At 47.9% G+C, this 57,239-nt stretch carries 57 protein-coding genes, 1 tRNA gene, 1 other RNA gene and 2 pseudogenes (2 of these 61 cut by a window edge); 30 read left to right on the forward strand and 31 right to left on the reverse strand.

Annotated elements, in window-relative coordinates; translation table 11 throughout:
• On the reverse strand, positions 1–42 hold the beginning of the coding sequence (locus DB847_RS14225; RefSeq protein WP_159084638.1) for a hypothetical protein. 348 nt of this gene lie to the left of the window's left edge; only the first 42 of its 390 coding nucleotides appear in the window; the start codon lies at positions 40–42; its stop codon lies beyond the left edge, outside the window.
• Positions 43–131: 89 nt separating this feature from the next.
• Here DB847_RS14225 and DB847_RS14230 point away from each other — a divergent pair, with 89 nt between their 5' ends.
• Positions 132–1,868 (forward strand): formate--tetrahydrofolate ligase, encoded by a 1,737-nt coding sequence (locus DB847_RS14230; RefSeq protein WP_108651297.1) that lies wholly within the window; start codon positions 132–134, stop codon positions 1,866–1,868.
• 143 nt (positions 1,869–2,011) lie between these two features.
• Here the strand turns inward: DB847_RS14230 and DB847_RS14235 are convergent, their stop codons facing one another.
• From DB847_RS14235 to folE, 4 genes are all read right to left on the reverse strand, one after another.
• Positions 2,012–2,434 (reverse strand): GNAT family N-acetyltransferase, encoded by a 423-nt coding sequence (locus DB847_RS14235; protein WP_234418408.1) that lies wholly within the window; start codon positions 2,432–2,434, stop codon positions 2,012–2,014.
• A 132-nt stretch (positions 2,435–2,566) separates the two neighbouring features.
• On the reverse strand, positions 2,567–3,037 hold the full coding sequence (locus DB847_RS14240; protein WP_108651299.1) for a GNAT family N-acetyltransferase: 471 nt from the start codon (positions 3,035–3,037) through the stop codon (positions 2,567–2,569).
• A 178-nt stretch (positions 3,038–3,215) separates the two neighbouring features.
• Complete coding sequence (locus DB847_RS14245; RefSeq protein ID WP_108651300.1) at positions 3,216–4,175, reverse strand: ABC transporter substrate binding protein; 960 nt, start codon at positions 4,173–4,175, stop codon at positions 3,216–3,218.
• Positions 4,176–4,626: 451 nt separating this feature from the next.
• Positions 4,627–5,283 (reverse strand): GTP cyclohydrolase I FolE, encoded by a 657-nt coding sequence (folE, locus tag DB847_RS14250; RefSeq protein ID WP_108651301.1) that lies wholly within the window; start codon positions 5,281–5,283, stop codon positions 4,627–4,629.
• Positions 5,284–5,494: 211 nt separating this feature from the next.
• Between folE and moeA the strand changes: the two genes are divergently transcribed.
• From moeA to DB847_RS26685, 4 genes and pseudogenes are all read left to right on the forward strand, one after another.
• Positions 5,495–6,727, forward strand: a complete 1,233-nt coding sequence (gene moeA / locus DB847_RS14255; RefSeq protein WP_108651302.1) for a molybdopterin molybdotransferase MoeA — start codon at positions 5,495–5,497, stop codon at positions 6,725–6,727.
• On the forward strand, positions 6,727–7,485 hold the full coding sequence (locus DB847_RS14260; protein ID WP_108651303.1) for a molybdopterin-synthase adenylyltransferase MoeB: 759 nt from the start codon (positions 6,727–6,729) through the stop codon (positions 7,483–7,485). Before moeA ends, DB847_RS14260 begins: the two co-directional genes overlap by 1 nt.
• 884 nt (positions 7,486–8,369) lie before the next feature.
• Positions 8,370–8,879: pseudogene (locus DB847_RS26680) on the forward strand (outer membrane beta-barrel protein); the annotation flags it as partial.
• Positions 8,880–9,065: 186 nt separating this feature from the next.
• Positions 9,066–9,368 carry an OmpA family protein gene (locus DB847_RS26685; RefSeq protein ID WP_407644462.1) on the forward strand — a complete coding sequence of 101 codons (303 nt, stop codon included), beginning with the start codon at positions 9,066–9,068 and terminating at the stop codon, positions 9,366–9,368.
• Positions 9,369–9,589: 221 nt separating this feature from the next.
• On the opposite strand, the gene DB847_RS14270 is transcribed toward DB847_RS26685, so the two are convergent.
• On the reverse strand, positions 9,590–10,195 hold the full coding sequence (locus DB847_RS14270) for a ChbG/HpnK family deacetylase (RefSeq protein WP_108651305.1): 606 nt from the start codon (positions 10,193–10,195) through the stop codon (positions 9,590–9,592).
• 103 nt (positions 10,196–10,298) lie between these two features.
• Positions 10,299–11,528: a 6-phospho-beta-glucosidase gene (locus DB847_RS14275; protein WP_325049080.1), complete on the reverse strand. Its 1,230-nt coding sequence runs from the start codon at positions 11,526–11,528 to the stop codon at positions 10,299–10,301.
• Between the two features lie 151 nt (positions 11,529–11,679).
• Here DB847_RS14275 and DB847_RS14280 point away from each other — a divergent pair, with 151 nt between their 5' ends.
• Complete coding sequence (locus DB847_RS14280; protein ID WP_108651306.1) at positions 11,680–12,621, forward strand: LysR substrate-binding domain-containing protein; 942 nt, start codon at positions 11,680–11,682, stop codon at positions 12,619–12,621.
• 30 nt (positions 12,622–12,651) lie between these two features.
• Here DB847_RS14280 and DB847_RS14285 read toward each other — a convergent pair whose 3' ends face one another.
• From DB847_RS14285 to DB847_RS14310, 6 genes are all read right to left on the reverse strand, one after another.
• The gene (locus tag DB847_RS14285; protein WP_108651307.1) at positions 12,652–13,509 is read right to left on the reverse strand and encodes a choline kinase family protein; all 858 of its coding nucleotides are present in this window, start codon (positions 13,507–13,509) and stop codon (positions 12,652–12,654) included.
• A complete protein-coding gene (gene lpoB / locus DB847_RS14290) occupies positions 13,503–14,102 on the reverse strand; it encodes a penicillin-binding protein activator LpoB (RefSeq protein WP_108651308.1) in 600 nt (199 codons plus the stop codon). The genes DB847_RS14285 and lpoB overlap by 7 nt, the downstream gene beginning before the upstream one ends.
• 17 nt (positions 14,103–14,119) lie before the next feature.
• Positions 14,120–14,509: a YcfL family protein gene (locus DB847_RS14295; RefSeq protein ID WP_108651309.1), complete on the reverse strand. Its 390-nt coding sequence runs from the start codon at positions 14,507–14,509 to the stop codon at positions 14,120–14,122.
• Positions 14,509–15,936, reverse strand: a complete 1,428-nt coding sequence (locus DB847_RS14300; RefSeq protein WP_108651310.1) for a COG3014 family protein — start codon at positions 15,934–15,936, stop codon at positions 14,509–14,511. Before DB847_RS14300 ends, DB847_RS14295 begins: the two co-directional genes overlap by 1 nt.
• A gap of 4 nt (positions 15,937–15,940) precedes the next feature.
• Positions 15,941–16,297: an HIT domain-containing protein gene (locus DB847_RS14305; RefSeq protein ID WP_108651311.1), complete on the reverse strand. Its 357-nt coding sequence runs from the start codon at positions 16,295–16,297 to the stop codon at positions 15,941–15,943.
• Between the two features lie 373 nt (positions 16,298–16,670).
• Positions 16,671–17,546 carry a 6-carboxytetrahydropterin synthase gene (locus DB847_RS14310; RefSeq protein ID WP_108651312.1) on the reverse strand — a complete coding sequence of 292 codons (876 nt, stop codon included), beginning with the start codon at positions 17,544–17,546 and terminating at the stop codon, positions 16,671–16,673.
• A 90-nt stretch (positions 17,547–17,636) separates the two neighbouring features.
• On the opposite strand from DB847_RS14310, the gene DB847_RS14315 reads away from it, so the two are divergent.
• The 16 genes from DB847_RS14315 to DB847_RS14390 all read left to right on the forward strand — a co-directional run bounded on the left by DB847_RS14315 (position 17,637) and on the right by DB847_RS14390 (position 31,540).
• Complete coding sequence (locus tag DB847_RS14315; protein ID WP_108651313.1) at positions 17,637–18,983, forward strand: dihydroorotase; 1,347 nt, start codon at positions 17,637–17,639, stop codon at positions 18,981–18,983.
• A 91-nt stretch (positions 18,984–19,074) separates the two neighbouring features.
• Positions 19,075–19,151: transfer RNA gene (locus DB847_RS14320), tRNA-Pro, on the forward strand.
• A gap of 263 nt (positions 19,152–19,414) precedes the next feature.
• The gene (locus tag DB847_RS14325) at positions 19,415–19,750 is read left to right on the forward strand and encodes a single-stranded DNA-binding protein (RefSeq protein WP_108651314.1); all 336 of its coding nucleotides are present in this window, start codon (positions 19,415–19,417) and stop codon (positions 19,748–19,750) included.
• Between the two features lie 507 nt (positions 19,751–20,257).
• Complete coding sequence (cyoA, locus tag DB847_RS14330) at positions 20,258–21,193, forward strand: cytochrome o ubiquinol oxidase subunit II (RefSeq protein WP_108651315.1); 936 nt, start codon at positions 20,258–20,260, stop codon at positions 21,191–21,193.
• 3 nt (positions 21,194–21,196) lie between these two features.
• A complete protein-coding gene (cyoB, locus tag DB847_RS14335; RefSeq protein WP_108651316.1) occupies positions 21,197–23,191 on the forward strand; it encodes a cytochrome o ubiquinol oxidase subunit I in 1,995 nt (664 codons plus the stop codon).
• Positions 23,181–23,816 carry a cytochrome o ubiquinol oxidase subunit III gene (locus tag DB847_RS14340; RefSeq protein ID WP_108651317.1) on the forward strand — a complete coding sequence of 212 codons (636 nt, stop codon included), beginning with the start codon at positions 23,181–23,183 and terminating at the stop codon, positions 23,814–23,816. Before cyoB ends, DB847_RS14340 begins: the two co-directional genes overlap by 11 nt.
• Positions 23,813–24,145: a cytochrome o ubiquinol oxidase subunit IV gene (locus DB847_RS14345; protein ID WP_108651318.1), complete on the forward strand. Its 333-nt coding sequence runs from the start codon at positions 23,813–23,815 to the stop codon at positions 24,143–24,145. Before DB847_RS14340 ends, DB847_RS14345 begins: the two co-directional genes overlap by 4 nt.
• 14 nt (positions 24,146–24,159) lie before the next feature.
• The gene (gene cyoE / locus DB847_RS14350) at positions 24,160–25,032 is read left to right on the forward strand and encodes a heme o synthase (RefSeq protein ID WP_108651319.1); all 873 of its coding nucleotides are present in this window, start codon (positions 24,160–24,162) and stop codon (positions 25,030–25,032) included.
• A 78-nt stretch (positions 25,033–25,110) separates the two neighbouring features.
• Positions 25,111–26,475 (forward strand): MFS transporter, encoded by a 1,365-nt coding sequence (locus DB847_RS14355; protein ID WP_108651320.1) that lies wholly within the window; start codon positions 25,111–25,113, stop codon positions 26,473–26,475.
• A 345-nt stretch (positions 26,476–26,820) separates the two neighbouring features.
• Complete coding sequence (locus DB847_RS14360) at positions 26,821–27,606, forward strand: sulfite exporter TauE/SafE family protein (RefSeq protein ID WP_108652983.1); 786 nt, start codon at positions 26,821–26,823, stop codon at positions 27,604–27,606.
• A gap of 111 nt (positions 27,607–27,717) precedes the next feature.
• An RNA gene (ffs, locus tag DB847_RS14365) (signal recognition particle sRNA small type) lies at positions 27,718–27,814 on the forward strand.
• Between the two features lie 271 nt (positions 27,815–28,085).
• The gene (locus DB847_RS25080; protein WP_199911574.1) at positions 28,086–28,415 is read left to right on the forward strand and encodes a hypothetical protein; all 330 of its coding nucleotides are present in this window, start codon (positions 28,086–28,088) and stop codon (positions 28,413–28,415) included.
• 291 nt (positions 28,416–28,706) lie between these two features.
• Positions 28,707–29,693 carry a hypothetical protein gene (locus DB847_RS14375; protein WP_108651321.1) on the forward strand — a complete coding sequence of 329 codons (987 nt, stop codon included), beginning with the start codon at positions 28,707–28,709 and terminating at the stop codon, positions 29,691–29,693.
• A 10-nt stretch (positions 29,694–29,703) separates the two neighbouring features.
• Positions 29,704–29,982 (forward strand): hypothetical protein, encoded by a 279-nt coding sequence (locus DB847_RS14380; protein ID WP_159084639.1) that lies wholly within the window; start codon positions 29,704–29,706, stop codon positions 29,980–29,982.
• Positions 29,983–30,088: 106 nt separating this feature from the next.
• Positions 30,089–30,442 (forward strand): Mu transposase C-terminal domain-containing protein, encoded by a 354-nt coding sequence (locus DB847_RS14385; protein WP_234418623.1) that lies wholly within the window; start codon positions 30,089–30,091, stop codon positions 30,440–30,442.
• A 75-nt stretch (positions 30,443–30,517) separates the two neighbouring features.
• Positions 30,518–31,540, forward strand: coding sequence for a TniB family NTP-binding protein (locus DB847_RS14390; protein WP_108651324.1), 1,023 nt, complete (start codon positions 30,518–30,520; stop codon positions 31,538–31,540).
• 137 nt (positions 31,541–31,677) lie between these two features.
• Here DB847_RS14390 and DB847_RS14395 read toward each other — a convergent pair whose 3' ends face one another.
• The 3 genes from DB847_RS14395 to DB847_RS14405 form a co-directional block, all read right to left on the reverse strand.
• Entirely contained in the window at positions 31,678–31,899 is a 222-nt protein-coding gene (locus DB847_RS14395) for a hypothetical protein (RefSeq protein WP_108651325.1), read from the reverse strand.
• 84 nt (positions 31,900–31,983) lie between these two features.
• Positions 31,984–32,661, reverse strand: coding sequence for a hypothetical protein (locus DB847_RS14400; RefSeq protein WP_108651326.1), 678 nt, complete (start codon positions 32,659–32,661; stop codon positions 31,984–31,986).
• A 32-nt stretch (positions 32,662–32,693) separates the two neighbouring features.
• Positions 32,694–33,041 carry a helix-turn-helix domain-containing protein gene (locus tag DB847_RS14405; RefSeq protein WP_108651327.1) on the reverse strand — a complete coding sequence of 116 codons (348 nt, stop codon included), beginning with the start codon at positions 33,039–33,041 and terminating at the stop codon, positions 32,694–32,696.
• Between the two features lie 199 nt (positions 33,042–33,240).
• Here DB847_RS14405 and DB847_RS14410 point away from each other — a divergent pair, with 199 nt between their 5' ends.
• Positions 33,241–33,543, forward strand: a complete 303-nt coding sequence (locus tag DB847_RS14410; protein WP_108651328.1) for a hypothetical protein — start codon at positions 33,241–33,243, stop codon at positions 33,541–33,543.
• Between the two features lie 8 nt (positions 33,544–33,551).
• On the opposite strand, the gene DB847_RS14415 is transcribed toward DB847_RS14410, so the two are convergent.
• The 4 genes from DB847_RS14415 to DB847_RS14430 are packed head-to-tail and all read right to left on the reverse strand — an operon-like array spanning position 33,552 to position 37,978.
• A complete protein-coding gene (locus DB847_RS14415; RefSeq protein WP_108651329.1) occupies positions 33,552–34,259 on the reverse strand; it encodes a hypothetical protein in 708 nt (235 codons plus the stop codon).
• Between the two features lie 11 nt (positions 34,260–34,270).
• On the reverse strand, positions 34,271–34,978 hold the full coding sequence (locus DB847_RS14420) for a hypothetical protein (protein ID WP_108651330.1): 708 nt from the start codon (positions 34,976–34,978) through the stop codon (positions 34,271–34,273).
• Between the two features lies 1 nt (position 34,979).
• Complete coding sequence (pglZ, locus tag DB847_RS14425; RefSeq protein WP_108651331.1) at positions 34,980–36,929, reverse strand: BREX-3 system phosphatase PglZ; 1,950 nt, start codon at positions 36,927–36,929, stop codon at positions 34,980–34,982.
• A gap of 2 nt (positions 36,930–36,931) precedes the next feature.
• Positions 36,932–37,978: a hypothetical protein gene (locus tag DB847_RS14430; RefSeq protein ID WP_199911575.1), complete on the reverse strand. Its 1,047-nt coding sequence runs from the start codon at positions 37,976–37,978 to the stop codon at positions 36,932–36,934.
• A 217-nt stretch (positions 37,979–38,195) separates the two neighbouring features.
• On the opposite strand from DB847_RS14430, the pseudogene istA reads away from it, so the two are divergent.
• Together istA and istB are read left to right on the forward strand one after the other, a co-directional pair.
• Positions 38,196–39,739, forward strand: a pseudogene (istA, locus tag DB847_RS14435) (IS21 family transposase).
• A 9-nt stretch (positions 39,740–39,748) separates the two neighbouring features.
• Complete coding sequence (gene istB / locus DB847_RS14440; RefSeq protein WP_108649424.1) at positions 39,749–40,504, forward strand: IS21-like element helper ATPase IstB; 756 nt, start codon at positions 39,749–39,751, stop codon at positions 40,502–40,504.
• A 43-nt stretch (positions 40,505–40,547) separates the two neighbouring features.
• On the opposite strand, the gene DB847_RS14445 is transcribed toward istB, so the two are convergent.
• The 9 genes from DB847_RS14445 to DB847_RS14485 form a co-directional block, all read right to left on the reverse strand.
• Positions 40,548–42,350, reverse strand: coding sequence for a DEAD/DEAH box helicase (locus DB847_RS14445; RefSeq protein WP_199911576.1), 1,803 nt, complete (start codon positions 42,348–42,350; stop codon positions 40,548–40,550).
• Positions 42,350–45,148 (reverse strand): DNA methyltransferase, encoded by a 2,799-nt coding sequence (locus DB847_RS14450; RefSeq protein ID WP_108651332.1) that lies wholly within the window; start codon positions 45,146–45,148, stop codon positions 42,350–42,352. The genes DB847_RS14445 and DB847_RS14450 overlap by 1 nt, the downstream gene beginning before the upstream one ends.
• Positions 45,149–45,210: 62 nt before the next feature.
• A complete protein-coding gene (locus tag DB847_RS14455) occupies positions 45,211–48,936 on the reverse strand; it encodes a DUF6079 family protein (protein ID WP_108651333.1) in 3,726 nt (1,241 codons plus the stop codon).
• Positions 48,933–49,442 (reverse strand): BREX-3 system P-loop-containing protein BrxF, encoded by a 510-nt coding sequence (brxF, locus tag DB847_RS14460; RefSeq protein WP_108651334.1) that lies wholly within the window; start codon positions 49,440–49,442, stop codon positions 48,933–48,935. The genes DB847_RS14455 and brxF overlap by 4 nt, the downstream gene beginning before the upstream one ends.
• Before the next feature lie 2 nt (positions 49,443–49,444).
• A complete protein-coding gene (locus DB847_RS14465; RefSeq protein WP_108652984.1) occupies positions 49,445–50,350 on the reverse strand; it encodes a WYL domain-containing protein in 906 nt (301 codons plus the stop codon).
• A gap of 187 nt (positions 50,351–50,537) precedes the next feature.
• Positions 50,538–51,059, reverse strand: a complete 522-nt coding sequence (locus tag DB847_RS14470) for a DUF4236 domain-containing protein (RefSeq protein ID WP_108651335.1) — start codon at positions 51,057–51,059, stop codon at positions 50,538–50,540.
• A 93-nt stretch (positions 51,060–51,152) separates the two neighbouring features.
• Entirely contained in the window at positions 51,153–51,563 is a 411-nt protein-coding gene (locus tag DB847_RS14475; protein ID WP_108651336.1) for an OB-fold protein, read from the reverse strand.
• 36 nt (positions 51,564–51,599) lie between these two features.
• A complete protein-coding gene (locus DB847_RS14480) occupies positions 51,600–52,019 on the reverse strand; it encodes a hypothetical protein (protein WP_159084640.1) in 420 nt (139 codons plus the stop codon).
• A 129-nt stretch (positions 52,020–52,148) separates the two neighbouring features.
• Positions 52,149–52,772 carry a hypothetical protein gene (locus DB847_RS14485; RefSeq protein WP_108651338.1) on the reverse strand — a complete coding sequence of 208 codons (624 nt, stop codon included), beginning with the start codon at positions 52,770–52,772 and terminating at the stop codon, positions 52,149–52,151.
• Between the two features lie 358 nt (positions 52,773–53,130).
• Here DB847_RS14485 and DB847_RS14490 point away from each other — a divergent pair, with 358 nt between their 5' ends.
• Both DB847_RS14490 and DB847_RS14495 read left to right on the forward strand, forming a co-directional pair.
• Positions 53,131–53,406, forward strand: coding sequence for a type II toxin-antitoxin system TacA family antitoxin (locus DB847_RS14490; protein WP_108651339.1), 276 nt, complete (start codon positions 53,131–53,133; stop codon positions 53,404–53,406).
• A gap of 11 nt (positions 53,407–53,417) precedes the next feature.
• A complete protein-coding gene (locus DB847_RS14495) occupies positions 53,418–53,897 on the forward strand; it encodes a GNAT family N-acetyltransferase (protein WP_456073082.1) in 480 nt (159 codons plus the stop codon).
• 3 nt (positions 53,898–53,900) lie between these two features.
• Here DB847_RS14495 and DB847_RS14500 read toward each other — a convergent pair whose 3' ends face one another.
• Entirely contained in the window at positions 53,901–54,506 is a 606-nt protein-coding gene (locus DB847_RS14500) for a tyrosine-type recombinase/integrase (protein ID WP_108651340.1), read from the reverse strand.
• Positions 54,507–55,014: 508 nt separating this feature from the next.
• On the opposite strand from DB847_RS14500, the gene DB847_RS25680 reads away from it, so the two are divergent.
• Genes DB847_RS25680 through DB847_RS14510 form a run of 3 tightly spaced genes read left to right on the forward strand, consistent with a single transcriptional unit; the run spans position 55,015 to position 56,650 of the window.
• Positions 55,015–55,617 carry a hypothetical protein gene (locus DB847_RS25680; RefSeq protein ID WP_234418409.1) on the forward strand — a complete coding sequence of 201 codons (603 nt, stop codon included), beginning with the start codon at positions 55,015–55,017 and terminating at the stop codon, positions 55,615–55,617.
• Positions 55,533–56,345 (forward strand): type II toxin-antitoxin system HipA family toxin, encoded by an 813-nt coding sequence (locus tag DB847_RS25685; protein WP_234418410.1) that lies wholly within the window; start codon positions 55,533–55,535, stop codon positions 56,343–56,345. The genes DB847_RS25680 and DB847_RS25685 overlap by 85 nt, the downstream gene beginning before the upstream one ends.
• Positions 56,342–56,650 carry a helix-turn-helix domain-containing protein gene (locus tag DB847_RS14510; RefSeq protein ID WP_108651341.1) on the forward strand — a complete coding sequence of 103 codons (309 nt, stop codon included), beginning with the start codon at positions 56,342–56,344 and terminating at the stop codon, positions 56,648–56,650. The genes DB847_RS25685 and DB847_RS14510 overlap by 4 nt, the downstream gene beginning before the upstream one ends.
• Before the next feature lie 554 nt (positions 56,651–57,204).
• On the opposite strand, the gene DB847_RS14515 is transcribed toward DB847_RS14510, so the two are convergent.
• Positions 57,205–57,239: the 3' portion of an IS4 family transposase gene (locus DB847_RS14515; protein WP_108650532.1), read on the reverse strand. 1,390 nt of this gene lie beyond the right edge of the window; only the last 35 of its 1,425 coding nucleotides appear in the window; the start codon falls outside the window, past its right edge — the gene reads right to left on this strand; the stop codon is at positions 57,205–57,207.

Raw genomic sequence — 57,239 nt, forward strand, 5'->3', positions numbered from 1 at the left:
AAGAGACACAGATAACTCTCTTCTATCCAGGGTATTATTCATCACCTTGACCCCGGGCATTTAAATTTGTCTCAAAATCGACTAGACTCCGCACCATCCTTGAATCCCCCATCATTGGATAGACGTACAACATGATAAGCGATCTGGAAATATCACGCCAAACAAAGCTAAGGCCCATCAGTTACATCGCAAAACGGTTAGGCTTGTCGGAGCAGGAATACGAACCCCACGGTCACCATAAGGCCAAACTCGACTCCACTCCCCTGCTCTCTCGCCTCAAAACCCGCCCCAACGGCAAACTCATCCTGGTCACCGCCATCACTCCCACCCCACTGGGTGAAGGCAAAACAGTTACTACCATAGGTCTCTCCCAAGCTCTCAATAAAACCCATAAGGCCCTCGCCTGTATTCGCCAGCCCAGCATGGGCCCGGTGTTTGGCCTCAAGGGTGGCGCAGCCGGAGGTGGCTACTCCCAGGTGGTGCCGATGGAGGAGATGAACCTGCATCTGACCGGTGATATCCATGCCGTGAGTGCCGCCCATAACCTGGCCGCGGCAGCGTTGGACGCCCGGCTGTTCCACGAAGAGCGTTTAGGCGATGAATACCAGAAAAAGACCGGCCAACCCCGGCTGAATATAGATCCCAAGCGGATCGTCTGGCCACGGGTTGTGGATCACAATGACCGCGCCCTGCGCCACATCACGGTCGGCCAGGGTGGCGATAAAGATGGGGTCGAGCGCAGCGATAGCTTTTATATCACCGCAGCCTCTGAGCTGATGGCAATTTTAGCACTCTCTAAGGATCTCCAGGATATGCGTCAGCGCCTGGGCCGGACCATAGTCGCCTATGATCTGCAGGGCAAACCCATCACCTGTGAGATGCTCAAAGTCGCAGGCGCGATGGCAGTGACCCTCAAGGATGCACTCAAGCCCAACCTGCTGCAGACCACGGAAAACAGCCCGGTTCTGGTCCACACCGGCCCCTTTGCCAACATCGCTCACGGCAACTCTTCTGTCATCGCCGATGAGATTGGGATCAAGCTTGCCGATTATGTGGTGACCGAGGGCGGCTTTGGCTCCGACATGGGGATGGAGAAGTACTTCAACATTAAGTACCGTCAATCCGGGATCGCCCCCTCCTGCGTGGTGGTGGTTGCCACCCTACGCGGCCTTAAATCCCACGCCCATAAATATCAGCAGACACAAAAGGCTCCTAGTGCCAAAGAGCTGGCCCTGCCAGATCAGGAGGGACTGGAAGAGGGCGCAGAAAACCTGGGTTGGCATATCCAAAATGGCCTGCGCTACGGCCAGCCGGTGGTGGTTGCCATCAACCGTTTTGCCGAAGATACCGAAGAGGAACTAGAGTGGCTGAAGAGCTGGGCGAAATCACAGGGCGCTTTTGCCGCCTGTGAAAGCCAGGCGTTTGCCCACGGTGGATGCGGGGCCCTCGAGCTGGCGCAGGCGGTACAAAAAGCCTGTGAGCTGCCTCAGGCCAAGCCTCAGCTTCTGTATGAAGAGAGTATGACCATTACTCAGAAACTGCTGAGTCTGGTTGAGTGTGGCTATGGTGGTAAGGGAATTCACCTCTCCAACCAGGCGCGCCAGGAGATTGAGCAGCTGGAAGCGGGAGGCTTTGGAAAACTGCCGATCTGCATGGCCAAGACCCCGGCTTCTATCAGCCATGACCCAAGCCTCAAGGGAGCCCCCCAGGGTTTTGTGGTGCCGATCAACTCGGTGAAGGTCAATGCCGGCGCAGGTTTTATCTATGTACTGTGCGGCGCCGTGATGACCATGCCGGGACTGGGGGAGAATGCCGCTTACCATCAGATCGATATCGATGCGAATGGGGAGATCCTGGGGCTTTCCTAAGCCCCCAATGTGAAAGAGCATCCCCAGGCAAGAGCTGCATGATGCGGCTCTTTTTTTTGTCCTCAGGGTAAGCGGATGGCTGCCAACGGATCTTGAGCTTTTTCATCTGGACTCACCTCCCTGTGCCATTCTGCGGTAACAGTCTATCTTGTACCCGGTTGTGTATCTATCTCATAGCTCAGCAGCATATCGTTCCAGTCGACCTCACCATGATTGGATGCAGATCTTCCCAAAAACTTAAATCCCAGCTGCCGATAAAAACCGATAAGTGGTTCTTTACAGGTTAACACCATGCCAAGGTGACCACGTTTTATGCTGATTTCGATGAAGTGCTTCATCAGCAGCAAAGCATACCCTCTGCGTTGAAACTCGGGGGCAACGGCCAATCCGAATACGGTTTGATACTTTCCATCAGGGCAGTGAAGAGAAGCATCTGAATAGAGTTCATCGGGTAACTCGGGGGTATTGGTAATACAACCGTTGATATGCCCCACCACGATGCCATCGACTTCAAGCACGTAGAAACACTCAGGGAATGTGGCAAACCGTTCTTTAAATCTGCTCAAGCTGGCAGCCTCTGCTTTGGGGAAACAGAGATTTTCTATTTCAGAGATTCGAGCAATATCTTCAGCTTTTGCTGGACGTAGCTTATGCACAAGCCCTCCTGAGGCTGGATGGAAACAGAGGCGTTGATACCTTTAACTGAGATGGTTGTTGTATAAGATCACTTCACTGCCCGAACCATACCCCTGGATCACAGCTGCGCGGGAGACCCCCAGGGCAGATTGGTAAAGGTGCTCGGCATAATTCCCCTCTGAGGTCGTCACCAGGATAGCCCCCACTGCGTGACCCAGGGAGCCGAGGTGATCTTTAAATTGCCGAACAGAGGTTTCGATGAGTTTTTTTCCAAGTCCTCTCCCGGCAGAATCAGGGTGTACCCCGATCTGCTCCAGCTCGATAATGGTCTTTTCACGAAAACCGTTTTTCACACACCACAGGATATAGCCACAGATCCTCTCCTCATCCGAGATCACATAGTAGATCCCCCTTGGATATGAGTGAAAGGAGGCCTCGATCCAGAGCTGATGCTTGAGCTCTCTTGGAAAGCACACTCTATATACATTCACAATCCCCTCAATATCTGACTTATCCGCTTTCCTGATCTCCATGAGGAACACGCTCACTTATCTATCTCATGGTGACTGAGTATAGAGATATAGATCGACAAAGGAAGGATCTGTCGCCTATTTTTAGATTTGTATCCCAGTTCTGCTGGCAATAACTCTTACACTCAAGCATCGCGCTGGAGAGATGTATACATTTGGGGAAAGTTATTCAAAAAATATATTAGTGTTTACCACCGATATTTATAGCCTCATCGATGATTTCTTTATCTATTGTCAGTCCAATATTTTTTGCCGCAGAGAGGTTAATTAGCATATCATTGTTCTTTAATCTCCTTATCGGCATATCTCTTGGCTGTTTCTTATTGAGTAGCACATCTAAGGCCATAGGGATCACTAGCTCATCAGCCATCTTGTAATAATCACTGGTTAATGATGCGATTGCACCTTTAGGCACTGCCTTCCCATTGTAGGAGTAGACGGCCACCTTTGAATCATTGGTAACCTGGGTTATCAAATGAATATTTTCGTATAATAGACCGCTCGAAGTTATTATGATTGAATCCATACCCAGATCAATTAAGTCAATGACAGATGAGAGGTATTCATCCATATTTTCAACCTGCATGACGATTCCTTTGATGTTCAGATTACGCAGTGCCACTCTTGTTTCCTTCACCTCCACTCGCTTTGATTTATTATTTTTATCAAAAATAACTCCCACTGCTTTCATATTTTTTTGTACTTTTCTAAAGAACTCAATTTTTTCCTGGATTGGTATATAGTAAGTTGCCCCCGTGATATTACCTATCGCTTTCGTGTCTTCGCGGACGCCGAGCAGTGCCGGATTGTTTGCATTGGTGAAAATGATAGGTGTTTTATGAACCGCATGCCTTGCCAGGATCAATGCATCTGAAGTAATCGTTATTAGTAGGTCAAAGCCCATGGCGTCAATATTTTTTAATATCTGAACCGATTTTACAACCTCCCCTCTTCCGGTGAACTGGGAGACTAATATTTCATAATCATTATCTTTTAACTGCTTCTCTATATATTTAGCGACTGTATTATCATGGTTTAATCTATCATCATAATCAAATATCGCGACTCGATACTCTGCATACACAAGCGATACCGTTCCTAAGGTAATAAATATCGCAAACAAGCAAGAGCGCATTTTCATTTGTCACGACACCTCATCACTTAGGAATTCGCCATGATCACATCACGCTAGTAAATCATTAGCACCTATCTAAGATTGTAGTTTAATTATCAGCGTTGAAGGGGCGATACCAATCCAGGTTGATAGGTGATCGCTAGGTTAAACATCCCAATTTGGATACCCTGTGAACCATTTGCCTGTTGGCAGTTTTGGCGGAGTTGCTTCGCAATATAGTGAATGTAAAGCACACGAAACTTGGATGGGATTACTTTCTAGCGATGAAATATAGGCTCGGTGATGGGCAGGAATCGCTGACCGAGGATCCGCATCGCGGAGCTGGAAAGACTTATTCCTGACTGAGGGATAGCTTTACCGGGTGTCACAAAAAATCAGCTAACAGCTGCTCACTTTAAAAAGCACACACTATAAGTTCAGTTTACTTGAGCAAAAAGTAAACTGAACGCTACTCGGGCTACTGGTGTAGATTACTCAAAAGCTCCTGGCGCGTTCCGGCCTGAGTCTTGAACACCCCGCCCAGTGAGGTGGTGGTGGTGGCACTGGTCACATCCATCACCCCGCGCGCCTTGACGCAGTAATGTGTCGCCTTGATGCTGATTGCAACATCGTCGGTCTGCAGCAGAGCCTGCAAGGCTACTAATACCTGTTGGGTCAGCCGCTCCTGCACCTGGGGGCGCTTTGCAAAAAACTGCACAATACGGTTGATCTTAGACAGACCAATCACCTTGCCACGGGGGATATAGGCGATAGTTGCCTTGCCATCAATAGTCACAAAGTGATGTTCACAGGTACTGGTCAGGGTGATATCACTCACCTTCACCATCTCATCGACCTGCATCTTGTTATCGATGAGAGTGATCTTGGGAAACTCATGGTAATCCAGCCCGGAGAAGATCTCATCGACATACATCTTGGCGATGCGATGGGGCGTCTCCATCAGGGAGTCATCGGTCAGATCCAGCCCTAGCAGGCGCATCACCTCACCCATGTGAGATTCGATCTGTTGCTTTTTCTGCTCGCGACTCAGACCCGTGTCACTCATCGGCGTCTCCAGCCCCCGCGCTTCTAACGCAGAGCGAACCTGAATCGCCTCAGCACTCAGTGTCGACATCATATCTCCCAGGCTAAATTAGCTATAAACCATCGAAAAACTGACTAGTTAAAACTGAAACTGAACATAATGCAAGCCCGTAGCTGGAAAAAGGCTCCTCGACAAACTCCCTGCGTTTCTCTATGCTCCCTGTTTCTCCCTGAGTCGGGTGCGGCCAACAGCCAGCCCCGCATATCCTCAATAAAACAGCAACAGAGAATAAGGATCGACCATGGGTTGTTGTGATAAGACAGATTTAATCCCTCTGGAGCAAGCCCGAACCCAGATGCTGGACGTGCTCACTTCGTGCTGCTCGCCGCAGACTCTCCCGCTGAATGAAGTAGATGGGATGATCCTGGCTCAAGATATCTGCGCGCCCTTAGATATTCCTCCATTTGATAACTCTTCCATGGATGGCTACGCCATCGACCATGCCAGTCTTATATCGTCCTCCGGGATAAAAATTGCCGGAGATAGCTTTGCCGGGCATCCTTTCACTGGCAGCTGCCCTGTGGGAGAGGCAGTACGGATCATGACCGGCGCTCCACTTCCTGCCGGAACCGATACAGTGATCATGCAGGAGGAGGTTGAGCGCACGGGTGATCAGATACAGATTCTTAGTGATTATCAGCAGGGACAAAATGTCCGCCCCAGAGGTCAGGATCTGAAACAGGGAGAAAAGCTGCTGGAACAAGGCAATAGGCTCAATGCCAGAAGCATTCAATTGCTGGCCTCAGTCGGCATAGACAGGGTCTGTGTCTATCGCCCCCTGAAAGTGGCGCTGCTCAGCAGTGGTGATGAGCTAAAAGACCCAGGTTCAGTACTCTCAGCCGGGGAAATTTTCGACTCTAACCGCGCCGGACTCAAAATCCTGCTGCAGCGTCTTCACTGTGAATGTCTGGATTTTGGGATCATCCCGGACGATAAGCCGCAGCTGCGTCAGGCATTTTTAGATGCCAACGAGCAGGCGGATGTGGTGATAAGCTCTGGTGGCGTCTCGGTCGGCGAAGCGGATTACACCCGGGATGTCCTCCAGGAGCTCGGCAGCATCCACTTTTGGAAAATTGCCCTCAAGCCGGGTAAGCCGTTCTCATTTGGCAAGCTGCCCAAAGCCTGGTTTTTTGGGTTGCCCGGAAACCCGGTCTCCGCCATGGTCTCTTTTTGCCAGCTGGTTCGTCCGGCGTTGGATAAACTCGCAGGCACCAGCTGGCAATCCCCCATCCAGCTCCAGGCCAAGGTTACCCACCCCCTGCGTAAACAGCCTGGGAGAACCGATTATCAACGGGGATATTTTTTCCGGGATCAGCAGGGGAAACTTTGTGTAACCCCGGCAAGCCTTCAATGCTCAGGAGCGTTTCGCTCCATGGCAACCGCCAACTGTTTTATCGTGTTGCCCCAGGAGCAGGGATCAATCGATACTGGCCAACAGGTGACGGTCGAGCCATTTGACGGGGTGCTGAGCTAATGGGTGAACTCAGTCATCAAGAGGAGCTTCGCTACAATCGGCAGATCGTGCTGCCCGAGTTTGGTTTTGAGGGGCAGCTCGCCCTCAAGCAAGCCAGAGTGCTGATCATCGGTGTCGGTGGATTAGGCTGCAGTGTCGCTCAATCCCTGGCCGCATCCGGGGTTGGCCAACTGACCCTGGTGGATTTTGATAAGGTTGAGCTTTCCAACCTGCAGCGACAAATCCTGCATCGTGAGGCGACTTTGGGACAGCTAAAAACCCTGTCGGCCCGCCAGGCGCTGGAGCAACTGAATCCCTGGCTCAAGATTAAGTGTATCGATAACAAGCTTGAGGGCCAGGAGCTGCTGGCTGAAGTCGCGCAGCACAGTGTCGTGGTTGACTGCACCGATAATCAGCAAAGCCGGGAGGCCCTCAACCAGGCCTGCTTTACCAGCAGGACACCGCTGGTTTCGGGTTCGGCGATTCGCAACGAAGGCCAGCTCATCACCTTTTGCTATGGGGAAGATGAACCCTGCTACCGCTGCCTGAGCCGCCTGTTCGGCTCCGTACCTGAAAGCTGTGTCGACAGAGGAGTGCTGGCACCCGTTGTGTCCATCATAGGCTCTCTACAGGCACTGGCCGTCATCAAACTACTGAGTCAGGTCGGGAGTATCACAGCGGGACAGCTGCAGCTGTTTGACGGTCGTCAGGGAGGTTTTCGCGAGATGAAGCTTGCCAGGGATCCCGGCTGTGAAGTGTGCTCAGAGAAAAACAGATAGAGAAAAGGGGCGGCTTGCGCCGCCCCTCGGTCCTTGTCGCCCTATCCCTGAACGTTTATGCTCCCTGCGTTTCCTTACTCGTCCTCTTCCCTTAGGTTTCCTCTTCCCGATCCTTCGGGGGGTCCTTGCACCTTCCTGGTGTAACGGTCATCCTGTCCGCTCATCCATCTCCGACCCTGGAGGTGTCCATTACCACATCCTGTGGTGTTCCTTTTGCCTTACCCTGGCAGCCTTTCTATCCTGAAAGACCTCATTGCGTCCTTGCACTAGTAACTATAATCGCTCCCGATAAAAGAGCAACGTAGCAAACCAATAAAAATCAAATTTTTATGAAAAAAAATTGATATCAAAATAACAATATCCTTTTTTTTCATAGTATTAGAACAATTTACCTCAGAAAATCAGCCGTTATTTATCCTAGATCCCGCACATAAAAATGGCCGATCTCTTACACAACAGGGAGCGATCTCTGCGTCACGTTTCTTATAACTTAGGTCTCATTCAGCTTCAGTTAGGGCTGGATTTGTAGGATGGCGCCGATCTGACACATCAAAAAGCAGCTGACCCTTGAGTCAGACAGGATAAAACTCCCTTTTTCGGTGAGCAAAATCGTCCTTTCAGGACGGCTCATGCGACGCAGACCTTCGATGAGAGCAAAAAGTTCCCCAAATATAGGACCTCTTTGAGCTTATTTCTTGAAAGGCAGCACAAATTCACCGTAAAATCATAGTGATTCGCTTATTTATATTTAGCGATATCTCATTACAATGCTAATGCTTAAAAGGGAGTCATGGCCGCGACGAGTCCTTTACGGAGGATAAGCAGCCAGATTGCAGTTGGCCGGGGTCCTTGATCCCGAAGTATCCATTAAGGAGCAATATCATATGAATAAGAAAGTGGCACCGACCCTGATTGCAGCCGCAGTCGCAGCAGTTGCCCTATCTTCAGCCGTCCAGGCACAGACCACCACTGAGCACGATTGGTACCTGGGTATCAACGCTGGTCGCACCGAGATTCAGGGACTGAAGGGGTATCAAACAAGTGGTACCGAGAATGATAGCTGGGCAGACTCTGTCGGTTATTTCGGTGGTTACAACTTCAACCAGTACCTGGGCCTTGAGGGTGGTTACTCTCACCTGGGTAAGGCTAAAGTACAGGATCAAAACTACCGTGTAGATGGTCTGTACCTCTCCGGAATTGGCCACTTGCCTCTTGGCTATGGCTTCTCCCTGCTGGGTGAGCTGGGCGTAATGCGTACCGGTAACAGCAACGATGTTGTTGGCAAGAACGATGACGGCTTCACTCCGGTATGGGGTGCTGGTATCGGCTACCAGATCAACGATCTGCTGGATCTGCAGGCCCGCTTCCGCCACATCAACAAGATTGGCGATGGCGCAACCTGGGAAACCCGTGCCAACAACTTCGGCCTGGATCTGGTGTTCCACCCTGCCCGTGCCCAGGTTGAGCATGCTCCAACCCCAGCTCCAGTAGCTCCGGCTCCAGTCCAAAAGGCAACTTATAAGACTGTATCCGCCGAGCAAGCGATCTACTTTGGTTTTGACAGTGCTAAGCTGACCCCAATGGCTCAGAGCAAGCTGAACCAGGTCGCAACTTTTGCCAAGTCTCACCAGGGTGCAACTGTCTCCCTGTCTGGCTATGCGGATAGCACAGGTGGTATGAGCGCTTACAACCAGAAGCTGTCCATGCGCCGCGCTGATGCAGCCAAGCAGTACCTGGCATCTAAAGGGATCTCTGCCGACCAGATCAAGGTGAACTATTTTGGTGCGAAGGACTCTATGGGTAAAACCAAAGAGCAGCGCAAAATGGATCGTCGCGTCGACGCCAAGGCCCAGGCTCAGGTCAAAGTGATGGTGAACCAGTAATTGGTCCGCTGATGCTTAAAAGGCTCCCGAGGGAGCCTTTTTTAATGGATTAAATACAAGCCCGGTTCAAAGCAATGCCCGGTAACCGATCGATTGGACCTCCTGCTCTTGTAGCCAGAGCTTTAACCCCGCAGAGGTTAAGATCTCTAGCTCCAATTCCCGCTGTGCGCAATAGCTCGAAAGCTCGCAAAGAGGCCAGTCCTGATAACCCGGATGGGTCATCATCTCCAGGGCCCCCGGGGTGAGTGCCCCTTAAAATTCAAAATGCTCTGCTGCAGCTGGTCCAAAGAGACACCTTGGGCATAAAAGCTGGCATCAAAACCATCTGGAGTCGGCACCTTGAGCTCCTCCTGCCCCCCAACAAACTGGTCAATTCGCCGCACCGGTAGCTGCACCTCATTGGCAAGCTCAATAAAGGCTTCTCGCAGCCTCGGGAAAATAGCTGCAAAATGGTGGCAATCCAGGTGAGTCAGCTCAAGCTTATAAAAGCGGGTATAGTCATACTGCGCACGCAGCTCAGCGTACACCTGATTTAAGTCCATGGACTCCCGGCTAAAAAGCTCTTCACGACTCAGGAAGTAGCCATGAGTATCGACCAGATCCGGGATCTTCTCTGGGCTAAGCAGGGGACGACCGGCCGTGAGGGTCAGGTGTAGCCCAACATCGGGTACCTCCCCTTGGCGAATATGTCTGATAGCTTCCCCTGTCGCCGGTTGATTCACCATCAGGGTGGTCGAGTGGACCACGCCCTCATGCATCGCCCGAAGGATCCCGCGGTTAACCCCAGGGGTTAAGCCAAAGTCATCCGCATTGAGAATAAGCTGCATCTATCACTCCGTGGCAGATCTTATTTGGCAAAAAAATTCGGCAGATAACGACGATTCACACTTAAAGTCTCATCCAGGGCTTGCTGCAGGGTTTCGCCACAGGTCACCAGGGGTTGAGGGTCAACGCCTTGATCGCCGTGTCTCGACAGCCGCTGATGGCGGATTCAACGGTAAGGGATTCAAAACGCTTCATCAACTGCAGCAGTACCAGGGTATCCGGATCAAAGGGCTTCACGTTCAAAGGCTTAGGCCCGGATCGGGTGATCAGCGAGCTCACTTCGACCGCCGCATCATCCGGCAGCCCGGCAATACTGCCGTCATTGCGGGTATTAACATGCATGATGGTTCGCTTGTCATTGTAGATAGAGCTTATGAGCTCACAGGCCGCCTGCGAATAGTACTGTCCTCCTCGCCCCTCAAGCTCTTTGGGCTTTTCATTGAGCTCGGGATCCCGGTAGCGCTCAAACAAGGCGGCTTCAAGCTTTTTCACCACTTCACCACGGGTTCCCTCCCCAGCCGCTTCTGCCAACTCCTCGGCCATGATGCTATCCGTCAGGTAGTAGTAGCGAAGATAGGGACAGGGCAACATTCCGATCCCCCGGATCAAGGCCTCGGGCCAGCGAAACGGTGAGATGTTTCGGGGAACCAGCCGCTCATCTCCCTCAAGGGCCGCCGCCAGCACCTGGGGCATCCGGTCCTCAGCTCCTTCATAGAGCTCTCGCAGATACACAAAGTGATTGAGTCCGGCAAACTGCATACAACACCTCTCGGGGTCGAGAGCCAGCATCTCGGTTAAGCCCCTTTCCATGATCACAGGAACATTGCAAAGGCCCACCACCTTGATATTGGTATGCTGCAACAGTGCCTCGGTCACCATTCCCGAGGGATTGGTAAAGTTAATCAGCCAGGCATCCGGGCAAAGAAGCTCCATCTCCCGGGCGATCTCTATGGCCACAGGAATGGTTCGGATCGCCTTTGAGAAGCCTCCCAGCCCATTCGTCTCCTGACCAATCACCTGATACTTAAGGGAGATACGCTCGTCGCTGATCCTGGCATCCAGGCAGCCAACACGAAATTGAGAGCAAACAAAATCAGCATCTTTGAGGGCTTCTTTACGATCCAGGCCCGCCGTGACCCGGATATCCAGCCCGGCTTTTTCCAGCATCCGTCGAGTCAGCGCGGTTATGATCTCAAGTTTCTCCCGACCAGCCTCAATGTCTACCAATGCCAGCTCTCTGAGTGGCAGCTCGCAAGCTCTTTCAATAAACCCCTCAATCAACTCAGGGGTATAGCTGCTACCGGCACCGATAATCGCAATTTTTAATCCGCTCATCTTGATCTCCCAAGCTATCTGTCTTCACCTGTCTGTATTACACACAGCTTGATTGCCAGCCACAAACGAAACTGCAACTCGCATCCATTAAAATAATTAATCTATAAGCTATTATATGGTTGAAGATAAACTCTATGGATAAAAACTATTAATGGAAAGGCAGCAACAGATCCTGGGATTACTCTACACCTTTGAGGTCACGGCCCGTCTGCTCAGCTTCTCTCGGGCTGCCGAGGAGCTATTTATTACCCAGGGAGCGATCAGCCATCGTATTAAGAAGCTTGAAGAGCTACTTGGGTTTAAACTCTTTACCCGCCTGACCCGGGCCTTGGAGCTGACTCCCGAGGGGTCACACTTGCTGGGGACCCTGAGCAGTAACCTTCGCAGCATTTTCGAAGAGATAGAGGAGATCCGCTTCAACGAACTCAAGGGGACCCTGTACCTCGGGCTCTCGCCCGCCTTTGCCAGCTACCACCTGATGCCATTGCTCACTAAGTTTCAGCTTGCCCAGCCGGGGCTGGATCTCAGGCTGAGAGTCAAAGCCAGTGCTCTTAACTTTCAAAATGAGGCGGTTGATCTGGCGATCTATTATGGTGCAGGTCACTACCCGGATCTGGCGGTCACCCATCTTTTCGATGAGGAGCTCATTCCGGTTTGTGCCCCCGACTACTCTTTTATTCCTTCAGCTCTCGATTCTCTCGGTGATGCGGTGCTACTGCATGTCAATGAGGGAATCGATCAACTATCGCCCACCCATGAGTGGCAACAATGGCTCCGTTTTCAGGGATATACTGAGCTGTTAGGGAGAAATCACTACCAATTCAATGCCGAAAACCTCGGGATCCAGGCGGCATTAGAGGGACTTGGGATCCTGATGGGACGAAAAACCCTGCTCAAAGAGCATCTCAGACAGGGGCGACTGATCGCCCCCTTTAAGGAGGCATTCCCATCAGGTTTGGGGTACCACTTGGTTTGCCCGAAAGAGCATCAGTCCAGACCCAGATATCAGGCATTTCAAAGCTGGCTGATTGAGGAGCTGAATCAACTCGGACTCATCACGGCGAAGGTCCAGGAACAAGCTAGCCAAGGTTGAGCTGCACCTGCCAGCGCGCTCCCACTCAGGTTACAGCATCTGATGCTGCCTGAGAGAGTGCTCTAGCTGCTCGGCGTAACCAAGGCAGTCAAAGGCGCCATCTCCCTGAGACATTACCATGGCCCACAGCCAGGAGCTCCACTCAAGAAGGGGGATCATCTGCTCTATCCTGGACTCCCAGGCGGGACCGGACAGCTCCGAATAACTGCGAAGGAACTGCTGCCACCAGGCGGGATCACAGTTATGTGTATAGAGAATGGTCGCCAGATCAAAGGCGGGATCGCCTGCGGCCGCGTATTCCCAATCCACCAGCCATAACCTGCCCTCGACCTGCATCACATTGTTGGGGTTGAGATCATGATGACAAAAGGTGCTTGAAACCAGTTTAACCCGCTGACAGTAGGCCAGCAGCTTTCTGTGGAGTACGGTCCGTTCGGGACTTTTCAGGCAATCGGGAATATTCTTCCAGTACCAGTTAGCGCGCACCGGTAGATCAAGATGCTGCGCCGGGGCCTTAAGCTGATGAAGCCGCGTCACCAGGCCTGCAAGCATGACCGGATCGACGGGCTCAGGATCCTCTCCAAGAGAGCAGCCACTAAGCCACTCACTGACCAGGCAGTGATGCTCCGGACAGTGCCAGAGAACACGCGGGGCAATCCCGGCCTCGGCGGCCCGCTGCTGACAACTTACCTCATGAAAACGATCAATGCCCAGCTCACTGGAAAATTCAGACTGACATCGCACAAAAAAGCGCTGCTCATCCACCCTGGCACAAAAGTTATAGTTGCTCATCCCTCCGTCCAGAAGGGAGAACTGAGCCCTGGTATAGGGCTCAGGCAAGAGTTGCGCCAGCCGGTTGTGCCAGCGCTTCCCCTGGAAGGTTACCAACCCAAAAAGCTCTTCTTGCGCTGCTTGCGGATCTGCTTCTCACCCGCCCACACCACAATACCTGTCTTGAGGTTCATCAGCTTCATGGTCATCTTGTAGTAGACGTCCTTCACACTGCTATTGCTCTTAACGATACTCGACAGGTTGCCATAGAGCATAAACTCAGCACCGATCTGCTTACCCAGCTGAACCGCGGTCGCCTGATCCACCATGCCTGAATCATGCTGATACTGGAGCTGCTGACGCACCGCTTTCACCTTGGTCATATCCACAAAACGGAACTTACCCGAGTTGATAAGCTTAGTTTCAATCGAGTCAGTAATTGACTGAGTATCGATATGCTCGCTGGTCTTATTGCGAATGGAGTCAACAAACAGAACCGGCTGACGGGTTGCGGTCAGTTTCACCAGATTGGGTGATGACAGCATATCATCGGCCATGGTTGAAGCGATGCTTTGTAGATCGGTCGCTCCATAGTCGACACTCACTGTCTCGACCGCGTTCGGGTCCTGATAGCTCACCGTCGAGCTACACCCTGAAAGCACAGTTGCTGCCATCGCCAGGGTGAGTCCACCCACTACAAGCTTCTTCATTGAATCTATCCTCATCATTAATCATTCACTTCACGAACGGAGACCTTAAAGGAGGCAACCGAGGTGGTTGGAGCTGTCGCTCTCAGCGCAATGGATTGGTTTCCATGCAGGGTGATCGGCTGCCAGCTCTGCTGCTCTTCAGCAACCGGGAAGCCTTCGTTATCAAACCAAACAAAACGGTATTGCAGGTTTTGATCACTAGAGTCTTCATTGGTCAGCTTAGCAGTGGCCTGCAAAATACCACCCACCTTGCGCTGATAATAATCGGAGAGGACCACCTGTCCACCCAACCAGCTGTTACTAACCTTGGTATAAGGCTTAAGCCCACCCTCGATACCAGAGGTATTACTTGAACACCCTGTGATTAACAGCGCTGTCAGCGCCGCAAATATGAGTCCTTTGATCATTATGTTTCTCCTGATATAACGGTCCAGTGCTGCATCTGATAGTCACCTGCCGAGCTGACGAACAGCAAGGTGGTCTGGCCGGACTTGATCGGTAGCGTCACCTGATGACTCTCGCCCCCGACCTGCAGCCTCACCCTGTGTTGACCCGGCTTTAGACTGATGCGCGCAATAGCGCTACCCGCTGGCAGCGTCGTCCAACTGCGAGTATCAGCCTGCTCAGACAGGTAATTATACAGGTTGACGATCACATTCCCTACATCTTCTCCCTTTTGCGCCCCGACCTTACGTAGCTGCTCCTTGGCGGTTACCCGCAACACCTCACGAACAAACAGCCCGGGAAGCTGCTGCTTGAGGGCACCATAAGCCAGAGGCCCCAACTGATTGAGAGGCTGACCGCTCAGGCTCTCATCTCCGACATCAAGTTGCACCGATGGCAGAGAAACTTCCAGTTTAGGATAGATCGGAAACGCCAGGGTAAACAGCCTTCCATAACCGCTACTGGTGCTGATCGGGAGCGGCAGCTTAAACGATTGGCGCATCGGCACCTGTCCCTGCTCAGAGATCAACACCAGTTGCCCGGTTCCCCTGGGTGGCAGCTTGGGCTTGAAGCCAAACCGCTTCTCATAGTAGTTGACGTCATCACGCAGCCCCATCAAAGAGGCAACCCGCAGCAGATCCTGTTGCAGCACCCGATTATGCGGGTTCACCGCATAGGCATGTTTATAGTCCACATAGGCATCATTAAGATCCCCCGATGCCTCATAGAGGACCGCCGAGGTATAAAAGATGTAAGCATCGGCATACTGACTCTGACCATCGGTCGGCGTCGGGTATCGGGATTCAAAATAGTCCCAATTATCCGCGGTTTTTTGCGCCTCATTGATCGAATCCTGCAGCAGTTCATTATGCTTTCGCAAAATCGCGCTCTGGATCAGATCGGCCTTGCGGATCTCAACCATGGCTCCGGACTGATCCCCCAAAAACAGGTAGTTTAACGCCTGGTAGTGATGAACCAGTGCCTTCTCATAGGCGGGCACATCATAGGGGATCAGCTGATCATTGGTCACCAGTGAGGAGGTCTGAGCAATGCCCTGGCTGAGGCGATACTTTGCCTGTTCATCCAGCCATTTCAGGCGATCACTGACCTTATTAAATTCACTGCGGCTCTGTTTCCAATCTCCCTGCATAAAAGAGACCCGGGCACGCTCCATCTCCCGCAGGATCCCGCTATCTGAGCTCATCGACTGCTCCGGGATCTCATCTTGCGCCTTGGACAGATCGTTGTCATCGATCGCCTTACGCACCGGATTCATCTGCTGGCTATAGCCCACAAACAGATCCGAAAAATGAAACATTGAGCAGCCACCGAGCAGCAGCGCTGGGATCAGCAGTAGCCAACGCCACTGTCTGCCTATCGAGCGGATCATGTGGTTAGCCATGGCTGGAGAGCATGGGTCCCAGAGGCTGGCCACCAACCAGATGCAGATGAAGGTGGAATACCTCCTGTCCCCCATGCTGGTTACAGTTGATGATCAGTCGATAACCATTTTCAGCGATCCCCTCCTGCTTGGCCAGCTTACGGGCAACGCTAAAGAGATACCCCACCACGGCCTCATCCTCAGCCTCGATATCATTGACTGTCGGGATAATCTTGTTGGGAATGATCAGGATATGGGTGGGAGCCTTGGGATCGATATCACGAAATGCGGTGACCCGCTCATCCTGATAGACGATGTCTGCCGGAAGCTCTTTTGCGATGATCTTACTGAAAATTGTTTCCTGTACCATTGACTAAACTCCTGTTGTTATAACTATCTGAATCCTGTTATCGATAAGGCCCGGCCGCGCTGACCCGCCACCAGTCCCTAAAAAACTTCTAGAGCAACATATAGCTTAAAGCTCAACCAAACCCAATTTGTTTTGGAGTGAACTGTTTGTTGATTTTTTCGACCTTTTGCCACATGGATGTGGCATCAGAGCGCCCATGAGTAAGTTGCTCCTGGAGCAACGCACGCAAAGCAGGGAGCTGAGCTGGGAAGATTTCTCACGGATGAGAAATGGCTTCACAGCGTGTCGCAAAAAATCAATTAACAGCGAACAGCATATTAATTACTCAATCTGCGTTCAGTTTACTATTACAAATAGTAAACTGAACGGTGCTCTAGCTCACCACTATGGCGCCTTTCCCCGGCCCTTCAAAGGCTCTGACCTCCAAAACTTTATCTCCCACCTCCGGCTTGAGCTTGTGGGCTATATAGTCTGCCAGCAGCTCAACCGTGGTATCGCTATCAATCAGCTCCACGCCCTGCTTGGGAAGGGCCAGCTCAAATAGTCCCTGAGAGACCCGATAGCGAAAACAATCGTGGTCATTACCCAGTTGTGCCAGCCCGTGGGCACTGAAACTCACGGCATCCGCTGCCACCTGATCCTCCTCGGAGGCCAGATAGATATCCTGCCAACGATCCGCCCAGCTTTGCTCCAGGGCCTGGTCGCGCTCCCCGTCCACCGAGATCTCGATGGCCGAACGATGGCCGTGGGCGATCCGCTGGCAATTGCCATCATGTTTTTTCAAGCCGTGACTGTAATGGTAGCTGGCTCCCTCAATCTTCTCTTGCCGAAGGGTCAGCCGAACCGATTGCACATTATCAGGAAGTGCCTGGCGTACCAAATTTAACAAGTGCTGCTCAAGGCTTTCAGCATCAATCTTGTCGGTATCGACAAACACATATGCCTGCTCGGGGCAGTTGAGATGAATACTCCCGGGCTGAGAGTCAAAATCAACCCAAAAGTTCCCGCTGTCCTGAAGCTCTATCCGTGATGCTCCGGTCCGGGTTGGGACCAGCAGCCGGTGATCGACCTCTTTGTCTATCAACCCCTTGATCGTTTTTTTGACCCGTCCGAAGTCAAAGATCATGCTCATCTCATTGAGATCGCCACCCATTTCAAGATCAACCAGCCAGCTCTGGCCAACCATGCCACGCCTTTCACACAAGAGCGAGCAGTCGATCACCGTCAGATCACGGACAAATAGTTTCATGGTTAATTCAGGTCCTTGCTACAGGATAGAGATCAATTTCGCTATTATATCCACTCTATTCATCAATAGTCACAAAGGAACTGCCCCCACATGAGCCTTTTACTGCTAAAAAATGCCCGGCTGGTTAATGAAGGTACAACTGAAGTTGGTGATCTGCTGATCAAAGGAGAGCGCATCGAGAAGATAGCTTCTTCTATCAGCGCCGATGCCGGAACCCGGGTGATCGATCTCGATGGTAAGTTACTAATGCCAGGCATGATCGATGATCAGGTGCATTTTCGTGAGCCGGGCCTGACCCATAAGGGTAGTATAGCCACCGAGTCCGCAGCGGCCATCGCCGGTGGTACCACCAGCTTCATGGAGATGCCCAATGTCTCGCCACAGACCACCACTATAGAAGCGCTGGAGGAAAAATATCAGCGGGCTCAGGGAAAGAGTTTAGCCAACTTCTCTTTCTACCTGGGTGCGACCAACGACAACCTTGAACAGATCAAGCGCCTTGATCCCAATCAGGCGTGTGGCCTGAAGGTGTTCATGGGTTCATCTACCGGCAACATGCTGGTCGACAACCCCCAGACCCTGGATGAAATATTCAGCCATTCACCGGTTTTGATTGCCACCCACTGTGAAGACTCACCCACCATCAGCGCCAATGAGCAGGCCGCCCGGGAAAAATATGGAGAAGATGTCCCCTTCAGTGAGCATCCGAATATCCGAAGTGCCGAAGCCTGTTATCTCTCCTCCTCGCTTGCCGCCTCACTCGCTCATAAACATCAAGCCCGTCTCCACATACTGCACCTGACCACGGCCAAAGAGCTGGAGCTGCTGACTCCGACCCAAAACATCAGCGATCTGAAAACAAAGCTCATCAGTGCCGAGGTCTGTGTCCATCACCTGTTCTACTGTGATGCGGATTACGAGCGTCTCGGGAGCCTCATTAAGTGTAACCCGGCGATTAAGACCCAGAACGACCGGGATGCGCTGCGCCTTGCGGTCCGCGAGCAACTGATCGACATCATAGCCACCGATCACGCCCCCCATACCTGGGATGAAAAACAGGGTAGCTATTTCAATGCTCCCTCCGGACTCCCCCTGTGCCAACACTCGCTGCAACTGCTGATGGAGCTGTGCCATCAGGGAGAGATGACCCAGGAGATGATCGCCCAAAAGACCTCTCACGCAGTCGCTGAGCGTTACCAGCTCAAAGACCGCGGCTATCTGCGCGAAGGCTATTATGCGGATCTGGTCGCCATCGACCCGACAGTGCAACAAACCGTTGACAACAGCTCTCTGTATTACAAGTGCGGCTGGTCGCCGCTGTCGGGACAGACCCTGAACTCACGAATCGAGATGACGTTGCTCAACGGGGATATCGCCTACCACGATGGGCAGTTAAATCCGCATATTCGGGGTAAACGTCTGGAGTTTGACCGTTAACTGGTCAACAACCCAGCAGTCGGTTTTTTTATGGATTTTTACTGTTGACAGTGGACCCGGCAGGCTCTAATATCCAGCCCCGTAACAACGTCGGCGTGTAGCGCAGCTTGGTAGCGCACTGTCATGGGGTGTCAGGGGTCGCTGGTTCGAATCCAGTCACGCCGACCAAAATACCCTGAAAAAGGGCTAGCTTAGGCTAGCCCTTTTTTCGTTTGTGCTCCCAGCGAATCCATTCAGCGCATATTCAGATTCATACAACTCCACCCTCCCTCCCGACAAGGGGCGTCTCGGCCCGACCTCTATTATCACTTTTCCATAAAAAACAGTGAGTTTTGCCTCGACAGCCCGTAAAATATTTGCTGAACTAAAAAGATTACTCACATCTGCACTGATGTGAGGCATTTTTAATCGGTCACCTTGAAGTAGAGTAGATGAAAAAGACAATAACCATCTTCGGCAGCCTGGCCGACACGCCAAAAACGGGATACTCGCGAAGCGGGCAGCCCATCGCCCAGTTCAAGCTCGTCGCCCATTACGAAACCGGCCAGGAAACCATCTCGGTTCTACTCACCGGTAAAGATGTCGGTCTGATTGATGAGCTTGAAAAAGGAGCCCTGCTGCAGATCGAAGGTAAGATGCAGCAGCAGTGGTATCGCAGCTCACGGGGAAGCATCGAGTGCATGGATCGCTTTATTGGTCATCAGGCCCTCATTCTCGAAGAGCTGTTTCACTGGCAGACCGAGCACAAGCGCGAAGCATTCGCCTGACAGGGCTCAACTCAAAGTTTACTCTCAAATAAGCTGGCAGGGACACAAGCGCTTCCCGGCCGTCATTTCAATCCGTCCACTCTTCACAATAATCCGGGTGAATCTTCCCCGTTTAAAAGACAGCTGGCCTCTCACGACTCAGACAGAGTTTGATTCACTTTGCCCCGCTCAAGGTTCAGATCCATCAGGTAGCCGCTGAGTCATGATCTTGCTCCCCCTCCCAGATCCTAAGTGAGCCGGATCACTGTTTAAACTTTTTCTTAACTCCCCTTTGAGATGAAAAGCTCTATCAACCCGCCATTTGTGAACCTTTGTCAAATCTCAATGCAGGCCGAAAGGTGCCACAGCCCTTAATTGACGCAGCCTCGACACTTTTTAGCCTCTATTGAATCCAATTAAACCACTAACCTTGACATGGTCTTAACCAGTTTTACAAAAGTTCAACATTCCCGTAAGATCTGGAACCACATGAAACTATCCAAAATACCTTTATTTTGAGGTTCTTGAATGAGATTAGGGAAACAGAGGAAAACGCTAGGGATGCTGGCACTGTGTTGTACCGCTTTGCTATTGAGCGGCTGTGGCACTGTGCTGATGGATCCCAAAGGTGCCATTGGAGAAGAGCAGAAAAAATTGATCCTCACGGCTCTGGGGCTGATGCTGATCGTGGTCATCCCGGTGATCATCATGGTTTTTGCCTTTGTCTGGCGCTACCGCGGCAGCAATACCAAAGCCACTTACCGTCCCACCTGGGCACACTCCAATAAGATAGAAGCCGTGGTCTGGGGGGTGCCGATCATTATCATATTGATCCTGGCGACCATCACCTGGAAGACCACCCATGAGCTGGACCCATATCGTCCACTCGATACCGGCAAGAAGCCGCTGACCATAGAGGTGGTTTCCCTGGATTGGAAGTGGCTGTTTATCTATCCGGAGCAGGGAATCGCCACCGTCAATCAGCTGGCCTTCCCCACCGATGTGCCGATCGCCTTTAAGATCACCTCGGATACAGTGATGAATGCCTTCTTTATTCCAAGGCTCGGAGGGCAAATTTATGCCATGGCCGGGATGCAGACCCAGCTTCATCTCATCGCCAACCAGCCCGGAACCTACGATGGGATCTCCAGCAGCTACAGCGGAGCAGGTTTTTCCGGAATGAAGTTCACCGCCATCGCCACCCCAACCCAAGAGGCGTTTGATCAGTGGGTTAAGAAGGTGAAGCAATCACCCGATACCCTCAAAACCACCCAGGCATTTAATCAGCTGGCGGCCCCTTCAGAAAACAACCCGGTCGCCTACTACTCAAGTGTTAAGCCTCAACTCTTCCAGGAGATTATTGCCAAGTATATGGGCGATATGAAACAGATGAAGATGGATCACAAGGGCTCCCATAAAACCATGGAGATGGCAACGCTCTCTCATGCTGGCGTAAAGGAATAAGCGATGTTTGGAAAATTAACCCTGGATTCAATCCCATACCATGAGCCGATCATCATGGTCACGGTGAGCGTGGTCGCGGTTCTTGGTCTGGCTCTGCTCGGCTCCATTACCTATTTTGGTAAATGGAAGACGCTCTGGTTTGACTGGTTTACCAGTATCGATCATAAAAAAATCGGCATCATGTATGTCATTGTTGGGCTGGTCATGCTGGTGCGAGGCTTCGCCGATGCGATCATGATGCGCTCACAGCAGGCACTGGCCTCGGCCGGTGAGGCAGGCTTCCTGCCGCCGCACCACTATGATCAGATCTTCACCGCCCACGGTGTCATCATGATCTTCTTCGTGGCCATGCCGCTGGTGATTGGCCTGATGAATATTGTGGTGCCCCTGCAGATCGGGGCCCGTGATGTCGCCTTTCCCTTCCTCAATTCATTGAGCTTCTGGTTCTTTGTGGTCGGGGTGATCCTGGTCAACCTCTCCCTTGGTATCGGTGAGTTTGCCAAAACCGGCTGGCTGGCCTACCCTCCACTGTCGGAGAAACCTTACAGCCCCGGGGTCGGGGTCGATTACTGGATATGGAGCTTGCAGATATCCGGCCTCGGCACCCTGATGACCGGGGTGAACTTCTTTGCCACCATCCTCAAGATGCGTGCTCCCGGAATGTCGCTGATGAAGATGCCGGTCTTCACCTGGGCCTCCCTGTGTACCAATGTGCTGATCATCATCGCCTTCCCGATTTTGACGGTAACCATAGCCCTGCTCACCCTGGACCGTTATCTCGGCTTTCACTTCTTCACCAATGATCTCGGCGGCAACATGATGATGTATATCAACCTCATCTGGGCCTGGGGTCATCCGGAGGTGTATATCCTGGTACTGCCGGTGTTCGGGATCTTCTCTGAGGTCACCGCTACCTTCTCCAAGAAGAAGCTATTCGGTTACACCTCTTTGGTGTGGGCCACCATAGTGATCACCCTGCTCTCTTTCATCGTCTGGTTGCATCACTTCTTCACCATGGGCTCGGGAGCCAACGTCAACGCCTTCTTCGGAATAGCCACCATGATCATTGCGATCCCGACCGGGGTGAAGATCTTCAACTGGCTGTTCACCATGTATCGCGGACGGATTGAGTTTAAGACCCCCATGCTGTGGACCATCGGCTTCATGGTCACCTTTACCATAGGTGGCATGACAGGGGTTCTGCTGGCGGTACCGGGCGCAAACTTTGTGCTGCACAACAGTCTGTTCCTGATCGCCCACTTCCATAACGTCATCATCGGCGGGGTGGTGTTTGGGATCTTTGCCGGGATCACCTACTGGTTCCCCAAGGCCTTTGGCTTCACCCTCAATGAAAAATGGGGGGTTCGCGCCTTCTGGTTATGGCTGGTTGGTTTCTATGTGGCCTTCATGCCGCTCTATGTACTGGGCTTCATGGGGATGACCCGCCGCCTGAGTCAGGATATCGATCCCCGCTTCCATGACTGGCTGATGGTTGCCGCCTGCGGTGCATTTTTGATCGGCTGTGGGGTTCTGTGTCAGGTGATCCAGTTCTACGTGAGCTTCCGGGACCGCGAGCAAAACCGCGATCTCACCGGCGACCCATGGGACGGCCGCACCCTGGAGTGGGCTACCACTTCACCGCCCCCCTTCTATAACTTTGCTCACACCCCTGAGATCCACGAGCGGGATACCTTCTGGGAGTGGAAGGAAAACGGCAAGGCCTATAAGAATCCCGGCGATTACAAAGAGATCCATATGCCGAAGAACACCGCAGCCGGGGTGATCATCGCAGGATTCAGCCTGGTATTCGGCTTTGCGATGATCTGGGATATCTGGTGGCTGGCGATTCTCTCCGCCATCGGCATCGCCGTGACCTGGATCGGTAAGAGCTTTGATGAAGATGTGGACTACTATGTCCCGGTCTCACAAATTGAGCCACTGGAAGCAGCCCACTATGAGCAACTAAACAAAGCAGGTGTAATCAAGCATGGCAACTGAGACTATGACAAACCAGCCTCTGTCCCAAGAGCTGTCACAGGCCCACGAGCATGAGGGGCATCACGACACAGGAGAGACCAAAGTCTTTGGCTTTTGGATCTACCTGATGAGTGACTGCATCCTGTTTGCCTGCCTGTTCGCAACCTATGTGGTTTTATCGGGTGGCACCGCGGGGGGCCCCTCGGGAAAAGATATTTTTGAACTCCCCTTCGTATTGGTCGAAACCATGCTGCTGCTGTTTAGTAGTATCACCTTTGGTTTTGCGATGCTGGGGATGCAAAAAGGCAGCACCAAGCTGGTCAACAGCTGGCTGTTTATCACCTTTTTGTTCGGTGCAGGCTTCATCTCGATGGAGCTCTATGAGTTCCATCACTTGATCGCCCAGGGCTTTGGCCCTGAGCGTAGTGGTTTTCTGTCCGGGTTCTTCACCTTGGTAGGCACCCACGGACTGCATGTGACCATCGGCCTTATCTGGATCCTCTTGATGATGGTACAGGTCAAGGTCAAAGGGCTGACCGGGGCGAATAAAACTCGCCTGATGTGCCTGAGCCTGTTCTGGCACTTCCTGGATGTGATCTGGATCTGTGTCTTTACCGTTGTTTATCTGCTGGGGGTTCTGTCATGAAAGACTCAACAACGACAATCGCCGGTGCCGGCCACAGTACCCTCAGGGGATATCTCACCGGGTTTATCCTGTCCATCATACTGACAGCGATCCCCTTTGCCATGGTGATGAATGGTGGGGCCTCCCACCAGACCATCATCATCACCATCACCGCCTGTGCCATCATTCAGGTGCTGGTCCACCTGGTGTACTTCCTGCACATGAATACCTCCTCGGAGGAGCGCTGGAACCTGGTGGCCCTGGTGTTTACCCTGATAGTGATCGCTATCGTGGTGGTTGGCTCCCTGTGGATCATGTACAACCTTAACCTGAATATGATGCCAACCTAGGAGAGTACCGGAGGATGAAACAGTATCTGAAAGTCACCAAACCCGGGATCATCATGGGTAATCTCATCTCTGTGGTCGGGGGGTTCCTGTTAGCCTCCCGGGGAGAGATAGACTTTCCCCTGTTTTTAGCCACCCTGCTCGGTGTCACCCTGGTGGTGGCATCGGGTTGTGCCTTTAACAATGTGATCGATCGCGATATTGATGCCAAGATGGAACGTACCAAAAACCGGGTGCTGGTCCGGGGGCTCATCGCTCCGAACACCACCCTGGTCTACGCCACCGGGCTGGGAATCGCGGGCATCGCCCTGCTCTACCTGGCCGCCAATCCGCTGGCTGCCCTGATCGCCTTGATCGGTTTTGCAATCTACGTCGGTGTCTATAGCCTGTGGATGAAGCGTCACTCGGTCTACGGAACCCTGGTTGGCTCGCTGGCCGGGGCCGCACCGCCGGTCATCGGCTATTGCGCTGTGACCGGACAGTTTGATAGCGGTGCCCTGATCCTGCTGCTGATCTTCAGCATCTGGCAGATGCCCCACTCCTATGCGATCGCGATTTTTCGCTTCGATGACTATAAGGCGGCATCCCTGCCGGTGCTGCCGGTCAAAAAGGGCGTTGCCACCGCCAAGCATCATATCCTGAGCTATATCCTGGCGTTTATGATCGCAACTGTGCTGCTGACCCTGGGCGGCTACGCCGGGTATACCTATCTGATGGTAGCGATGGCGGTCAGCATCTGGTGGCTGGTGATGGCCCTGTCCGGGTATATCACCCCTAACGAAGGGCGCTGGGCGCGCCGGATGTTTGTACTGTCGATTATTGCGATCACCTCATTGAGTGTCATGATGTCGATCGACTTTCATGTCATTCCCCAATATGTAGTATCCTAAACCCTTCTTACCCGCCTGCCCCTGAGTGACTCTCAGCGGCAGGCTGATTTCTTCCGCTAACCTTGTGAGCCACTTTTCATGAATGATCATCAAATGACCCCCACCGAACGGCGTGCAACCTGGGGGCTGGGCTCGGTATTTTCCCTGCGCATGCTCGGCATGTTCATGGTACTGCCGGTCCTGGCCACCTATGGTATGGCACTTCCCGGTGCTAATGAGACCCTGATCGGTATCGCCATCGGTGTCTACGGTCTGGCACAAGCGATTTTCCAGATCCCCTTTGGCCTGCTTTCCGATCGTATCGGCCGCAAGCCTTTAATTGTCGGAGGTCTGCTAATTTTCGCCCTCGGTAGCCTGATCGCCGCCATGAGCCACTCGATCTGGGGCATCATCATCGGTCGGGCCCTGCAAGGCTCCGGCGCCATTGCCGCAGCCGTGATGGCGTTGCTTTCCGATCTGACCCGGGAGCAGAACCGCACCAAGGCGATGGCCTGTATCGGCATCAGTTTTGGAATAACCTTTGCCATCGCCATGGTTCTGGGTCCTGTCATCACCCATCTGCTTGGCCTGTCCGGGTTGTTTTACGGGATTGCGCTGTTCGCAGGCCTTGGGATCTTTGTCACCTTGGCGGTGGTTCCCTCTGCCAGCTCTCATCATCTCAACCGGGAATCGAGCATGGTGCGCGGCAGCTTTAAAAAGGTGCTCTCCAATCCTCGTCTGCTGAAGCTGAACTTTGGGATCCTCTGCCTGCATACCCTGCTGATGGCCTGTTTCGTCGCCCTGCCCCTGTGCCTTGAAAAATCCGGGTTGGTGCCTGGCAAGCAATGGATCGCTTATCTGTGCACCATGCTGATCGCCTTCGTGGCCGTGATCCCTGTGATCATCTATGCCGAGAAAAAACGGCGGATGAAGCGGGTGTTTGTGGGTTGTGTCACGCTCCTGCTGGTTGCGGAGCTGGTGTTCTGGCGCTCGGGCAGCCAGTTGTGGATGCTGATCCTGGGGCTACAGCTATTTTTCCTGGCCTTTAACCTGATGGAGGCGATCCTGCCGTCCCTTATCAGCAAGGAATCTCCAGCGGGCTACAAGGGAACCGCCATGGGGGTCTATTCAACTAGCCAGTTTATCGGGGTGGCATTGGGAGGAAGTCTTGGGGGCTGGCTATTTAGCCTGGGGGGCGCAAACCTGATGTTTGTCGGCTGTGTGCTGGTGACCCTGTTGTGGCTTGGGATCAGCATCAGCATGAAGGAGCCACCCTATGTCAGCAGCCTTCGAATCACCCTGTCGCAACTGGCGGCTAAAGATAGTCTTCTGGAAAGTCAGCTGATGGCTCAGCCCGGGGTGCGTGAGGCGGTGATTGTCCCCGAAGAGCTCAGTGCCTATATCAAGGTCGATACGAAGCAGACCAACCGGAGTCAGCTTGAGGCGCTGGTCGCAGCTCAATAAATCGAGATCCGGCTTTCAGCATCACTATCCTGGGTTGAAAGCCGATTTCTGGACAAAAAAATGCGCTTAGAACGGCCGAACTAAGCGCGAATGTCAGGATTTGATTTCACTTGCGGTGATCAATTTCTGCTTGTTTTACAGAGATACATAGTGCATTGATGGAGTCACCAATTATACGCAAATGAAACTCATTTGCAACATTAATGCAACAGAAAGTTACAATGACAGTCGCCTGCATCCAGGGCTAATGCGAGTCTCCTTCGAAGAGCCAAAGAGATGGCTATTCACTCTGAGTCAGGTTAGATTGCCCCATCTTCCGAGTATTAATACGGAGCCATCATGTTGATCAGTATTCTTCTCTATATGCTGCTGGGCGCCGCTGCCGGGACCCTGGCGGGCCTGTTTGGCATCGGCGGAGGCCTGGTGATTATCCCGGTGCTCACCATCGCCTTTCAGCTACAGGGCTTTCCACCCGATATCTATATGCACCTGGCTATCGGCACCTCTCTGGCCACCATAGTCTTCACCTCGTTAAGCTCTATCTGGGCCCATCACCAGCGTGGCGGGTTGGATTGGACCCTGATCCTGCAGTTGGGGGGAGGCATCATCATAGGTGCATTTCTCGGAGGACTCACCGCCAATGCGATCTCTGGTGGCGTTTTGGCTAAGATGTTTGGGGTCTTTGTCTACCTGATGGCGATTCAGATCGGTCTTGGGCTTAATTTTGGATCCGGCGGCAAGCTCCCCGGGCGAAAAGGTAAGTTTATCGCCGGAGGCATCATCGGCTGGGTATCGGCTCTTTTTGGGACCGGTGGAGGCAGCATGACGGTGCCCTATCTCAACTGGTGCCAGGTTCCGATCACCCGGGTGGTCTCCACCTCCGCAGCCTGTGGCTTCCCGATCGCTCTGTCCGGCTGTATCAGCTATATCCTCACCGGCTGGCACAACACGGCGCTGCCGGACTGGAGCCTGGGCTATGTCTACCTGCCCGCCTGGTTTGGCATCGTCCTGCTCAGCACTGTGTTCGCAAGATTCGGAGCCCGGCTTGCTCACACACTTCCGCCGGTTGTACTCAAGCGCAGTTTTGCGGTGCTGCTGCTGTGTGTCGGAACCCGGTTTGTATTCTTTTAAGTCAAGATGCGCACAATTGAAGCAAACAGACCTCAGTTGAAAGATTTTAAAAGCCAGAGCATTGCATTTCGATGCGGCTCTGGTAGGATAGCCCTCGTTCGATGGTGGCCTGGTAGGTCCTCTCGCATCAATAGCTGGTGAACCTGGTCAGGTCCGGAAGGAAGCAGCCACAGCGAGTGACTTGAGTGCCGAGATGTGGCTTGCAAGGCCGCCACCCAAATCCCCTCCTGTTTGTCGTTTGCACCAAAAGCTGACATATCTGTACCAGAAGCTGGCATAATTGAACCAAAGCTGACAAATTTGCACCAGTTAGTGGCATAGCGTAATTAATTTACGTAATAAAACTACAACAACCTGCCTTTATTAATTTCCATTAATCTGATCACTATCCCATATAAACAACCTGTTCAAATTTGCACCAGAACCTAACATAGAGTAACTTACGATCCCAGCTATGGGTGACAGTAAGGATACTCGTCATGTACCGCCGCAAACTCAAATACTCTCGGGTAAAGAACCTCTTTAAATTTGCCAGCATAAAATGCAAGGCATCACTGACTGTTGAATCAAGCCTTGAATTTGATACCTGCTTTCATCTCGAGTACTCCCCTAGTATTGCATACTTTGAGGCACAACCTGAGGGGTTTTACTATAACTTTGAAGGCAAAGCATGTGGTTACACCCCAGATTTCAAGTTAATCAATCATGACCAGCAAGTTTCCTACCTAGAGGTAAAACCATCCAGAAAAACGGCTCAGCAGGATTTTAGAAATCGATTCAAAAAAAGAGAGAGCAAGCCATCACCCTAGGCTCCTCGCTAAATTTGATCACTGAAAATCAGATAAGACTAAGCCCTCTTCTTGATAATTTAAAGCTCATTCATCGTTATGCAGGGTTCAATGGCATCACAGATAGACAGAGATCACTCTTAGAATTACTTACAGAGCATGGTCCACTAACAGTTCACTCCCTAATTGAAGAAACCAAAATTTCTCAAGGTGAGTTAAATGCAGATCTTCTTAGCCTGATAGCACATCGAGAATTATTTACAAATGTTTCGGAAAATGATTTTAGCGAATTAAGTATATATGGAGATGATCATGAACTCAGAAAAAAAATTAATCATGACTACATTTACTGATGAGTTTGAAAAGATATCGCCTGAATGCGATATCAAATCTACTGACATAGAAAAATATGCAGAAATCAATTTGGATAACACTGCTATAACCGTAGCACGTGATCTTGACAGTTTTCCTGATGATCTAAAAGACGAAGCATTAGAAAGATACAAGCTACTATGCTTAATTCAAAAAGATCTTATCGGTGGATGGACAAGTAAAAACTTGGATCCGCTGATCGAAAAGTATGCACAACAAGTAAACATCACAAAACCAAGCTGGAGAACAGTCGCCAGATGGTGGCAAAAGTATAAAACATCCGAAGGAGAAATAGTCTCACTTGTGACCCGAAATCATAAAAAAGGAAATAGTAAACTCAAGATTATCGGTGATGAGAAATTTTTTGACGAAGCATTAGAGGTGTTTTTAAGCGCGACAAGACCATCGGTAAGAAAAGCTTATGAGTATTATCATGATCGAATTGTATGTGAAAATGAAAATATTATCTCTGGAAAAATCCCGATAGTTAGTGAAAGAGCCTTTTACAAAAGAATTAACAATCTTCCCCCGTATCAAGTTGCACTAGCTCGACATGGAAAACATTTGGCAGACTGTTGGTATGACTATTATTCAGCTCATGAACCTCCAACCAGAGTTCTGCAGCGTGTGGAGATTGATCATACTCCAATAGACCTAATTCTTATTGATGATAACTTATTTGTTCCAATAGGAAGACCCTACCTTACTTTATTATATGATGTCTTTAGTAGTTGTATTATTGGCTTTCATATTAGCTTTCGGGCTCCAGGATACGAACCTGTAAGAAAAGCTATTCTTCATTCAATAAAGCCTAAGGATTATATCAAGGATAAGTATCCTCAAGTGATTAAATCATGGCCATGCCAAGGGAAGATTGAAAATCTTAATTGTAGACAATGGTGCCGAATTTTGGTCAAAAAGTCTTGATCATGCTTGTATGGAAGTAGGTATAAACATCCAATATAATCCAATTAAAAAGCCATGGTTAAAGCCATTTATTGAGCGTTCATTTGGAAAAATTAACAGCTCACTTATAATAAATATTCCAGGCAAGACATTTTCTAATATAGTTGAAAAAGAAGATTACAACCCACAAAAGAACGCCATTGTTAGATTCTCAACATTCTTGGAGTTATTCCATAAATGGATTGTTGATATTTATCACCAAAACTCCGATTCGGTAAAAAAAGAATTCCCAACCTGCTGTGGAATATAGGTTACTCATCACTTCCTCCAGCTATACCTAGTGAGTATATGATGAATAAACTAAATGTAGTTATGGGAATAAAAAAGTTGCTTCTCTTAGAAAAGGAGGAATAACAATAAATCATTTACGTTATGATAGTGAAGAACTTAGTGATTACAGAAAACAATATATTCAAATGAAAAAATCAATTAAAATAATAATTAAAATAGACCCTGACGACATATCAAGAATATATGTTCTTTTGGAAAAATTTGATAAGTATTTAGCAGTGCCATGTGTAGACCCTATAGGATATACCAAAAATCTCAGCCTAAATTATCACCTGACATTGACAAAAGCTCACCGTGATTATATCAACTCAAAAATTGATATCGTAAGTCTTGCTAAAGCAAGGTTATGGCTCCATGAGAGGATTGAATCTGAGCAAACAGAATTCAAATCAAAAGGAGGCAAAGAATACAAAACCTAGCCATTCTCATGATCTGTTGGACGAAATTGATCTTGAACAGTGGGATGAAATGGTCAAAGATATCGAGGGATTCTGATGTTTAATTTAAATAAGCATATCGAAGATATTCGTGCATTTAAAGAGTGTACTATTGAATACCCTATGCTAAAAACAGTTATTAATGACTTTGACGAGCTAAGATTTAATTTTAAAATTGGTAACAATCAACAATGCATGATGCTTACAGGTGATACCGGTGCAGGAAAATCTCATCTGATACGTTACTATAAATCTAAAAATAACGAATATAATTCGAATCGAGGCATAACTATTCCTGTACTATTTAGCAGAATATCAGATAAGGGAACTCTAATTGCTACACTAGCTCAACTACTGAAAGATCTTGGGCAATTTAATACACCTTATAGGGAAAAATTAAGTAGCGATCTGTCATTAACAGAATCTCTGATAAAGCTACTCGACAAATGCAAAACAGAGCTCATCATCATCAAAGAATTTCAGGAGTTGATAGAATTTAAATCAGTTAAGCAAAGGCAAGCTATTGGTAATCGCCTAAAATACATTAGTGAAAAAACAGGGATCCCCATGGTTTTTTCTGGAATGCCATGGACAAAAAATATCATGGAAGATCCGCAATGGCGTTCAAGAATAATTATCCATAGGAATCTTGAATATTTTAAACTGAGTGGAGAAACTTGCGGAGAAAGTAATTCACAGATATATATACAGTTACTAGCTTCATTAGAAGATGAACTTCCAGTTAAAACAACCCCAAGTCTTAAGCAGCACGATATTGCATTTCCTTTATTCGCCATTTGCAAAGGCGAGTTCAGACAAATAAAATTATTCCTAGAAAAATCATTAATCCAAGCCTACCGAGATAATAAACAAGTTCTCGATAAAGAAACAATGAATAAAACTTATAAAAATATATATCCCGGTAAAACATCTCCTTCTGACTTAGATATTAATAAACTTATCGTATGGCAATCCATTAGCGAGTCAGACTTTAACTGCAATGCAGAACATGAGTATGACAGTATGATTCCAACAATATTTGAAAAAACACCTTTAAGCCAAATTCTGAAGAAGAAATAGTGATAATTTCAGTCAGCAGCCAGTTCCTTAATCATTGAATAATGTGTCTGCTTTGAGCCGAAAGCGGACATAGTAATCCAGATATATTTGTCTTTTATTCAGCCCTACAGAACTAAATTTATGTTTGTTGAATTTCGCTAGAAATTTCCGTTTGATACCACACCTTTAGATGACGGATCTAACTCCAGCGGCACACCGATATCGATCACCTTCTTTGATAACTCAGCTCCTTGATTAATACTTTCAAGGTTTTTCAGTACCTGACTACCAGAAACTGGTTTTTTATCCTCTGCATAGTATTCAAACCATGAGATCCCAGCTTCTTGATATTGTTCTGGGGTAACCGGTTTTTGAGGCATGGGTAACCCGGTGATGGTGCTCCAGTGGACACTGTTTACAGTGTGAATGAAACACCTGGAGCCAGCAGTTAGATCCCATGCATCTCACCCATACTCATCTTCGTAGATCTCTTGTCTGATCATCCCTCCGGGAGCAATCCCCATTTCAAGGGCATCTGAATAACACTCTTCGCTATAAAGCACCTCTTCGATGCAATCCAGAACCAGACCTCTCGGAGATTCGAAGTATTCTCTGTACACTTCTTCCTTCATTGGAAAAGCAATAATCTGGATACCACCAAATTCAGCTTCACCTGTAACCTGCTCCTCCACTGTCACATTTTTTCCTAGCTGAGCTGCCACAAACTGACGAACAGTTCCCCTCTCTATTGCGTAGCCATCCAACCATGGCTGCTCGGAAAGGACCACATAATCTTGAGGCTCGTCACTTAGCTCATTGGTCCATGCCTCTCCTGTTATCGCGTTAATCTTTCCGGTCGCAATCTTAATTGCCATTGGATAATCTCCGGAAAAATTGATCCACATAGCTTCTGATTGATGCATGGGTAACAACACACCACCACGGCTACGCCAGTGTTCAGGGACTCGCTTTACGTGATCTTCAATATGCTCAAGATGAAACGAGCCAATCCCTGCTGGCAAAGGATATTGCCTTACATCATCAGGGATCCTGAGTGTCTTCATGAAATCAATCTGCCCCACGGCCTTTGGGTGGACCTCCGGGAATCGAAAAATCAGCTGATTATTTTTAAGTTCGATCATTACTGCGATCCTTATGATGATCGTTAGCGTTCTCACCAATCCCCATCTGAAACCTCTCTTACAATGCTCAAGACAGCATGATCAGGAGCTTCTTTTAGCTGTCGAATCAACTCAGCAAACAGCTTGGATCGTTTACGAATAATCTCTTGCAGATCAGAAGAGATCTTACCTGCAAGTGCCAATAGCACATCGGTATCCAGGTTTAGTTCATCAGCGAGCTTTTTTAGTGTTTCCTCCCCTGGCGGAGGCACAGTACCACGCTCAATCTTGCTAAGATAAGCAGGCTCAATCCCAACACGTTGAGCCACCTGCCGTAGCGAATAAGAGCGGTCCGACTGCTTGAGTGCTTCTCGCTGTTTTCTTAAAGTATCACCTATCATAGTGTGTACTATATACTACACACTAAACATTATCAAAAATACCTTACCAAGAAAAACCCATGTCACAAGCCAGGTGTCAGTTCTGCCCGGATCTGGTACTGAAAAGTTACATTAGGACATGACCGTTACACGATTTGACTTGGTGCTTTAAGCAAAGTAGTGTTACCACCTCTCCTTAGCTCCCCAAAAACAGAATCTTATGAAACTACTCAACACCTATGAAGATAAAGATGAAGCTGAGGCTGCGCTTGACAAAATTGATGGGCAAAAACGCCTGGCTAGTGAGCGCGATAGCACTGAAGTGATTTACAATCTGTTTGGTCAACCTAGCTGGAGCAACTTCTACAAGCTAGATATGTTTGAGTTGCCGCTATTGAAACAATTACTCGAGAAAAGAAAGGAGAGCGAGGCGTTTGATGGGAAGAAACATCGCGAAATTATCACGATGCTTCAATATGCAGCAAAGAGTTTTGATCTAGAAATACCCAAGCATTGGTTATAGTGTAGAAACTACATAAACACAACAATATCAGACGATTGAAGATGCGCTTCTAACTCTTTATTGGTTTGCACATCTGATAAATCAAAAAATATTTCAAATGGAAACCAAACGGAATCATCGTTGATACTTGAAAGGCTTCTGCTAGAGCTTTGATTTGAAAGCATAATCGCCTCAACAAGCCAACCTTTGATCTCGGAGCTTTCAATTTTTAGAGGCCGGCTCACCCCATAGACACCTTGCTCTGGATTCCTCAATACATCAAGATTCATAAGTGTTCGTACAACAAACTGCATACTACGTTTTATTGTTGAAGTATCACCGTATTGTTCTGCCACACGCTCTTCAAGTTGAGAGTACATAAACGTATCGTTTAGCTTCGTTAACTTACCAATCTGGCCCACAACAAAAGCAAAGAACGGATATTTAGACAGCATCATTCCCCAATGGAAAACCAAATGCTGCTCGCTATGCTCTATTAATAGATCTGCGCCCTTTCCTTGAAATCTACTCGTCATATCCTTAGGCAACTTATTCCAGATTCCAAACAGCAAATTACGTGTTTTATCCTTCGCCACCTTACTGGTAAAAGCTGGTTCAAGCATAGAATCAATACGCTCTTTCAACGCTTGTCCTTCAATACCATTTGCTACCCAAGATGCAGTTTGAGCTAACCAGTCTGGCTCTAAATGACGATTAAAACCAATAGATACTTTCAATTTAACTCTCTCTATTTCTTAAACAATACAAGGTTATTACCTTGCTGGTGAAGATCAAACCAAGTCGTTTCAAGCTCATTTACAGAGACAGAAAACGCAAACGGGAACCAAACAAGATCATCAAGCAAGTCTGTAAGTGCTCGACTCCGATAGTTTTGGTTATACATCAATGACTGTAACAACCAGCTTTTATACTTACTTTCTATTTGACAGTTTAGCTTTTGAGCTTTGTATGTCCGATTACGTTGACGTTCTAAAATCTTAAAATTGACCAGAGTTTTCAAGACTGAGCGAAGCGAACGTTTTACCGTCTCTGTGTCTCCATACAGTTCAACAATATGCTTCTGCGCTTGTGCATAAGTGAATAAATCTGAATGTTTTCCGCGTCGACCAATAAACCTAACAACATCAGCAAAAAAGTTATTTTTCGCTATCAACATCCCCCAGTGAAGTACAAAGTCTGGATGATCACTTTCTACTACAGAATCGATAGCGAATTTATCAAAGTTTTGTGCGATACCTTCAGAGTCAGAAGACCATAGTTTAGTCAACTGATTCCGCGTTTTACCTCGGTTGACCTTACAGTTAATAGAAGGCTCAAGCATCAAGTCAATCTGTTGATCGAGTTCTTTTTGTTCGAACCCTTGAGCAATCCACTCAGCAACTAGATCTAACCACTGAAGATTGATATGACAACTAAAGCCAACTCTCTTTGACATGCTAATTTCTCTTAACAATAGCTAATGGAACAACAACCTCATGTAAACTTATTCCGCCATGCCCCACTATCAGTTTTTCTTTCTGAACAAACGCATGACTACCTTTACTCACTAGGGGATATACATCAGATGGTAGTCCATATTTCTTAGCCGGCCATTCTAGCACATTCACCTCAGCATTCGAATATTCAACTGTATTTTTATACAGCCTTACTCTTTCACCTCTCGTTTCTGCTTTAACACCTTCACCAGGCCACCCCTGACCTACCGCTTCTTGGTTACCGTGATCTGCAGTAATAATCACTTCAAACCCACTATCCAGTAGAGCCTCAATCTTGGATGTGAACTGCCACTTATAAAGCCAATCCACCAATGCCGCATTGAGTCCCGACATTCCTGATTTCGTGCCATGCATTTGCTCATCAATGTAATTTATAACGAAGCCAGCAACCTTCAGCTTTGGTGAGTGGAAACGATCCTTGAATAAATCAAGGCTCATGCTATTTTCAACTTTAACAGCATACGTTACCTCACTTTTACTTAATCCTTGGTCTTCCCAATAAGCTTGCCATAGAGCTTTTTCCTTTGAGGTTGTAAGTATTGAGTCAGGAAATGAGCGAGGCGGTTTTCCGGAAAATAAAGCTTGTCTTGATATAGATGTTATTGTGGGTACCCAAGAAAAAATTCCCCGCTCCTCGATTCGAATATCGGGTATATCAATAATGCTTTGCTTGACATGAGTCCATTGCTGAAATCCCATCCCATCCATTACTAGTAAACATACCTTTTGGCCTTTACACACTTTCAGATTTAACCAGTTTGGTATTTTATGCAAAATCTTAGGAAAGCGAGAGGTCGGTGTATTGATCAACTTACCGAAGTTTTCTTGTAACCATGTTTCAAACTGCTCATCTATTAGAGTATTAAGGTTCGCAATCTGTGTGTTCAAGCTATCAGCATCAACTCCTTTCAAAGAGTAAGACAAAGAGTTCAGAACACCTAGATCATACGCGACCTCTTCCCAAAACTCAGGTGTAAATGGTTTGTCCATAGTATCAAACTGATTTGATAACTTTAAATGCAACTGCTTCAGTCGCAACAGATCCCTAGATACACCATCGGAAATAACCCCAACCTGCTCCCAATCATCTTCTCCCAATCCGTCGAACTCCACGGCCTGGAGAAAACCGTCTGCAAACAAGTTATCAATGAATACTCTTATATCTTGATCACCAAATGGAACAACTAATTCATCTTTGCTCCAATCAGAGTTTATAATCTCTTCACGATCCACCTTTTGTTCTAGATGTAATACCCACTGACGTTGCAGAAAATCAAAGAATTCAGCTCTATCAGGTAAAATCTTAGTGAAATCCCAGCGACTGAATCGCTCGCGAGCTCCTAGTGTTTCAATCACCCTATCTTCGAACATCTGTGGCATTTCAATACCTAGATAATGCTTTCGAATAAGTAGCCGAACCAAATCCGTTTCAGATTGAATTATTTCAGGTGCAATTTTATATATATGCCGTAGAACAAAGTCCAAACTGTCACATCGATTGAGGCTCCCAACTCGATAAATCTTAATGGCTTTTAACAGCTGCTCATAATCTCCAGGTGATAGAGAACGTAAAACTGATGAATCTAACTTGGGGATCACTTCACTAATATCGAAATCCAGCTTGATAGCTGAAGATTCAATATCATAAGGAATAACAGGCTGATCATCTACAACCCTAATAACTAATGCACTACGTCCACCATCTTCAAGCCATTCTTCGTAACACAATCTCAAAGCCATCGGGTCAGTTTCTGAGAAAAAAACAACTCCTGACTGCTCAAACAGATCTGCAATTGTAGGTTCAAAGCATAGATTGTCTGGATCGTGAACAATGTAATGCATGGACTCTGTTAACACTCGATGTTCAAGAAGACGCTTTTGCCAGTTCATCTCTATCCCTTGATTTCAAAAACTAGATGAAGATTTAGCTCAGGATACACTTCACGTTTTGCTTCAACATCCTGTTGCCACTGTTTGTATTCAATGTCCAACTGGCGTATTCGGTATCCCTTAACCTCTGGTAAACCAATACGTTCAATTGCATTTCTTCTAGCCTTGAAAGAGTATTCACCTTTTTCAATACTAAGTTCTAGTTCATTCAAATACTCAGATAACATTGAGTCAAACATCAACTTACCCTGAGTTTCAGCGGCCTCTCTTAGCAAAGAGTACACACTTTCATGATCAGAACCAGAGTGGGTTTCAATAGAATCCGAGCAAATAGCATCCCAAACACGTATGGATGCAGTAGAGAAATACTGCCCGGCACTATTGATGTAAATAGGAAGATACTGCAATTGACGCTCATCCTGACCAGAAAATCGAACACTCCAGAGAGACCAATACCCGGTCACACCGGAAGGCAGGGAAGGAACTCGTACAAGAGGTATGTTTTGGACTTCGCTCCAAATTGGTAAGTGTGTGCTCAAGCCTCTCACCTTTGGGTTTTCAAGAGTAATGTGCTTTAACCCTGGTGTTTTCTGCGCTTCCTTACCAATAAAGGTAATGTCTTCCCAGTTAGCGCCATCTGGCCATTTAACACATATCGATCCATTCTCAGCACGAGTAAATGACGCATCCGCACCTTCAGAGCTCTTGAAACTTAGAAACTGACTCACCATCTGCTCAACCCAATACGGCAAAGGATGATCAATAACTTTCTGATAATCGTTTGGATTTAGCGACTTACCATCTGAAAACAAACCGTCTTGAGAACGTTTATCTCGAGCTCCACCCTGAATCACTTTCAAGGCTTTCGCTAATTCCTGATCCATCGTTTCCGGGTTCGATATGGATTCCATAAAGAGCTCATCAAAGAGATGATTTGCCTCGGCGGAGTCAAGTACGTCACTGGTTTTATCTACTCCGAATTCATCTAAAATGACTTGAAGCTTCGATTCCAGTACATCTCGCACTCTATGCTGCGTTTTTTGGTCCATCGCGATCACCCAATAAGATCGATAGCGATCACTGAATAATATCGATCGCGATCGCTCAATAATATCGATGGCGATCACTTTTGAGTTTTATATTATTGGGTGATCGGCATGAATATTATGCAGTCCCGACCGAAATGTTATTCATTTCAACTCCCGTTTCGCAGGTGTTTTTTTAACCGGCTATGCTCTCTGTTTGACCTCGAGCGGAGAGCCAGCCATGCCAACGGTGCATATCACCATGCGAAAACTCAAAGAGATCCTCAGACTCAAGTACCAAGGCGGCCTGAGTCACCGCCAGATCGCAAGCAGCCTGTCTGTGTCTCCGTCGACTGTGTCCAATTACTGCAAAAGGGCCCAACAGATGGGGCTATGCCAATGGCCTCTGCCTGCTGAGTGGGATGAAGAGCGGCTGCGCCGTGAGTTCCTTGAGACCCGGATCACGGTTCGTCAGACACCTCCTCTGCCGGATTGGGCCGTGGCCCATCAGGAGCTCAGACGCAAAGGGATGACGCTACAACTCCTGTGGGAGGAGTATGCTGAGCGACATCCCAAGAACCACTACAGCTATAACCATTACTGCATGCGTTATCGTGAGTGGCGTAAATGCCAGTCTCCCTCAATGCGTCAGAGCCATAAAGCCGGTGAAAAACTGTTTGTTGATTACTGCGGTCCAACCGTGCCCATCGTGGATCCGAGGACTGGGGAGGAGCGTCGGGCTCAGATCTTTGTCGCTGTGATGGGTGCATCCAGCTACACCTACGCCGATGCAACCTTGAGTCAGGGGCTGGAAGACTGGGTGATGAGCCATAAACGGGCCTTCGAATTTCTGGGGGAGTACCAGAGATGATCGTTCCGGATAATCTCAAAAGCGGAGTCAGTAGAGCGTGTCGCTACGAGCCAGATCTCAATCCTACCTATCAGCAGCTGGCTGCACACTATGGTGTTGCAGTGCTTCCTGCCCGTCCTTACAAGCCCAAAGATAAAGCCAAGGCTGAGGTGGGCGTGCAGATCGTTGAGCGCTGGATCCTGGCAAAACTGCGCCATGAGACCTTCTTCAGTCTGGCTCAGCTAAACCAGCGGATCGGGGCTCTGCTCACCGAGTTGAACAATCGCCCGTTCAAGAAGCTGCCGGGAAGCCGTAAATCACAGTTTGAATTGCTAGACAAACCGGTGCTCAAATCGCTGCCTCAAAACCCCTATCAGTTCACCCGGGTGAAGGCGGTTCGGGTTCATATCGACTATCACATCGAGCTCGACAAGCACTACTACTCGGTTCCCTATACCCTGCTCAAACGCAAGCTTGAAGCGCATATCTGCGACAACCTGGTACGGATCTATCATGGTGGTCGCTGTGTCGCGACACATCCACGCAGCTATCAGCAGGGAGGGCAAACCACCCACCCCGATCATATGCCGGTCGCACACCAAAAGCAGATGCAATGGACCCGGGACGCTTTCTGAACTGGGCTCAGGAGATAGGCCCTCCACGCTTGCGGTGATCAAACAGCTGCTCTACCGAAAGTCCCACCCGGAGCTTGGATATCGGGCCAGCCTTGGGATCCTCAACCTGGAAAAGCGATATGGACGCCCCGCTTAGAAGCGGCCTGCCAGCGAGCAGACCGAACGGGCGTTTACTATCAGAAAGGGATCCGCTCCATCCTGGAAAAGGGGCTGGATGGCCAGCCACTGCCCGAAACTCAGCCGGATCGTCTGGCGGAGCTCACTCACCTCAATATCCGTGGCTCAGGCTACTATCACTAAGGATCAAAGATGACAGAACAACTCAAACAGCAACTTCGGGAGCTGAAACTAAGTGGTATCCGGGATGCCCTGGAAAGGCAACATCAGCAACCCGGGCACTACCAGGAACTCGGGTTCGAAGAGCGACTCAGCCTGCTGCTGGAGCAGGAGCTGACGGATCGGTCTCAGCGGCGGATCGAGCGCCTTATCAAGCAGGCCCGATTCCGGCTGCAGGCAAATCTGGAGCAACTGGATTATCGAAGTGATCGCGGCTTGCATAGAGCCCAGATCCGCTCACTGGCAGAGGGATACTGGCTTAGCCTGGGGCAGACTCTGATCCTGACCGGGGCGACCGGGTGCGGGAAAACCTATCTGGCCTGCGCCCTGGGCCATCACTTCTGTCTGCAGGGACTCGGGGTTCGCTACTTCCGGTTTAAAGAGCTGCTGGAGCAACTGCAGCTGGCTCAGGCTGATGGCAGCTATCGAAAGCTGATGGTTCAGTTGAGAAACACGCCGCTTCTGATCCTCGATGACTGGGGACTGGAGTCGCTGAATGCGCTTCAGCGTAGCGATCTACTGGAGTTAATCGATGCTCGCCATGGTCACGGAGCCACACTGATCGGCAGCCAGCTTCCGCTGGAGCACTGGCACACAATGATCGGTGAATCAACCCATGCGGATGCGATCCTGGATCGTCTGGTTCATGGAGCGATCCGTGTAGAATTATGCGGAGAATCGATGAGAAAAATCACCGCAGAGTTGACGGATGCCGATCACTCAGGGTAAAAAATAACCCAGTCTGTGAGACGGGATGTTGAGGTGATCGACATCATATTATTCGGTGATCGCCATCGCGATAATACGCACTATGCTCCACAGAGTCTTCCAATACAAAGTTTAGAGCTCGCACGACATGGGGCTGGCCAATACGATCAACACGTCCAATGCGCTGCTCCATTCTCATTGGGTTCCAAGGCATATCGTAGTTTACAATGACGTGACAAAATTGAAGGTTTAAACCTTCACCACCCGCGTCAGTAGAGATCAAAATTCGCGTATCACCAGCAAACGAAGCCTGTGCTCTTTTCCGCTCATGCATATCCATAGAGCCATTAAGCGTGACAACACTGATCCCCCTATCGGTAAAGAACTTCGTTAGCATCTGTTGGGTTGGCACAAATTCGGTAAAGACCAACATTTTTAGTTCAGGATTTTGTTCTTCTTGTTGAAGTTGATAGAGCCAATCAATCAGTGCTTCTGCTTTAGTATCACTTTCTTTGCCGACACATTCATTGGCAATATTCAACAAACGCTGTACATCAGCTTTCTCGTTTGCCAACGCTTGCTTACTCGTTGCAATCAACTCATCTAATTGCGCTTGGCCATCAAGGTCCGCCCAGTCATCGGCAAAAGCTAGTGGAAGCTCATCTTCAATAACAGTACTCTCGAGTGACTGTAATCGCCTAGACAATGTCATTGCAATTGCTGCACTACTAGAGCTAACAAGGCGCTGCATCAAGATCATCAAAAAGCCAATAGCGTTTTGTTTTTGGGCTTTTGCTTGGTTATAGCCTTCTTTTACATATTCAGTGACTTCTTCGTACAGGTGCCGCTGCAAAGCATGCTTACTCTCCCAGGCTACTGGAACTAGCTCTGTCTTCCTTGGCTTAAATAGAGGTTTACCATTACCATCGATTGAGATTCGCTTTTCAGTTCTTACTACATAAGGCTGAACGCGCTCTTTAGTGACACTTCCAACATCAGGGAATGCTTCTTTATCGAGCAAAGCCATTAACCGATGGAACGCATCACTTTTCCCCTGATGTGGTGTGGCCGACAGCAGCAATAAATAGGGTGACGTTTCGGCCAGGCCTTGCGCTAACTTATAACGTGCAACGAGCTCGGTACTGCCACCTAATCGATGCGCTTCATCAATGACAATTAGATCCCAACCAGCAGACAACAGATCATCGAACCTATGCTTGTTGTACTCATGAACTTGTTTAACCGACCAGCCTTTTCTGCTCTCAATTGGCTTTATGCTATCAACAGGACAAACAACCAAATCATGCCGAAGCCAAACATTGTCGTTTTCATCTATAGGTTTATTCTCCCCAGGGATGAGCAGATGAAATGATTCTCCAAAGTGAGTGCTCATCTCACTCACCCATTGACTTACCAAGCCTTTAGGTGCACACACTAAGATTCGTTTAGCCATACCTCTTAGCTTAAGCTCTCGCATAACCAAGCCAGCCTCGATGGTTTTACCAAGTCCTACTTCATCAGCAAATAGATAGCGCACTTGCTTACGCGACATGGCTTTGTCTAATGCTTTTAACTGGTGAGGCAATGGAATGACATTTGATTCTACAGGAGAAAGCAGAATATCCTCTTTTTGAGCATTCGCAATTTTGGCTGCGATACCAATGTAAGAGAAAAAATGTGGGCTAGGCGATTTATCCATAGAAGTTTTAGACAAATCATCCGAAGAAACTTTTACAACGCTATCTTGTTGTTGGAGCCAAACACGATAAAAGCTCTGGCCCCAAAGGCCAGAGCTTTCTATCACTTTAACATATTGTTGATGGGCTTGACTCCAAGCCCAATCACCGACATTTAAAAGTGTTGTCATTACCAGTCCTCGGTAGAGGTTAGCGTTAATGCATTATCATAGAACATCAACAGCTTCTCATCTTCCTGAAGAACCGCTGGTGGAATTTTCGCTGAGATATCCAAAATGGTTTGGAAGTCCTGAGCTTCCCACGCTGTATTAAAACCAGCTCGCAATGCTTCAGCTCTAGGTTGCTTTATTTTCTTCTTCGCTTCCTTGTAAGTTTCAAACTCTTTAAGTAGCGCTCGGAGACGAATTTTCTCTAAATCCGCTGCTTTGTTTGGATCTGGCACATACCAACGATCTTTAGCCTTCTCAACAAGCTTCGAATCACTCTTATCTAAACCACGCATATCTTTGAAGTTGGTAGATAGGTAGGTATGAATCTGAGATGGAACATCATCTTCTCCATCATACTTTAGGAAGTTCTGCTCAAGCAGGGTCGAAAGCTCAAGCTCTAACTCATTTTTCTTCCAGCCAGAGAGTTCATTCAAGAATAACGGATGTATCTCTGAATAGGTTTTAGGCTTATCCTTTAGCTCTTGTCGCATCCATTCAATAGCAGAAGATTCATCATCAACGAAAATTGATATTTGTTGTACACGACTAACCACAGCTCGTTTACGATCATAATCGGCAACTTGCTCTGCCGTAAAGTACATTCCATCTCTCTCGTAAAACTTTTGAGCAAGCCCAGTCTGAAAATCCAAACTTGAAATAGGAACTTCATGGCCGCGTTGAATATAAAATGTGACCACTTGGTCAAATAGTATTCTAGGATCTCTTTCGGGTACAAAAACAATTTCATTATCTTTTACTCTTGCCGCGGGTAAGAAGCGCAGATGGTTACCAATAAACTCCCAGACAGATACATTTTCAACATGTTTCGATGCTTTATCATGAGCAAACCCTTCCAAAGGTTTATAAGCCGTAATAACCAAGTCTTGTTTAACAGCGGTGGGACTAGTCATTGCTTTATGACTACCTTTCTTCTTGTCCAAAGCTGATACACTAGAAACCACAAAACCTGCCTCGGTTAAAGCAGATTGTATACTATTCCAAACAGCAGCTTTTGTATTAGAAAACTCTACTGTCAACCAGCGGCCAGGTTTCAACACTCTATAGGCATTCGCGAAGGCTGCTTTCATTAAAACACGATAATCATCAAGCTGTTTTTTTTGGGTTTCATTGACTATTGCTTCATCAATGGTGTTGGTTTTTACTTTAAGCCAACCTTCCCATAGTGCATTGACTTCCGAATAATTAATATTTGCTCCAAACGGTGGATCATAAAACATATAATCAATAGAGTTGTCAGGTATTGCTAATCTAGCTGCTGAGCCTGTAGTGACGACCGATGGTTTTGAAACTAACAAACTCTTTCTTAGCCTAGCTCTTAGCTTAATTCTGCTAATAACATTTACCTCCAAAGAGATTGAAGGCATATATAGCGTGCGCTCTAACGGCTTATCTACTGTCCCTCCTTTTTTGGAAAAGTGATTACCTACATGCAGCCTACATAATCGATTTAAATATTGATGAGCAGAAGTAAATACAAACTTTAACTTGTTCTTTTGAGGAGAATTATTAGAAAATTCAAGCCAACGCGAAAGCGCGTAAAGGTTTCTTTTTGTATAAAAGTGATGTATGTGAGACATCCCATGAGAGTTTTTGGGTTGCCTAGTGTTAACACCATCCTGTAGTTCATCAGTTGGAACGGGATACAAAGGCTCTAGCTTGAAAGACTTATCAATAACCTCTAAATCATTAGTATCCGGTATCTTAGTAAATCTTTTATTACCCACAGAATAATTGATTAAAACAGGTTTTTGTTTGGCGGTCTTTATGACGGCACCTTGCAGCTCATCAAATACTTGCTCATAAACTCTAACCATGTTTTTCTTATTAAGAACTGAATGACACTTAGGACAATTAAAGTCATTTTTGACTTTACCCTTAGTATGGTCTAGAGCATTATCCCAGAAAAACACTTCTTCTGAACACTCAGGACACTCAAAGACATCAGACCATATGGTATAGTTTATTACTCCATCTGAGCCATCATCGTGCTTAGTTTTATACATCCACGATAGTTCATGTTCTAGCTCTCCTAATATATTTTCTACCTCTAATTCATACGAATCAGCTTCAAGTGGAGAGTTATAGTTCGACGCGATAAACGTAGCTGCTGGCGATAAATCATTTACAATTACATTTCTTTGTCCAAGCTTTGAAATTTTGCTAGTTGGATTTTTATACTCATCGACTTTGTATATATCACCGCTCTCATCGACAAAGTAACCTAGAGACTCTACAGCTGACCTGTCTCCACATAAATTAGCAGCAACTCCCGTCATACCAGTACCGCAAAACCCGTCTAACACGCTATCACCAGGTTCAGTATAATGAAGTATGTATCTCATTACAGCCTTGTGAGGAACCTTGGTGTGATACGAGTGAGCATTATAAATAGGGTCATTCTTCCCTTCACTTACATCCGCTGTATAAGGCTCTCGATGATATAGATATACTGCATCACTAGTCACTTTCTGTGATTCCCAGTGTTTCACAAAGTCACTCAGCCAAGGGTTGGGACAAGCTGTGTAGTATGGCGGATCAGAAAGCTCTAAAATGGCTTCATCCGTACCAATAGGAAAGCCTTCAAGTGCTCTAAATTCTGGATCTTTTAGTTTTTTACGCAGTAGGTCTGTATAATGAGCTCTGCGAGCTTCGTCACTCTCAAAAGTCATCCCTAGACACTCTACTGGCCCAGATGGCTTTTTATCGCTTTCAATATCAAACAGGTTTTCTTGATTCATTGTTTACTCTCGATAGAAGCCAGTAATTTGCACTGGCTTCTAGTAATCAGGTTAGAATAGGATTAATCAACAATAATTCGCACTTTGCTGCTATCTTTGCCTTTGCAATGAGTATTGAGCAGTTCTTCAAAGCGAGCTTTAACATCATCCAATGTTTGCGGCGTTCCTTTACCTAAACTTGCAACTAGATCCATTGTTGAGATTTTCACTTCTTCTAAGCCAGAAAGGGCCTCGTTTACACCTGCAATAAACTCTTTACTCACCGGAGTGGTAAAACTTCCGGAACTAATGAAAACATTGATTTCACCGCGTTGGACTTCTGACAATAGATCCAGTTGCAAGAACGGATCGGCTAGCGTCGATTTTAAGCTTTGGGTCCACTCAGACAACATCTCGGTTAACTGGTTATCTAACTGAGCTAAACGCACACTTGCTGAAGCTTTACTTCCCTCACTGCGCGGTGAGAAGTTAACTGGGTTTGGCGTCAACTCAATTGTTTTAGGGTCAATCGACTCAGCAACTTGCAAAGAGGCCCAATCTGACCTCCACTGCTTAACCTGCTCTGCAGGAAGTAATGAGATACCAGACAATGCTTCTAACGTTTGCAGACGTTCATCGCCGATCAGTGCCGCTTTCTCTTTATCCTGCTCCATTGTTAAACGAGCCGATTGGTACAAAGCAACATAGCGCTGAGTATACGCTTTTTTAAGCTGTTGCAGATTTGCTAGCTGCGCTTGCTTAAAGCTTGACTCTAAGCGTGTAGTTTTATCTTCAATACCATTTCTAAGTGCTAGCGCTGCATCTCGCACATCAGATTGCCACTCATCATTCTCATCAAGAATGAGCTGAGCTTCTTTAAGATATTGAGCGTATTCAGCGAAGCTACCCACCACTTCCGAAAGTTGTTTAAAGCTCTTCCACTCTTTCAAAGTTTCTGCGTGCTCTACAATTGACTCCGCCGATTCTTTGAAGTTCTTGAGTTTACCTGGCGTATTGAAACGCTGCAGAGACTCTAAGAAATTTTTTGATTTGTCCAAACGCTCAGTTAACAAAGTCGCTTCATTTTCAGAAAGAACATGATTCCCCCACAGCATCAGTCGTTGCTTAACCAACTGTTGATCGTGCACTAGTGATTTAACTAACTTTTCAATCTCTTGCCCCATCGTACGGACAACATTTTCATCACCTTGCTGAATAGACGTAGCTAAACCTTCATTCATCCCAAGTAATTCAAGTACTGCTTTAATAGCAGTGACATTAAAGTCCTTTGGCGCTTGAATATGTTTGAAGTCAATCAATGTGGCAAAATCAATACCTTTCAGAGCATCCATATCACTTGCAGTGATCACTTTACCAACAACTGATAGTTCTAACTCCCCAGCGTGCACTAGCGTGGCCAAAATCACAAGCAGCCACTCTGGTTCTAATCGATAAGTACCTGGCTTGAAGTATAGGCGCGCATGTACAGCTTCCAGCAACTCACTCTGGTTAACGACTTGCCCATGGCCTTTTGCTGCTAACACTTCAAGTACTGCTTGTGCATAACGAGAGTTACTTGGTTTTAGCTTGTCGCCATCAAGAAGTTCAAGCGCATCGAGTACTGCAGTAGCACGTTTAGTTGCAGCGCCTCCAGCCAGCTTACTCAACACATCTCTACTTGCTCCTACGATAGTATCTTCTGTGATTCTCTGTGAGAACTTTGGATACTCTGGTGCTAAAGATTGAAAGTAATCTTCTAGAATAAAACTAGCTATCGCCTCAAAGATGTCTTTCACGCTACCATGATCACTGTCTGCAATACCCGTGATGTCACGTACAGTCGCTCCCCTCAGCCAATCCATTATTGGCTTAGACTTTCCGTTGTATTGAACTTCAAATGCATCTTTAATATTGGCTCGAATCCATCTAATCATCTCACCAAGGTAGCCATCAGCTTTGAGCTTGTAAGTTTGCTGTGCACTACCAGTAGCAAGAGCACGCAAAGCAACAGATGCCGCATAATTCTTTAAAGACTGATTAAACTCTTCAGAGCGGTTCTTAAGGATAAACTGTACTTCATCTTCACGAATGAACTCTTTCTTTTGCTTTGGTGGTTTCTCTGGCTGAATGAAATACATGTAGTAATCTAGCTGAGGCTTCGCTGTTTCACGCTCATTTGGGGAACCCAGGAATAACCAACCAGGACGACTAACGTTTCTATCTAACCACTTCAACTCATGTTGCCACATCGCCGTTTTCGACTGCTGTGAGTCTGTTTGCTCCAAAATTTCCAGCATCGCAGCTCTATACGCTGAATTAATACTATCAGGTGAAAGACCTGTTGCTTTGGCTTCAATATGAGCGTCAAAATCTTCTGTCTTTTTAAGATCCAGGTAAAACTGATCATTCGTTTTATTCTTTGAAAAAAACTGCCCATTTACAGTGCGGCGAACCTTGGTCAATACCGTCACTATATGGTTTTCTAAGTTCTTACTCTTGTCACCGGGCATGACCTCTATGTTTTTTAAATACAAACATAAGGAGTCGCGTAACTCTGCCGCTGTAGCCCCCATTTCAGCATAGATATCACCAACCGCCATTCGGTGAATGGCAAGACCCGCAACCAATCGCTTAGCAAAATCTTTTTCACCCGGTGTTGGATATGCCTGATCAATACGGTCAACAAGAAGCTCACCAGTTTCAATAACTTGACTAACCTCAGGGTTCGTCTTCATGCTTGGCTCACTACTGAGTTCGTTCCAATATGTATCGTAAGAAAAGATCCCAGGGACTTCTTGAGGAACATCTTCTTTCATCAGCTCATTCATCTGACGGGAAAGGCTCTTTAGTACCTGACGGTTTTCAAGCCCTGCCACTCTTACTCGTTCGAATGTATTTATGTAATCAGGATGAACAGGGAACATACGAACGAACTCATCTAAGCGCTCATTCATTTTGTCGTAATAAGGCGTAAATTTTTGCAGATACTCACGAATCCAAGCCTGCTGCTGGGCATTTTTCTTCAACAGACGTTCAGCAACTACATATTTGATATCCTCACGAGCAATCAATACTTGCTCTGCACGGTCACGAATTCGTTTTACTTCTTTAGATAGGAACTCTAGTTGTGTGCTATCAAAGATAGCTTCCTGCACTCCAGCCATAAAGCGGAAACGTGTGCCATCAATTACTTCGCCGATAACTCGAAGAATCGCAATATCTAGTGGTAGTTCTTGCTCATTACGAGAGCGGAAGTAATCAAGCATCTCATCGCAAACCAGCAGCAAGCCATGATCAGGGTATTTTTCATGGAATGAGCTCATCATCTCTTCGAAATAGGGTTTATGGTTTGATGAAATCTCTGTCATCGGAGGGAACTCGTAGTCCACTCCCATAGCTGCTAGCCCATCGGTTAAGTTCTGTGTAACAATGTCAGTCAGTGCCATTTTTGATGCACCAATTTCAAATCGAATAACTTTAAACTTACCCGCAATCTTACCCGCTGCGTTGAGAACGGTCTCATTTGAAATATGACTAGCTAAGTCGGGAAACTCCGCGACGGCTGAAATCACAGACATTAAGTGAGATTTACCCGAACCATAGTTACCAACAATCCAAAGCGCCTTGTTGTCAACTGACTCTTCGTATTGCAGCTGTTCAATAATCACATTACTCAACTTCTGAGACATTTTATCTGAGATCACGTACGACGACACTAAGCCTATAGCCTTGTCATGGTCACTTGAGCTCTTCAGCTGAATGTTAGCTGTTACAGATTCAAATTGAATCAAATCGCCGTACTTTTTCATTTCATAACTCCATTGCAGGCATCAATCACCTGTATATCATTTAAATCTTTTAATAAATAGGATTTGTAATCTGGCTTACCTGGTTTGGAGTAAACCATTGACGTCTGTGTTATGTCACCTGGCCATATTGCTACTAGAAGCTGAGATTTAGATACCATTTTTAAAAGTATCATTGGATCATTTTCTAGAGATGGTTCAAATAGCACATCAAGCTTAGTCATCCATACAGAACAACCACAATCGTTAGCTATTTCAATAACTTCATCCTCAAGCCGTTTAACTCTATCTTTGATGGACTGACTCACCAGTTTTCGTGAAAGCTCTTTTGACAAGTTAACTAAGCTAATCGAGCTGTTTAAGAGCTCTAGTTCAGCTGCGCGTTGTAGTGCCGGTGGGATAGCGACCAATACCAACTTGTAGGATTGATATTCTGCTTCACGACAAGCATTTTGAACACGCTGGATCAATTGATCTTTTAAGCGAAACAATGTTATTGAAGTCTCCACAGCTAACTATCCTTCCGAGGTTTTTTTTCTGTCTGATAACCCGGTGCAATGGCTATATTGCTCACCCCATACAGGGCCTGGGGGTTAGCAAGGGCCAGTTGGTGCTCACTGCCAGATAGTTGATGCCCCTCTGAGCAATCGACACTCCACTGACGCAGCAGGTACCCGGCCAGGGCCGCTCGTACCTCCAGAATTCGTTTGCCATTTTGCATTCCATAATCGAGCTCAATGGCCTGTGGGTTATTGATCCCCGGGTGAGGTATCAACTCCAGATCGACGATTCGATTCCACTGTTTATCGGCATCTCGTAGCTCATGAGGCTGCGAGGTTACTTCTGCGACTTGCGCCGCCAGAAAGCGGGTGCAGACAAAATCACGAAATGCATTACGACTGCGATCAAAGGCGCGCACATGCCAGCGATGTCCATTGTTTACCAACGAGTGAGGTACCAGGGTGCGCTCAGTCTCCCCCGAGGAGAGGGACACATAACGACACTGCACCGCTCGTTTGCTATGGATCGCCCGCATCAGGGTGCCGATGATCGCAGAGCGTGGTTGAATCAGCCGCACCGCATCAAAACAGATGACGCTGTGCTGATTACCGCTGGCCAGACCATCACCAAAACCGTGCATCAGTGTATTAAGCACCATCTCGGGATCGTGCTCAAACAGGGGTTTGAAGTCTTCAGCTCGATGATAGCTCTTGGTCTGATGCACTAGATGCATATTCTCGGGAGCCAGCTCTTTATAAGCTGTCAGATCCCGGGTCGCAGCAGCTAAACCAGTCTGAAAGTGACTGGTTAGCTCCGCTCTTGAGATCTCACCGATAAACTCTAAAGAGAAATCGATAAAGGCCAGCCGCTCACGCTGAGCATGGGTCAACTTAGCAAGCTGCTTTTGACTATCCATGATTACATCATCAGGATGTTTGCTGTTGGTCATCACATAACAGGGAGGCAAGATAAGATCGTTCAAGGATAGTTGAGGCTACACCTTGGTGCAATCATTTTGATTGCCTATCTCACTCTTTATTGATCTCATCCGGTTACCCCATTCTAATGGCCTGATCTCAGGAGTAACCAACTCATCCGCAAGACTATCCCGGCACCTGCTCCGTCCACTGTTGAGTCTGACCGCAGTAGCAACAATGTTGCTGACAGCGGATGAGATTAACTCTCGGGTTGTGCCGATAGCGATGATCCGGTTCACCATCTTTACGATTATGGAGCCAACTGCTACCGACTCTCTCTTTCTGAACCTTGCCAAGACCCAGCCTGCCACAACTACAGCGCCGTTTCGTGCAGTAAATCCGCCCGTAACCAATCACAGCCAGCAGCAGTAACAATATGCCGGGAAGGGCTGCTCCCAGCAGCAAAGCTATGATTCCAAACACCAGAGCATAATGACGCAGTGGCCAGGAGGGAGTCTGTCGATTTGGGCCTGAACTTCCATAGGTTCGATAACTAAAGCCGAACAGAGACAGACTCCCGTAACGCCGGCCCCGGGAGCTAATACCAACTCGAGCACCTTTGACACCAAGACTCAGCCCCAGTCCCGAGCGACTCAGATTGAGGCGAAAAGGCCCGATACGTTTGCTTTTTCGGTATGACCAACCCATAGTGAGATCCGCTGCTTCATTTGAAAATAGTGCTGCTGCATTCTAGCTTGTGTGACTGAAGAGCAAATCGGGCAGTTGCCCGATTTTTCATTGTCAGATGATGATGCAGTGATCAAACATCGGGCTGCCGATCACCATTCCCTTTCCAAGGCACTTGAGAGTCTGGGTGCTGTGCTTGCGAATCCCCGCTGCCGCAGAGCGTTGGCTGACATCCAGGGTGCAATGGACTGACTCAAACATATTTTGAGTCTGGAAGCTAATATTGGCATTTCCGGTAAAATCTTTGCTGATCTCACCAACCCGACCGGTGATCTCAACAACTCTGCCTTTGTATTGCTGATCTGCGGCCACCTCATTGTTATGGTAGTCACTCCAGATTTGTGCCGCAGAGCGAGCTGTATCTGGCTGCATATGAGCAATATCCTGCTGGTCGTTACAGGCACTCAAAGATAAAGCTGCAAGCGTGGCCAGCAATAGGGTGATAGATAAACGAACTTTTTTCATACAACGTATCCTGAAAATTTGGGTAATGACTGGTGATTAATCCTGTGAAGGGCTTGCTGAATCAGTATCAACAACCCGGGTTTCCCGAATGATGATCTCAGTAGGCTGCTTTGCATCCATACAACCAAAGATCAGCACCAGAATATTCATCACGGTTGGCACCAGCGGGATAAATCCCAGCAAAATATCGAACAGAGCACCGATGATCGGTAGAACGATGAGCCAGCTTCGATCATTAGCTTTACCCCGGCTATGGGTAGCAAAGATCATGATGGCGTACAGGACTATCAGCCAGATGGTGATCCCGCCCACGTTGGGCCCATCCTGAAATCCGGTATCGGCCGAGAGACCGAAGGCAACCCAGCGCACCACGTAGGTGAACAGCATGGGAATGATATACAGCAGAATAAAGGGCAGAATCTTCATGCCGCTACGCGTGCTTGTTTGATTACTCATTTCTATACCTAATTTGTTTGTCGGTTACAGACTCTGCTGGCAGAGTCGCTGGCACCACAGCAAACCGTGGTGATATACCCGCTGCCATCGGCAGCGCCACATAAGAGCTAAATTCCTTACCAGCCAGGGCTAGTGCTCATAGTTTTCTTTAACGGGAGTGTTATCTCTCCAGTCAAAATAAACAGCTTCCCCACGCTTGCCGAGGCGAACAGAGATCGACCAAACAGTACTGGCTTCGATCCCCCTGCCCGCAAAGGAATTGCGAAGACTTCTTCGAAACTGCGGACAGCTAATCAGTGCTTCAAAATCCCGGTTGTAGGGAGTCGCATCCACTTTGATGGCTTGTTTCGCCTTTTGCCGTCGTTCCGAGTCCAGAAAAAATGCTGTCACGATGAAAACCGCTGAGCGGGTTTTCTCGACCTCTTCATAACTTTCATAGCGCTGAGGAGGATTCAGAGCCGCCTCTTTGGCAGCAATAAACTGATGATCCTTAATCGACCAGCACAGATTGCGGTAATACTCCGGAGGCAAGATGGTCACTATACTTCCGGTATGGATATCCTGAATCGCGACATAGTAGCTGCCATCTTGCACGCTATAGAACAGACGATGCTCCCGGTTAAATCCCGGCTCCTCACCCACTTTCACAAAGACTTGGCAATCCAGGAGCTTGGCACACTCATGGCACGTCAGCGTTGAACGCTGATCAAGCCTTAGTTGTGCGTGCTGTGAAAAATGAGAGAAACGATTCATCTGTATAACCTCACTCGCAAAGTTATCTGTGCCATCAAAAAAGGCAGGAAGCTTACCGGCTATATACGGCTTGCATCCTGCCCTGTTGATCCCTGTTCGATACAGTCATTGACTCATCGATGCGCACAATATAACCATACTGATTCGCACATGCAATCATAATGATTACTCTTGTATGTGTTTTTTAAAAATCCATTGATAAAGATCAATTTTCAACCAATCGCGAACTCCAAATGGCTACCTAAATACGCATTAGTGAAAAACAGGGTATAAATATGTGCCAAACTGACACGCATTGATCAGTAATGAATATACGACTATACTTTATGTGCCAGATTGACACATATAGGAGGTTTATATGGCAAATATTCGGCCTCGCATTACGGCGCGAGTAGACGTTCAGACTCAGGAACTGCTTATCAGAGCATCAGCTCTTGCCGGGATGAGTAATGTAAACTCTTTTGTACTCAATGCAGCGGTTGAGAAAGCAAAGAAAATTGTTGAGCAAGAGCAGATGTTGCAGCTTTCAGAGCAAGATGCGCTGCTGCTCGCTAAAGCTCTGGATACGCCAGCCCGCCCTAACTCCAGGTTACAACAGGCAGCACAACGATATCAGGAGAGCAAAGACTCGTGATATCTGTACCTTTGGACAAATCAAAACATGATCGGCGGCGCTTTGACTGTGGCGTCCCTGCATTAAATAGCTACCTGCGGGTGATGGCCAGCCAGCAAGCGGTGAAAGACAATAGCAGAACCTTTGTAATTGAAGATCCTCAAAGAGAGGAGTGGATCATTGGTTACTATTCATTAACCATGATCCCTGTCGACCTGGGCGTTCTTCCGGAAAAATTACAAAAAAAGCATCAGAGTGCCCGCTCAGGAGGGCTCATCGCCCGGCTGGCCGTCGATCGTCGCTACACCGGTAATGGTTATGGTGAGTGGCTACTCATCGACAGTCTGCATAAGTTGCTTCAGGCAAGCGAATCAGTTGGCTTTCCTGTGGTCGTTGTCGATGCGAAAGAGGGCGCTGCAGATTTTTACAGAAAGTTTGGCTTCCAATCCTTTGCGGATACCCCCAACAAACTGTTTATGACCATTGCCGATATCCGAGCCAGCCTAGGCTGATATCTAAATATCTATGCTCTCCGAGAGATCGAGGGCGTCATCCAAATCGATCCCCAGATAGCGAACCGTGCTGTCGAGCTTCTGATGCCCCAGCAGCAATTGCACCGCCCTGAGATTTTTGGTTTCCCGATAGATCAGAGTCGCCTTGGTGCGTCGCAGTGAATGCCCGCCATAATCGCAGGGATCGAGACCAACCTTTGCTACCCAGTATTGGAGACGCCGCGAATATTGCTTAGGAGTCAGGTGACCTGAGCTGGAGTACTTACTGGGAAAAATATAGGGGCTCAGCTGTGGATCTATACTACTCAACCAGAGGGCTATGGCGACCCGAGTTGGCTTGGTCAACTCAAAGCGAACTGCTCGGTGAGTTTTGCTCTGCACTACGGTCGCCCGATTGAGGATCTTGCCCGCATGGACGATATCACTGACTTTCAGTGCAACCAGATCGCAGCCCCTGAGCTTGCTGTCGAGCCCGAGGTTAAACAGTGCCAGATCCCGTGTTTCTCCCTCAGTTTCGAGAAAATGGCGAATAGCCCAGATATCTTTGCGGGAAAAGGGCCGTTTTTGCCCGATGATTTTTCCTTTATTCCAGGGATATTTTTGCTGCAGTCATCGTTATCCATAATCTGCACTCCCATACTTCAAAATTAAAATATGGCTGCAGAGATGCTCAGATCGCAAATCTTGCTGTCCTGCTCAGGAATTAACCACAATGTCCTTGGGTTATTTTACTGTCCGCTTTGGGAGACCTTCGGACATTCCAAGAAATCAACTTTGGATTATTTGAGTTTGTATTCCAAGATTCGCTACGGCAACATTGCGGTGTCAGGTGCGGATGATGATTGACACCAGCACCCATCACGGGTCAGATCGCCGATTTGTGACAAAAGCCTACTATAGAAAAAGCACTAGCTAAATATGCAGGGATCTAGCTGTGGAGCTGGTTGCAGGTTTGGCTCGGCCATGTCCCAGGTTTCTGGTTACACCACCATAACCGAATACGCACGTGTAAATTATTACACGTTAACTGCTTGAACCAAGGTCCTCTGCGTAAATATTTACACGGATTTTAAGTTGTGAGACTATACTGCGTATATATTTACACACTAAGGTTCCGATGGCTCTTACAATCCAGACATACATCGCAGGCGAGTGGCTCGATACTGCATCTCTACAGATAGATGACCCAGGAGCGGGAAGGGCCGGTGAGATCAAAATGGCATACCTAAAATCGTATGCGCTTAAGTTTTATGGTGAGTATGGCTATGAGGCTGTTAGCTTAAACCGCCCCGTTGAGTTAATGGTCACCTACTCGAAGTCCCATTGGTTCGCCTTTCTTGATGACATAATGCCATCAGGAGCAGCGCGTAAATATTGGATTTCTCACCTTGGTTTATCTGGCCTCACTTCAGATCAACAGGATTTTGCACTACTAGAGAAAGGAACCATCGCGCCTGTTGGTAACCTCCGGATCAAAGAATCACTACCCATGCTCCCAGAGGGCAGTACGCTCACAACAAGGCGATTCCCAGAACTAGATGTGATTGAGCGAGACTCCCACTTCCTAGAATATGCTCAGTCTATGGGGGCTATAAGTGGTGGTGCCACAGGAGCAGGGGGGAAGCCCCAAAACTTTTGCTGCGAAGAAATGATGCTGGTAAGGTCTGGATCGATACATTCCAAGATGAGCCAACAAATACTGATACCCACTATCTCGTGAAATTTCCGCGAGGGAATCGCACAGCTATTGACCAGGATATACTTCGAGCCGAGTACCACTACTATCACGCGCTAGCAGATCTTGGAGTGAGTACCATTGACACAGAAAAGATGATGCTCAAAGAGGGGGATAGATACCCGTCTCTATGGCTACCTCGGTTTGATGTGGATTTTGAGGACGGAGAGGTTGTTAGATACGGGTTAGAGTCCGTTTACTCTATTCTTGAAAAAGAGCCGGGAGCTCCCATAAATCATTTTGATGCCATCCGGAATCTATGCGGGATCTTTGGTCAGTTGGAGGGTACACCATTTAGCTCTCAGGAATTTGTGAATGAGTGGGTATACCGGGATTTCCTAAGCGTGGTTTTCGGTAACTCTGATAACCATGGACGCAACACTGCGTTTATCAAAAAACCAGGGGTCATCGAATTATCACCTATTTACGACTTTGCGCCTATGAGAGCAGACCCAGAAGGAGTGATCAGGATCACAACCTGGGGGTCACCATTTGAAGAAGGTGGGAATTTTGATTGGATCGGGATCGCAAATGGGTTGCAGGATGTAGCCGACCCCGAATTGATTATCTCCAAGTTGAAAGAGATGGCCAACATGCTCTCTGGATTAAAAGAAAACTTGAGGGCCCGTGGTGTCCCAGAAAGCATACTAAATATGCCAATAATGCGATTTGACACCCTGGATAAAAGGCTTGCTGAGTGGGGGTTAATATGAAAGAGCTATCACCATCAGAAAGAGAGCACCTGCTTAAGCGCGTTGCAAGAAGTATCTTCACTGGAGAAATAACTAATGGCCAAGCGTTACAAAAATTACGCAAAGAAATTCTTCAGATGTCTCAAGAGGAATACTGCAAATTTGCTGGCGTTAGCCGAAAGACACTTTCCGATATTGAACTCGACAAAGGGAAGCCCACAGTTAGTATCTTGAACCGTGTTTTTAAACCATTAGGATTTGAGTGTAGTCTAAGACCGCGTAGTGGTTCATTAGCTGAAGATATGTTTAATACTCGGTATGATTGATTCAATCGAGCTGGAGAAAATGAATGCTGTTTAAAATTCCATGGGGCTTACATTGTTCCACAATACTAAGCTTATCAAAAAAGGTTCTATTGATAAGAGAGCCATCATTCCCTGTTCCCATAAATCTCATACCTGTTTAGATGGCTATTAACCGGTAACCGCAAAAACCTTTCATTGTCTCAGTGTCGACTACCTCTCTTAAGTGAGGTCAACAAGACAGGAGATAATGCCTGATTTGGGCAGGGCAAACGCATGAGTGATCATATTGTTACATAACTCCATATTATTGCTTGATAGATACGAACCGGAAGTGGTTGCATTGTTTGTTTATCACTCAAGAAAATCTGAGCGGTAACCGACCTGCGAATACCATTTGTATCAACCATGTAAACTGGCAACTATTCGCGTAACTTTTTATCAACTCATCCGGTCGCCTTGGTTTGATGGGTTCCTATCGATACTACAGAAACTATGCAGTATTCAATTGATCGCCGTTCGTTAACTCGATGACATAGTCGTCACCAATTACCTCAGGGATAAGAGCTGTCTCTTGATCAGATCTCCAAGCCTGAAGTCATAGCCTCTCTGG

This window comes from Dongshaea marina (assembly GCF_003072645.1).
Taxonomy (GTDB): domain Bacteria; phylum Pseudomonadota; class Gammaproteobacteria; order Enterobacterales; family Aeromonadaceae; genus Dongshaea; species Dongshaea marina.

What these genes read in the sequence shown, in the direction of transcription:
- DB847_RS14230 (WP_108651297.1), top strand. Translation starts at nt 132, where the DNA reads ATGATAAGCGATCTGGAAATATCACGCCAAACAAAGCTAAGGCCCATC.
- DB847_RS14240 (WP_108651299.1), bottom strand. Translation starts at nt 3,037, where the DNA reads ATGGAGATCAGGAAAGCGGATAAGTCAGATATTGAGGGGATTGTGAAT.
- DB847_RS14245 (WP_108651300.1), bottom strand. Translation starts at nt 4,175, where the DNA reads ATGAAAATGCGCTCTTGCTTGTTTGCGATATTTATTACCTTAGGAACG.
- folE (WP_108651301.1), bottom strand. Translation starts at nt 5,283, where the DNA reads ATGTCGACACTGAGTGCTGAGGCGATTCAGGTTCGCTCTGCGTTAGAA.
- moeA (WP_108651302.1), top strand. Translation starts at nt 5,495, where the DNA reads ATGGGTTGTTGTGATAAGACAGATTTAATCCCTCTGGAGCAAGCCCGA.
- DB847_RS14260 (WP_108651303.1), top strand. Translation starts at nt 6,727, where the DNA reads ATGGGTGAACTCAGTCATCAAGAGGAGCTTCGCTACAATCGGCAGATC.
- DB847_RS26685 (WP_407644462.1), top strand. Translation starts at nt 9,066, where the DNA reads ATGGCTCAGAGCAAGCTGAACCAGGTCGCAACTTTTGCCAAGTCTCAC.
- DB847_RS14270 (WP_108651305.1), bottom strand. Translation starts at nt 10,195, where the DNA reads ATGCAGCTTATTCTCAATGCGGATGACTTTGGCTTAACCCCTGGGGTT.
- DB847_RS14275 (WP_325049080.1), bottom strand. Translation starts at nt 11,528, where the DNA reads ATGAGCGGATTAAAAATTGCGATTATCGGTGCCGGTAGCAGCTATACC.
- DB847_RS14280 (WP_108651306.1), top strand. Translation starts at nt 11,680, where the DNA reads ATGGAAAGGCAGCAACAGATCCTGGGATTACTCTACACCTTTGAGGTC.
- lpoB (WP_108651308.1), bottom strand. Translation starts at nt 14,102, where the DNA reads ATGAAGAAGCTTGTAGTGGGTGGACTCACCCTGGCGATGGCAGCAACT.
- DB847_RS14295 (WP_108651309.1), bottom strand. Translation starts at nt 14,509, where the DNA reads ATGATCAAAGGACTCATATTTGCGGCGCTGACAGCGCTGTTAATCACA.
- DB847_RS14300 (WP_108651310.1), bottom strand. Translation starts at nt 15,936, where the DNA reads ATGATCCGCTCGATAGGCAGACAGTGGCGTTGGCTACTGCTGATCCCA.
- DB847_RS14305 (WP_108651311.1), bottom strand. Translation starts at nt 16,297, where the DNA reads ATGGTACAGGAAACAATTTTCAGTAAGATCATCGCAAAAGAGCTTCCG.
- DB847_RS14310 (WP_108651312.1), bottom strand. Translation starts at nt 17,546, where the DNA reads ATGAAACTATTTGTCCGTGATCTGACGGTGATCGACTGCTCGCTCTTG.
- DB847_RS14315 (WP_108651313.1), top strand. Translation starts at nt 17,637, where the DNA reads ATGAGCCTTTTACTGCTAAAAAATGCCCGGCTGGTTAATGAAGGTACA.
- DB847_RS14325 (WP_108651314.1), top strand. Translation starts at nt 19,415, where the DNA reads ATGAAAAAGACAATAACCATCTTCGGCAGCCTGGCCGACACGCCAAAA.
- cyoA (WP_108651315.1), top strand. Translation starts at nt 20,258, where the DNA reads ATGAGATTAGGGAAACAGAGGAAAACGCTAGGGATGCTGGCACTGTGT.
- cyoB (WP_108651316.1), top strand. Translation starts at nt 21,197, where the DNA reads ATGTTTGGAAAATTAACCCTGGATTCAATCCCATACCATGAGCCGATC.
- DB847_RS14340 (WP_108651317.1), top strand. Translation starts at nt 23,181, where the DNA reads ATGGCAACTGAGACTATGACAAACCAGCCTCTGTCCCAAGAGCTGTCA.
- DB847_RS14345 (WP_108651318.1), top strand. Translation starts at nt 23,813, where the DNA reads ATGAAAGACTCAACAACGACAATCGCCGGTGCCGGCCACAGTACCCTC.
- cyoE (WP_108651319.1), top strand. Translation starts at nt 24,160, where the DNA reads ATGAAACAGTATCTGAAAGTCACCAAACCCGGGATCATCATGGGTAAT.
- DB847_RS14355 (WP_108651320.1), top strand. Translation starts at nt 25,111, where the DNA reads ATGAATGATCATCAAATGACCCCCACCGAACGGCGTGCAACCTGGGGG.
- DB847_RS25080 (WP_199911574.1), top strand. Translation starts at nt 28,086, where the DNA reads ATGTACCGCCGCAAACTCAAATACTCTCGGGTAAAGAACCTCTTTAAA.
- DB847_RS14375 (WP_108651321.1), top strand. Translation starts at nt 28,707, where the DNA reads ATGAACTCAGAAAAAAAATTAATCATGACTACATTTACTGATGAGTTT.
- DB847_RS14380 (WP_159084639.1), top strand. Translation starts at nt 29,704, where the DNA reads ATGGAAGTAGGTATAAACATCCAATATAATCCAATTAAAAAGCCATGG.
- DB847_RS14390 (WP_108651324.1), top strand. Translation starts at nt 30,518, where the DNA reads ATGTTTAATTTAAATAAGCATATCGAAGATATTCGTGCATTTAAAGAG.
- DB847_RS14395 (WP_108651325.1), bottom strand. Translation starts at nt 31,899, where the DNA reads ATGCCTCAAAAACCGGTTACCCCAGAACAATATCAAGAAGCTGGGATC.
- DB847_RS14400 (WP_108651326.1), bottom strand. Translation starts at nt 32,661, where the DNA reads ATGATCGAACTTAAAAATAATCAGCTGATTTTTCGATTCCCGGAGGTC.
- DB847_RS14405 (WP_108651327.1), bottom strand. Translation starts at nt 33,041, where the DNA reads ATGATAGGTGATACTTTAAGAAAACAGCGAGAAGCACTCAAGCAGTCG.
- DB847_RS14410 (WP_108651328.1), top strand. Translation starts at nt 33,241, where the DNA reads ATGAAACTACTCAACACCTATGAAGATAAAGATGAAGCTGAGGCTGCG.
- DB847_RS14420 (WP_108651330.1), bottom strand. Translation starts at nt 34,978, where the DNA reads ATGTCAAAGAGAGTTGGCTTTAGTTGTCATATCAATCTTCAGTGGTTA.
- pglZ (WP_108651331.1), bottom strand. Translation starts at nt 36,929, where the DNA reads ATGAACTGGCAAAAGCGTCTTCTTGAACATCGAGTGTTAACAGAGTCC.
- DB847_RS14430 (WP_199911575.1), bottom strand. Translation starts at nt 37,978, where the DNA reads ATGGACCAAAAAACGCAGCATAGAGTGCGAGATGTACTGGAATCGAAG.
- istB (WP_108649424.1), top strand. Translation starts at nt 39,749, where the DNA reads ATGACAGAACAACTCAAACAGCAACTTCGGGAGCTGAAACTAAGTGGT.
- DB847_RS14445 (WP_199911576.1), bottom strand. Translation starts at nt 42,350, where the DNA reads ATGACAACACTTTTAAATGTCGGTGATTGGGCTTGGAGTCAAGCCCAT.
- DB847_RS14450 (WP_108651332.1), bottom strand. Translation starts at nt 45,148, where the DNA reads ATGAATCAAGAAAACCTGTTTGATATTGAAAGCGATAAAAAGCCATCT.
- DB847_RS14455 (WP_108651333.1), bottom strand. Translation starts at nt 48,936, where the DNA reads ATGAAAAAGTACGGCGATTTGATTCAATTTGAATCTGTAACAGCTAAC.
- DB847_RS14465 (WP_108652984.1), bottom strand. Translation starts at nt 50,350, where the DNA reads ATGGATAGTCAAAAGCAGCTTGCTAAGTTGACCCATGCTCAGCGTGAG.
- DB847_RS14470 (WP_108651335.1), bottom strand. Translation starts at nt 51,059, where the DNA reads ATGGGTTGGTCATACCGAAAAAGCAAACGTATCGGGCCTTTTCGCCTC.
- DB847_RS14475 (WP_108651336.1), bottom strand. Translation starts at nt 51,563, where the DNA reads ATGAAAAAAGTTCGTTTATCTATCACCCTATTGCTGGCCACGCTTGCA.
- DB847_RS14480 (WP_159084640.1), bottom strand. Translation starts at nt 52,019, where the DNA reads ATGAGTAATCAAACAAGCACGCGTAGCGGCATGAAGATTCTGCCCTTT.
- DB847_RS14485 (WP_108651338.1), bottom strand. Translation starts at nt 52,772, where the DNA reads ATGAATCGTTTCTCTCATTTTTCACAGCACGCACAACTAAGGCTTGAT.
- DB847_RS14490 (WP_108651339.1), top strand. Translation starts at nt 53,131, where the DNA reads ATGGCAAATATTCGGCCTCGCATTACGGCGCGAGTAGACGTTCAGACT.
- DB847_RS25680 (WP_234418409.1), top strand. Translation starts at nt 55,015, where the DNA reads ATGGCTCTTACAATCCAGACATACATCGCAGGCGAGTGGCTCGATACT.
- DB847_RS14510 (WP_108651341.1), top strand. Translation starts at nt 56,342, where the DNA reads ATGAAAGAGCTATCACCATCAGAAAGAGAGCACCTGCTTAAGCGCGTT.